Genomic DNA, 42,280 nt, shown 5'->3' with positions numbered 1-42,280 from the left:
TTCATTTTAGCCCTTTGTCAACAATCTGAGAGCCTGCCCCATACGCAGGCTCTTTTTTCATGAAACAGATGCTCTTTTCGCATAAATAATGTATCGCTCTGGTGCATTACCGACGAAATGAAATGGATAGCATGTGGTTAGTACGAGCTCTTCTTTTTTATTCTGCAGAGTGATAATGGATGTATCATGCTGATCCACAATTTTCGTATGCGTGATTTCATACACATACTCCCCGTATGGCACTGTGATTTTCAGTTGATCTCCAATGTCCAGCTCACCTGTCCGGCGAAAGACCGTGTCCCGGTGCCCAGACAGAACAATTTGTCCATGTTGATCAGGATAATAACTGCCTTTGTAATGCCCGACTCCTTTGGCAAGGTCGTCCGCATCCGTCCCTTCGACAATCGGCAGGTCCGCCTTTAATTTCGGAATGGTGAGAATGCCTGAGACTTTTCCCATTTCAGGAGCAAACGTCTTCTTTGACATCCCTTGATCGGCCGCTACCACCTTCTTCGCTTCCTCTAATGATTGTGCTGTTTGAAGATGAGTAGAGGTGATTTGCCATATTCCCCAGCCGAGCAGCGCAATTCCCGCTGTCATTACAGTAACTGCAAGCCATTTTTTCATGCTTTAACTCCTTCGTCTTAAACAATGATTCTTCTGAGGTGATGAGCCTTCAGCTTGCTGCTGCCTTTTCTTCTAGTTTTACTTTCTCAATTCGGCCCTCTTTTTGATACACAATGGCAGCGCCCTCGAAGCTCTTAACGAAAGCAACGGTCGCTTCTAAATCTTCTGGACCCGTTTCAGGGTTCTTCCCTAACCGCCCGATTGGCGCATATTTACTTCCAGTTGCAGTGGCCATGAAGTTATTCACTGTGAGTGTATACGTTTGATCGAAAACAACTGGTGAACCATCTGGCAGTTTCAAGTTGACTACTTTATATGTTAACGGATCATAGGAATATGAAAAGCCTGAAATGCTATAATCTGGTCCAAATTGAGGAGAGATTTGTGCTTCAATGATATCGACCAAATCCTTCCCCTGAATTTCCAGCTTGACTAAAACGTTGCCAAATGGCTGAATATTAAAGAGATCTCCCCATGTAATCGGCCCTTTTTCGAGATGCTGCCTGATACCGCCGCCATTCATCATGGCAAAGTCACTTTTCATCGAATATCTCATCCCATCCGCAATGAGGTTACCGAGCGGTGTGTCTCCATCATTTGAATAGCCGCCTTCCATTTTGACGCCTGCTTCTCCTACAACCTCACTAATAATCGGTTCAACTTCTTTGCCGTAGCGATCTAAAATGTCCGCTGCTTCCTTGTCCTTTTCAATACCAGTCTGGTCTACATACTGAATGTTTGCACTCTTTTTGACAATATCCTTTGTTTTCCGGTCCAGTGTGACATTGACTTCTCCAATGGCCTTTCCATATTCAAAGGCTTGAACGATTAATTTCCCATTGACCTCCCCATTGACTACTTCGTGATTGTGTCCAGCAAAAATGACATCAATTTCATCATCACCTTCTTTGGCAAGTTTCGCACTTTCTCCAGTAATGGTATCGCCATTTTGAGAGGCTGTCATATGAGCCAGTACCGCAATGGCTTTGACCCCTTTTTGCTTTAATTCCTTCGTTGCTTCATTGACTGCTTTCACTTCATCTGTAAACTGAATATCTTTAATTCCCTCTGGCATCACCATGCCCGCAGCTGATCTTGTGACAACACCGATGAATGCCACCGGGATTCCTTCAACATCTATGATTTGATAGGCAGGTAAAAGCGGTTTGCCAGTATCCTTGTATTCACAATTCGCACAAACAAGCGGGAAGTTCTGGCCGTCGTATCCTTTTGTGCCTTTAGGGTGTTCCCCGCCGTTTAGGATACGCAATAGTTCGTCAACGCCTTCATCAAACTCATGGTTGCCGACTGTACCGACATCAAAACCGATGTTCTCCATTAGTTCAACTGTTGGTTCATCTTGCAAAAGAGATGATACCGGTGAGCTCCCGCCAATCATATCTCCTGCATGGACCGTGATTGTATTTTTTTGTGACGCTTGTTTTTGTTTCATATAAGCCGCCACATAATCCATCCGTCCATACATTCCTTTACTGCCATCACCTTTTAGATCCAGCTCATATTGCTGGTCAATTTTCCCATGTAAATCATTCATGCTTAAAATGGTTAATGGTACTTCACGAGATGACGTGGATGCCTGATATCCAGCCTGCTCTGCTTCTTCTTTTGAGGCAAAAAAGACACGTTTCTCTACATCAACCTCTTTCCAGTTGTCAGGTGATACGTAGGTTTTTGCAGAAGAATCACCGACATAACGTGTGAGCCCTTTTTTCTGCTCACGCGCTCTAAATTCAAATGGCTGTTCTATCAAAGGATCCGCTTCATTCCAAATACCCAGCCCTTTTTCCTTCGCTTCTTTCACAGCTTGCTGAAACGCATCGTACTCTTTTTCATCTCCAACAGGCCAGATGAAATAAGTAGGGGCATATCCTTTTTTCACAAGCTCTAAGTTCGTATTGATGCCTTTTTTGGTTTTCACTTGAGCTAGAAGACGTCCATAGCCATCCTTCGCTTCAGGGCCAATCTTTAATGTCACCTGATCACCGCTTGAAAGAAGTGTTTTTAAATAATCAGTCGCTTTTTGTCCAAAGCGCAGTTGGTTCTGATCTAATTCATTTTTGGGCTTATGATAGGTTTCCGGCGTATCCATATGAACAAAGCGCACCTTTGTCGTACCTAGCACTGGCTTCTTTAAATGAATGGTGTCTCCATCTACAACACGGTCAACGGTTGCCTGATATTCTTTCTTGATGTTTGGCGGATTTGGCTGACGTTTCAGCAGTTTGATATCAGCCTTGTGTCTTGGCAGCACCTGCAGCGTATCGTATCTGCTTAGAATCCCTGTAAACTCATACCATTTCCCTGTCTTCACTTGATCAATGGCACCCGTATTCTCCATCACTCTAAGGACGGTGCTATGATATTTCCGATCGATCATGGTTACATTGTAACCGCCGCCAGCAGACTGGTCTGGTTTTAATTCCACGTAGCCTTTGACTTTTACAAGTCTTCCTTCATATTTACCTGCATAATCCGTTTCCAGTTGTTTAATGGAGACTCGCTTCGGCGCTGGCAATGGTTGATTCACAGCATCTATCTGCAAACGGTCTTGATCTGGCACAATTTCAACCAGCCCTTTATATAGCGTTACCTTGCCAGTCACCGTCACCTTCATACCAGCTTTCAGTTCCGGAAAATTGTTCGGCTGCGCAGAATAAATATTCATTCCAGCGGTCTTGTCTTGAATATATGTTGAGAGCTTCCCATTTCCTATAGCGGATTGATCTGCTGTCACAATTCCACTCACCGTCACCGTCTCTCCGATGAGCTTACGGGCTTTTTTGATGGTCACTTGCTTCATTTGTTTCGAGACATTTTCCTTCTTGTCAGATGCACTGACCGGCTCCGCTGTCATGATACCAGGCAGTAAGGATTGCAGACTAAATATCACCAAAACCAAACAACAGATCATTCGAATGGATTGCATACGTTTCATTAGATCTCTCCCCTTTGAGCTTCATCTCTCATAGTGTACAAAGTAAATATTGATGCTGGATGGATTTCATGTAAAACTTATCCCTAAGAATTCGTTGGAAACGTAATAATCACGCGCGTCCCTTCAAAGCTTTTGCTTTCAAAACGAATGGTACCGCCATGGCTTTCAATAATTTTAATCGTCATCATCAATCCCAGTCCCGTCCCTTTTTCTTTCGTTGTATAAAACGGTTCACCCAGTTTCGCAATCTCATCTTCTGGTATGCCCTTTCCTTGGTCTTCAAATATCAGCATCATTTGATTATTTTTCAGCATGGAGGTCACTTGGATCACACCTCTCACACCATCCATCGCTTCAATTCCGTTTTTAAGAATGTTCAGAAAGACTTGTTTCAGTTCATTCGGTATGCCTTGAATGTTAGGGAGTGATGGAGAAAGTTTTTTTTGAATGGACACTCCTTTTAAGACCGCCTGCGATTCAACAACCATAATGACTTCTTCAAGCAGAAGATTGACATGTACTGGCTCAAAATTAACAGACTTGCTTCTAGAGAGCACAAGGAATTCATTAATAATCGCTTCAAGCCGGTTAAACTCTGACATCATGACATCCGCATAATCCTTCTGATACTTTTTACTTTGAATCATCAGCTGCAAAAAGCCTTTCAACGACGTAAGCGGGTTTCGTATCTCATGGGCAATGCCAGCTGCAAGCTGACCAACTGCCGACAGCATTTCTGACTTCATCAGCATTTTCTCCGACTGCTTTTGACTCGTAATATCCTCTGAAATGCGCATGACGGATGTCTGCATTTTGCCAGGATCATCAATTCGATGTAATGAGACTCTCTCCCACCGCTCACGTCCGGATAAATCCTGAAAATACAACTCCCCAGACCAGCTGCCCTCTCTTAAACAAACGTCCCATTGCTTAGCTAAATCATCACATTGACACAACGCTTGATAGACAGAAAAAACATCTTTCCCGATCAGGTTGTATTCATGCTTCTGTACAAACTGACAAAAGCGCTGATTCACGCATTGAATGACCCCTTCCTCCGTTGCGACCACAATATGAATATGGCTGTTATCTAGTGCTGTCACCGAAAGATGAAGTGCCTGCTTCAATTTCGTCATTTCCGTCATTTTGAACCAAGTCATCACCGCTCCCTCATGATCCTGTTCATAGTGAGGTGTGATATGCACGATGAATTGTTCTCCATCGTTTGTTTCAATTTCACGTTCGATGATGCGCCTGTCCGACATGACAGATTGAATGTCATGATAGAGTATTTCCTGCGTGAGCTTCTTCGCCATTGATTGAAAAGTTTGCTGGTTCCGGGCTTGAGCTGAAGTAAATAAAGAGGCAGCTGTAGGTGTGTTATAGTGAATATTCATTTCCCGGTCGACAAACAACGTGGCAATCTCTGGCTTCACAGATGGCCGGTACAGTTCTTCTCTTGTCACCTTCAAATTGTTTATAATATTAATAAAATGCTCATGGGTTTTCTCAAGCTTCTCTACCTGCATGTTTTTTTCTTTTAATTCGGCTCTTGCTTCCTGCTCCTTTTGTTTCACCTCATTGAGCTCGTTTTCTAAATCGACAATTCGCTGTTGATAGACTGAATTCTGCTCTTGCATCTCTTTGTCCCTGCCGTTCTTTTGATTTTTTCCTCTCTCACTCATTCGAATGAGAATGACGTATACTCCCTTGAAACGGCGATCAAAACTTTTCACTGTAAAATCAGCATACTGCTGTCTGCCATTTTCAGAGATGGGGACATGCTGAAATACCACTTCGGTTTCTTCTGTCCACACCTTTTGAAAGGATTGACTCAACATCTCTTTCATGTAATCTGGTGTTACATATTTACAAGATTGATCTGACACTTCTGTATGTTCTAAAAAAGAAGAGGCACCCTCTGACATTGCGAGGATTTTGTCGCAATCATTTATGACGATGCATGCATCATCCTGGGCGATTTCTTTCATATATTGGGCAGCTCGTTCTTTTAACTCCATATCACACGAGTCTTGCGCCCAAGGCACATTGTGTTTAGAAACGTTTGAGTGGGTATAAATGTTCCACTTTTCATTGAACAAATGAAATAAACGAGGTATATTGGGGACCGTTTCATTCGGCCCTAGTATCAGCATCCCTTGATCCTTTAATGCATATTGGAATCGGGATAATACTCGTTTTTGGACTTCTGGCTGGAAGTACATCAGAACATTTCGGCAACTGATAAAATCGAGGTGGATAAAAGGTGAATCAATCAATAAATTGTGAGGAGCAAAGACGATATGTTTTCTAAGCGACTGCTTCACAATATAAGCGTCACCTTTCTTTTCGAAATATCGCGTCTTCCATTTTTCTGGCATCCTCGCCATAGACTCAGCGGAAAACACCCCTTTACTTGCCCTTTGTATGGCTTTTCGGTTGATGTCTGTTGCAAACACTTGAAGTTCAACGGACACTTGTCTTCGCTTCAGTTCTTCTAAAAATAAAATCGTAAAAGAATAGGCTTCTTCACCTGTAGAACAGCCTGCAATCCAAATGCGGCATCGAGATTTCCCGTTTTTCATTGTATTTTCAATGATCGACGGAATGACCTTATGTTCACATACACGAAAAGCTTCCATATCCCTAAAAAAAGAAGTCGTCCCACTGAGAAGCTGTACATGTAGGCGATCAAGCTCATCTGATTCTCTGTCTAATAAACGATCATAATCTGCCAATGATGAAATCGGTTGTTTGGCACTCCGCATTCTTTTTTGAAGAACAGAGAGCAGCCTATTCTTGTCATAGGTTGAAAATGCAATTCCTTTATGCATTTCAAGACGTTCAATGATTCTGACCAAAACAGGGTTGGAAATATCGATATGCGAAGCCGTGATGATGTTTCCAATATAAGCCGCAAGTGCAGAAGGGTCTTGAAATGTTTGCATACTATCCAGCTCATTATTTGTCTCACTGCATGATAAGGCTGTACCGCCTTGCTCAACTAATTGAAGCAAACCACTTCCTACACAATAGCCTTTTTGGAAAAAGATCGCATAGGCCTCTTCCTTTTGCACGCTGGCAAGTGACTGAAACAACGAATTGACAGCGCATGTCTTGTTCGTTGGAAGCTGCTCCGATATGTGCAGCCGTTTATCTTCTGTCAATGTCACAACTGCATGCTGCGGACAAGCATAAATCGTTTTTTGCATGACTTTCTCACCATGTTTAATCGTTTTTGCCCGGTAGCCAATCGGTAAAACAAGTGCTTCCAAATCAATTACACAATCGCCTGTCACATGATTTTGCACAACAATAAAAGAGGCATTTAATTCATGTGGAAATGATTGAAAAAAAGCCTCGAGATGATGCTGCTCAAACGGCGAAACACCGATGCCAATCACTGGTGCCTGCACATGTTCGTCTTCTATCAAACGATTAATGATTTTGTCCTGCATCTGCTACCCCCATGTTCATTCGTCTGATACTTTTTTTCGACAAAAAGGAAGAAAACCCTCTAATTGTAAATAATGTTTTTTGTATGAAAGAAGGAAAATTTCCTCACATTAAAACAGAATGTATAAACAATAGGAGGAATTTCTATGAAAAACGATCAACAGTCATTCGGACAAGGACATGCTCAGCAGCCTGAATTCAACCATGGCGGGCACGAGTTATTCGATTTACATGAAATTTTAGCAGGCACCATTAATATTTTGGATCAATACATGATCTTTCGGCAGTTCATCCAAGATCCTGCATTATCCGACATCTTAGATCGACAATATCAATTCATTTTGTCGCAGTACAATGTCACGGTAGATTGTTTTTCTACTGGACAAAAGCCTAGTGAAGACACTGCTACTTATATGATGAAAGAACAAACACAGGTCACATACGGGATTAAACCGTCACAGCCGAAGAAGCCGAATCAGTCATTGCAGGACGTAAAAGACGCAGGGATTACAGGGCATATGCTCGGTCTCGTGAAATCACATGCAGGATTACTGTCAATGACCGCTTTAGAGGTAACAAATCCTGTCGTTAGACGGGTACTTGCAGCGCAAATTCCGAACTTTATTGAAATGGCGTATGAAATTTTCTTATATCAAAACAAACATGGCTACTATCAAGTTCCGCAGCTTACAACTCAAGACATGCAAGCGATGACATCTACTTTTGCCCCTATGCAGGGACAAGTTCAAATGCCGCCAAGCAAAGCCAATCAGCAAAAGCCGCTTCATTAGACAAAAAACGGCCGACCTATTTTCCTGGTCAGCCGTTTTTTCTTTGATAGATCAGTGTAAAGTGTTCTTCAAAATTTGTGAGACGTTGTCCTGTCGCTTGTTCAAAACCTCTATCAAAACGGCCGGTTTTCGCCGTTTCCTCCATGATCTCATGTATGATATCTCGTCCATAAAGTTGTACCAACTCATAGATCATATAGTAGCTTTGTAAATAGACGTCTGTCTCATACGTCGTTCGAGAATTCTGCCAGTCTTGATCAGAATGAAGAGATTGAAAAGGAATGACATCGAACCGTTCAGACGTGGCATTCAGCACATCATAGGCCGTCCATTCTGCTGTTCCTTCATGGAACCAAAGTGGAAAGATGACTGGAGACACCTTGTATGCATGCACGCTTTCATAGAAAACGAAATGAGCATACTCATGAATGAATAACGTGTTGAAAAAGTATAAGGGCAGTGTCTCTTTTTTCAACAATTCTTCCCGTTTATCTGGGTATAATCCAATCATGCGATCATAATCAGAGTAAAAACCCGTAATATGCTTGATGCCTGCAAATTGCTCGATCGTCTCTTTATCATCAAAGTAAATGATATCTAACGCTTTGTCAGGTTCAAACTGAAACACTGACATCGTTCTCTTCTTGGCCTTTTCCAGCGCCTCTATGGTCAAATCGACAAAGGCGTCCTCTTCCTCTGCATAGTAAATTCTAATATGTTCATAGACCTGTTTATTGAGTCCCTCCGTTAATACTGTTTTCGGAGAGGACTGCTGTTCTAAATATTGTCCTGTCAGCTGAAACGCAACATAAATCAAATATGCGGTGAACGCATAAAAAATCAAACCTGCTGCAATCATTCCGCTTACAAGTTTTTTATGAATCAATACCGGTTTTGCTTTCATTTACTCCCCACCTGAATTCATCCTGCAACCTCTTTTTCTCTCTATGAAAAAACAAAGATCAACAAGAGGTGATCTATTTTTTACTTTATGCATTCAGGTGCGCAAGGTGCGGTTCCAAACAAAAAAGCCGCATTTGACATACGGCTTTTGTCGTAGCTATTTTGATTCAGGGAAAACACGTCGAACGGTTTCAGTAAATTCGTCAAAGAATCCTGAAATTGGTTCTCCGCTTCTAATACGTTTTCCGTACCCTGTCATACGATCGACAAAGTCTGGATTAGCGGATACATACACGTTATCAATTTGTTGATCAGTAGATTTTACTTTATCAGAAATTTTCTTTTTCAAATCATCTGTGACATCACCGCTTTTATTGCCTTCAAGCACAACGGCAACAAATGCATTTTTCCCTGTGACAAGTACGTTCGCTGTTTTCACTTCAGACATGTTAGCAACAAGCTCTGACGCTTTGTCTGCCACTTTGACCTTCTGAGGTGTTTGAACATTTGGCTGATCCTGTCTCATGTTTTCGTTCTTATATGTGACATTTTCATACTGTTGATTCATTGTTCCTCTTCGCTCATCGCCTTGATTATTCATTCCACACCCAGTAGTCATCAATGTCGGAACGAGTAGTAAAGAAAGCATCCATTTCTTATTCATCAATTATCCCTCCTTTTGTTCATAGGTTTTTCATCCAGCAGGCTTTTTATGCACACATCCTCTATTTCAGGAAAATGAATTCATAATTCAGCCTTCTTTGGTCATCCTAAACATGATGAAGAAGTATCATCACGATCAACTGGAGGGATTCGTTTGTTTAAAAGAAGAAAAGGCATGAGCACTGGCGCAATGATCGCCGCTTCGACAGCGGTGATTGCACTGTTCTCCCCTGTATTACGGAAAAGAATCAGCCGCATGACACAAATGAACTTGTCCTCAATGATGAAAGGCCACGATCATAACCGTCATGAGCCATCTCGCCATGAGTCACATTCGAAATCGCATGCACAGAAAGAATCTAAAGGAACGGCTGAAGTCGGTCAAATGATTAAACAGGCTTTCACCGCTGTCCAGCCAAACCAATCACAGCAGCAGCCATCATCATCAACTACGCATCAAACCCACAAGCCAAGAGAATCTTACGCACAGTCACTTCACATTGATGAAAATGTCATGAATGTCATGGATGATGAATCTATTCAGCAAGTGCTCAATGACATCGAGCACAAATAATCAAAACAGGGGCCTTCACGAAAAAGGCTCCTGTTTACTCTCCTGAAAAGTGCTCTTTCACCATCATGCAGAAGGAAGGCAAAAAGGTGATTTCGACCGTGATAACAAACCGATCCACATCATCTAGTATGATCAAAAGCTCTTTCTCATGCTGCCGGTCCTTTTTTATTTCGACATGTCTCACGGTTTTAAAATCATACACGCCTAAAACGGATGCATCTTTTTTTCGAACAGCCTTTAAAGAAAACTCTTGAACCCCAAGTAACATCGTCACCACAAATCGCTCTTCTTGATTCTCAAACCGAAATGTTAGATCTTGATATTCAATAGGCATATCTCGTTCAAACCCTTCAACAGGCCTCGTCTCAAAAAAAGAAAGCCAGTCCGATTGATCTGGAAATTGTTTTCTCCCCATTTTTTAACCCCCTCATAAGTGAAATTTTTTATTAATTATCTTGCTCCCCTTTTCTTTTGCAACAAATTTTAGTAATTTTAAAAAGGTGATTTTATTTTGCTAAGAGACCTCTTTATTAATTTAACAATTCTTGTTACTTTCCATTATTTATTGATGCTTGTGTTTAAAGAGAATTTTCTAAAGAAGGAAGATACCCTGCTCAGACAAGTATGCAAAGGCATGATTTCTGGGTTACTCGGTGTCCTCTTAATGTTTTTCTCTATTAAAGCAGGACCAGCCATCATTGATTTAAGACATATTCCCCTTATTTTAACGGCATTTTACGGAGGCATCGCGCAAACGTTCATCGCAGCATGTGTTGTCATCATCGGGCGATTATTAATTGAAGTCAACGTCGCTTCTTTCATCAATATTTTTTCTATGACGTTTATCGCAACAGCCTCTTTTTTGATTGCTGAACGTCATATCAATCATGTCGTAAAAATGCTGTTATCTATTACAATCAGCAACGTCATAGCGACCATTTTATTTATCACCGTCGTCCATGAAACAACATTTGAACTGCATGTCGCTTACTGGATTTTCTCGTATATTGCCGGTTTATTTAACTTTTATGTCATTGAGCATCAAACAAAAGCCTATCAGCTGTTAAATTTGTATAAATCCCAAGCTCATTATGACTTTTTAACTGGTTTGTTAAATAAACGGAAGTTTGATGAGGTATTAAGTGACGCTTTTGCTCTCAAATTAAAGCAGCCTCTCCATCAAATGTCCCTTATTTACCTAGACATTGATTATTTTAAATCCATCAATGATCGATATGGGCATCATGAGGGAGATATTGTTTTAAAAGAAATCGGAACAAGGCTGATCAAAAACACAAGAAGCTCTGATTATATCGGGCGAATTGGCGGTGAAGAATTTGCTGTGCTTTTACCGAATTGTTCAGTTGAAAAAACATGGCAAATTGCAGAGCGATTGCGGAGAAAAATAGCGGACCAGCCGATTTATTTACAAAACGGAACGTCTATTCACATCACGGCGTCACTTGGATGTGCTTATGATACAGGAGCAAGTGAAAACATCAAACAATTACCGATTATAGCGGACCAGGAGCTCTATAAAGCGAAGCAGTCAGGCCGAAACCAAGTGAGCTTTTCAAAGCGAAAAAGAGATCATTTCAGATAAGCTTTTTCCTCAATTTGTTAGCGCTAATTATTTTTAAAAAAGTTTTCGTATAACAGTTGTTTTTTCCCGCAAACACTGGTAAAGTAAAGGTAATTATTTTTGTTCGTATCATCTTTAAGAAGAAAGTTTTGAAATAGTTTTCGTCTTTGAAGTTTGTGTAAGAGCAAGAATAGTGAATTTAAGCGTTAAGATCGCTTTAGGAGGAAATTTCATGTTAGAAGGTAAAGTAAAATGGTTCAACTCTGAAAAAGGTTTCGGATTCATCGAAGTAGAAGGTCAAGACGATGTATTCGTTCACTTCTCTGCTATCCAAGGCGAAGGCTTCAAAACTTTAGAAGAAGGTCAAGCAGTTTCTTTCGAAATCGTTGAAGGTAACCGTGGACCACAAGCTGCTAACGTTAACAAAGCGTAATTTAAGAGCATTGCTCTTTTAGCACTTTATAGAGTGAAGGAAAACCGCTCGGCTTCTGCCGTCGGTTTTTTTGTGCAATAAAAAGAGAACCTGCTGAGAGGTTCTCTTTTTTATTTGTCCTTCTGCTTAAGCTTTTGCAGAGCAGAACGATACATATCATCATTCATTTTCGTCTCTGGTTCTTCTTCTTTGACAGGTGGTTCTGGCTGTTTAAACTTTTGAAGCGCCTGTCTATAGAAATCGTCGCCAGACGCCGTATCGTCCGTTCGAGAAGGCTCTGACGCTTTTTCTTCCTCAACAGGCTCTACAGGTCTCGCCGCAACTTTTGGCTCGCTGCGCGGCGCGTGAGACTGATTAGACACATCTTCTTTGACCTCTTCCTTCTCGACCGAAGCGTGTCTGACATTGAACGCTACTAATCCAATAATGACTAGAATAGCAGCTGCTAACGCTACAATAATCGTCGCCAAAAGAACCCTCTCCTTATCGCTTAAATGACGCAGTGACTGATGCTACACGTCTTCCTAATGCTTTCCCCAGCTCAATGCCTTCTGCAGAAATCACTTCATCAGAATCAATTGGGCAAGTCACACCCGCTCCATAATAAGAACCGTATAACGCATTCTCTGGAACATTTCCAGGAAGACCAACCACAAGCATCCCTTGATGGAACATAGGTGTAATCAAATTGTGCATTGTCATTTCTAATCCGCCGTGTGTTGTAGCCGTTGTACAGAAAACAGCACCGACTTTATCAATCAGTTTTCCTTCTGCCCATAAGTAGCCAAGGCGGTCAATCCATGTTTTTAATCCTGAACTAATGGTACCAAAGTGACCAGGGCAACCCCAAATGATCGCATCCATTTGATCAAGCTTGCGAATATCCGCATCTTTCACATGATCAATGAACACCTCAGCTTGCTCTGTTTCACCTGCGCCCGCTGCAATCGCTTCTGCAAGTGCTTTTGTATGGTCACCTTCACTATCGTATACGACATAAATTTTCATGTACGGTCCCTCCACACTTATCTTGCATCTTGGTTTGCTTCCTTAGGTGCTGGAAGCAATGTCATTTCTTGTTTCTTATCCTGCTTTTCTTTTCGCTTTTTATCCTTACGTACATCGCGCAGGAATAAGCTGAGAATCACGCCAGCCGCACAGAATAATGTCACCCACATGTAAGCATCATTAATACCCATCACGTTTGAATCGACCTGTGCTTTTGTAAAGAGCTGGGTGTATACATATTTTTGAGCAGCTTCTGCTGTCATACCCATATGATGCATCACATTTGACACAGCCGTCTGGAATGAATTCATAAAGAACGGGTCAGCTGTATTCGTTTGATCCGCCATATTGGAATAATGGAATGTCGTCCGATTTGTATAAATCGTCGTGATCAAACTCGTACCGATCGAACCACTAATTTGTCTTAATGTATTAGACATCGCTGTACCATGACTGTTTAAATGCTGTGGCAACTGGTTCATCCCAGCAGTCATGACAGGCATCATCAAGAGTGACATACCGAAGGCACGTACTGCATACATGAGCACAATGTGACTATAAGAAGTATCAATCGTCAGCCTTGTAAACTCGTATGTGGTCACAACGGTAATCAGCATCCCCAAAATGGCAAGCGGACGAGGTCCAAATTTATCAAACAAGATCCCTGAGATTGGGGACATAATCAGCATTGCAAGTGCCCCTGGAAGCATTAATAATCCCGATTGCAATGCAGTAAACCCAACAAGGTTCTGCAAATAGATCGGAAGTAAGAACATCCCAGTGTATAAGGCAACGGTAATGATAATGTTAATGACACTTGATAATGAGAAAATGCTGTATTTAAACACGCGGAAATCGAGCATCGGATTTTCCGCTTTTAGCTGTTGGAAAATAAAAAGAATGATCGCAATCGCACCAATAATAATCGTAGATAGAACGATTGGATCTGTCCAACCATCACTTCCCGCTTCACTCACTCCGTATAGAAGCGAAGCAAAACCAACGATCGACAGAATCGCTCCAAGGCTGTCCAGCTTGATTTTTTTAGGCTCTACAATATTTTTAAACATAAAGAAAGCCGCGATAATGACAATCGCACCGATTGGTACAAGTCCATAAAACATAATACGCCATGAATAATGTTCAATAATATAACCCGATAATGTTGGTCCAACCGCTGGTGCAAACATCATCGCAAGACCAAAAATCCCCATTCCTTTCCCTCTGTTTTCCGGAGGGAAAATAAAAAGGATTGTTGTCATGACGAGCGGCTGTAAGATACCGCCACCGACTGCCTGAATCAAACGGCCAATGAGCATCGTAGAAAAGTTCGGCGCAATACCGCAAATAAAGGTCCCTAGTGTAAATGAAATCATCGCCACGAGGAATAAGCTGCGCTGACCAAAACGTGTGATCAAAAACGCAGATAACGGAATGAGCACACCGTTGACAAGCATGTAACCTGTTGTAAGCCACTGAATGGTCGTCGCACTCACGTTAAATTCAGTCATCAAATGGGGCATGGCTACGTTCAAAAGCGTTTGGTTTAAAATCGCTACGAACAAACCGGCCATTAAAATGATCAGTAAAGACAAGGAGCCTGTTCCCTGTTTTGTCGCTGCAGGTTGATTTGCCATCTCAGACAACCTCCTTTCATTTTTTGATATCAGTCATCATTAAGATGAAATTTTGACAGAAGCATTCATACCTGGAAGTACTTTGTCAGATGGATTTTTAATAGAAATTTTCACTGCTACTTTTTGTGTGACTTTCGTATAGTTACCACTTGAATTTGTTGCTGGAAGCATATTGAATGTTGAGTTCGTCGCATAACCAATTTGTTCAACAGTTCCTTCAAATGTTGTATCAGGATCGCCGTCTACAACGATGTCGACTTTGTCACCTTTTTCAACGTTCTTAATGTCTGTTTCTTTAATATTTGCTGTAATGTAAAGCTTGCTTAGGTCAATGGTTTCACCAAGAACTGTACCTGCCTGCACTTGTTGGTTGTTTTGTACTTCTTTTTTGACTAATGTGCCATCAGCTACTGCTTTAATGTTTGTTTTTGCTTCTCCTTCAACCTTTGCAACGGTGCTGTCTTTTTTCACTTCGTCACCTTCATCAATGTTCCAGCCTTTGATTTGTCCAGCTGCTGGTGCTGTAATTTGATACATGTCGCCTGTCACTTTTGCTTCGTCCGTTTTGACAAAGTTTGTGCTTTCGTAGTAGTAATAAGCACCTCCAGCAATAATGGCAAGAATCACAATAAGGCCAATAATATTCGTTAACAATAAACGTCCTCTGTTCATGTTTTGTTTCTCCTTTCATGTATAAAAATATAGTGTCATCTGCTTTAGCAAGATTAGAATGCCCATCATCTGACAGAATATGAAACAAGCTCATACACTGCATGTTTCCCCTCTCTCTACTCCGCTGAAAGTGGTGTGCAGCCCATTTATACGTATTGTTCACTCATGAGCAAAAAGCAGAAAAAGAAGAAAAGACGATCGGCATCTTTTTTGAAAAATATATTTAACAAGATTAAATATTAATAAATGAAAATTGAAATGTCAAAGAGAAAGTTTTACTTTTTTTCTGGCGATCCCTTCCTTCTCAACACAAAAAACCTTTCAGCCCTTATGCTGAAAGGTTTTTTCAAATGTTCTCTTTAAGAAAGAACTTCTTCCTGCTGGAAAAATTTTTTTAATGCGAGAAAAACGTCCGGTTTTTGCTTCAAAATATAATGCTTAAATTTCTCATCCTGAATATGCTTATATGCTGACATTAACGTCGAATGCCGGTTATATTGATTCACTTCGCCATAACAGAATAGGTTGGCTTTTTTCATAATCTCAGAAACGAGCTTCACGCACCTGGCATTGTCAGAGGTCAAATTGTCACCATCTGAAAAATGAAAAGGATAAATATTATATCGTGACGGTGGATATCGTTCGTCTATAAGCTCCAGTGCCTTTCGATAGACAGACGAGCAAATGGTTCCCCCGCTCTCACCACGAGAAAAGAAATGCTCCTCATCTACGACCTTTGCCTCCGTATGGTGGGCAATGAATTCAATATCGACCGTCTCATACTTTGTCCGTAAGAAACGTGTCATCCAAAAGAAAAAGCTCCTCGCCATATACTTTTCCCAAAGTCCCATACTACCGCTCGTATCCATCATCGCTAGGACAACCGCCTTCGACTCTGGTTTAGTGACTTCATTCCACGTCTTATATTTGATATCCTCTGGATAGATGGGATAAAAGGAAGGGCTTCCTATCATCGCATTTCGTTTAAATGCCGACAGCATCGTTCGTTTTTTATGGATATTGCCTGTTAGCCCCGTTTTGCGAATATCATTAAACTCAATTTGCTCAACAATGATGTCGTCAAGCTCCTTTTGTTTAAGATTTGGCAGTTCTAATTCACGAAACAGCGCTTCCTCTAGATCCATTAATGAGACTTCTGCTTCGTAATAATCCTCACCTGCTTGATCTCCAGCCCCTTGCCCCTTCCCCTGTCCTTGCTTACTATCTGATCCATCCCGAGCGACCACATCGCCAACCTCGCTGTCTCCATCCCCTTGACCCACGTGCTTATTCTTATCATAGTTGTACCGAATTTTATATTCATCTAAAGAACGGATCGGAATTTTGACAACATCCTTGCCATTAGACATAATAATGCTTTCCTCTGTGACAAGATCCGGCAAATTGTTTTTAATCGCCTCTTTGACTTTTTTCTGATGACGCTGCTGGTCGTCAAAGCCTTTTCGATGGAGGGACCAGTCTTCCTGTGAAACAATAAACTGACTTTTTTCTTGCCGGGACATCCATCCCCCTCCTCACCTTTTTGCACACTTCTTGTAATCAATGATTCCTTTATCGTATGCTTCCTGTCATCGAAATGACGATTATTTCTAAAAAAGACATTATCGGTGCGGGTTTGCGCCAATAATGCCTCCTTCATTTATTAACGATTCAGAAGACTGCCTACATATTTTAAGAGTTCATTTGCACTTGTGGAATTATAGCCATGCTCATCAATCAACCGAGCCACTACTTCATTGACCTTTTTCAACTGCTGTTCATCTGGCGTTTTCGTCGATGTCGTAATTTTCACTACATCTTTCAGATCCGCAAAGAGCTTCTTCTGAATGGCTTCTCGTAATCTCTCATGCGAATTATAATCAAAGCGTTTGCCCTTTCTCGCATAAGCGGAAATACGAATCAGAATTTCTTCTCGAAATGCCTTTTTGGCGTTTTCAGAAATACCGATCTGTTCCTCAATGGAACGCATGAGTTTTTCATCAGGATTCATTTCTTCACCTGTTAACGGATCACGCAGTTTGTTTTTATTGCAGTAAGCCTCGACATTATCCAAATAATTATCCATGAGCGTTTTCGCAGATTCTTCATAGGAATACACAAATGCCTTTTGAACTTCCTTCTTCGCTATATCGTCATACTCTTTACGCGCAACTGAAATAAAATTCAAATAACGCTCCCTGTCTTCGCTTGAAATGGACGGATGCTGATCAAGCCCTTCTTTTAAGGAACGAAGAACATCCAGCGCATTGATCGATTCCATATTCTTTCGAATAATGGTGGATGAAATGCGGTTAATGACATACCTCGGGTCAATTCCGCTCATTCCTTCGTCATGAAATTCCTTTTTCATCTCATCAATGTCAGCCGATTGAAAGCCTTCGACACTTTCCCCATCATACAGACGCATTTTTTTCACCAAATCTATATCAGACCGCTTCGGCTCTTTGAGTCTCGTCAAAATAGAAAACATTGCGGCCACCTTTAGCGTATGCGGTGCAATATGAACATCTGAGACATCACTTTCTGAAATCATTTTATGATAAATGCGTTCCTCCTCTGTCACCTTTAAATTATAAGGAATAGGCATCACAATAATTCTTGAATGCAGTGCCTCGTTCTTTTTATTAGAAATAAATGACCGGTACTCCGTTTCATTCGTATGCGCCACAATTAATTCATCCGCACTAATTAACGCAAAACGGCCCGCCTTAAAATTTCCCTCCTGCGTTAAGGACAGAAGGTGCCATAGAAATTTCTCATCACACTTTAACATCTCTTGAAATTCCATCATCCCGCGGTTTGCTTTATTAAGTTCCCCATCAAACCGGTACGCACGAGGATCTGATTCTGATCCAAATTCAGCAATGGTTGAAAAATCAATGCTTCCTGTTAAATCAGCAATGTCCTGCGATTTCGGATCAGACGGACTGAAGGTACCAATACCGGTTCGTTTGTCCTCTGAGAAGAAAATACGTTCCACCCTTACATCCTCAATTCGGCCGCCATATTCCTCTTCCAGCCTCATCATATTCAGTGGAGATAGATTCCCCTGCACACGTATGCCATATTCTCTATAGAAATCTTCCCGCAGATTTTGCGGAATCAGATGAAGCGGATCTTCATGCATTGGGCAGCCTTTGATCGCATAAACTGCGCCATTATCTGTCAGTGAATATTCTTCAAGCCCTCGTTTCAGCCTTGTCACTAACGTGGATTTCCCGCCACTGACTGGACCCATTAACAATAAAATACGCTTTCTGACATCTAATCGCTTAGCAGCAGGGTGAAAATATTCTTCTACTAGCCTTTCCAGTGATTCCTCTAATCCAAAAAGCTCCTGATCAAAAAATTTGTAGGTTCTGACCCCATTCTCCTCTTCAATCCCGCTGTCTTTAATCATATGATAAACGCGAGAATGAGCAGATTGAGCGACCAGTGGATTTTCCTTAATAATGTCTAAATAATCGCTGAATGTGCCTTCCCATTTAAGACGCTGCTCTTCTTCTCTGTGCTGTTCAATTTTCTTTAAAATATCCATATGAACCTCCTCTTTCAAGATTGAAGCTAGAAATCAGATACTGTTTTACAATCTATGCGGAGGCGTCCTATTACATGCTTTCGTTCTTCAAAATGACGAATTGGCAAACTGAATTGACAACCATCTGCAAGACCCTTCATAATAAAGGAAAAACAGGAGAAAAATGATCTTCTTCTCCTGCTTTTCAAGGCGAACTTCACAACATATGAAACCGGCAGCGAAGGAACAAAGGGATAAGGGGGAGCTTATATGAGAACGGTCATTATGATGGGCGTCATCATTACGTTTTTAGTATCCATTTTCACAGCTGGCTACGAAGGCAAGCCTGGTAAATGAAAAAAAGGATGTTCCATCAGCGGAACATCCTTTTTTATTTAGTTCGTTGTTTTCTACGCTTTCATATCAAGCTCGATTGACTGACACCTGAAGCGAAGTCGGCGTGACCGCTAAAAAAAGCCAAGATAGGAATCCCGGCTTACATTATGACCTTATATCAGATCCCGATATTGCTGCTGGCGAAGCGCCTCATAAACTAGGATCGCTGCCGTATTGGACAGGTTAAGTGAACGAACATGCTCTGTCATCGGTAAACGAAGACAGCGGTCCATATTGCGTTCAATTAAATCTTTCGGCAATCCACTTGTTTCTCTGCCAAAAACGAAGAAATAGTCTTCATCTAACTGAGAGTAATCAAACGTTGTATGCGGCTTTTGACCAAATTTCGTAATATAGAAAAATTGTCCCTTCGGATGCGCCTCAAACAATTCATCCAATGAATCATGATAGACGACATTGGCATATTTCCAATAATCGAGTCCTGCACGCTTCAGCATTTTGTCATCTGTTGAAAAACCAAGCGGACGAATCAGATGAAGTGTTGTATTTGTTGCTGCACATGTACGCGCAATATTTCCAGTATTAGCTGGAATTTCTGGTTGATATAAAACGACATGAAGTCCCAAAAAAGTTCACCTCTAATTTTCTTTTCCGCTCAACATTATACCATTAACTATCTTTCGCGGCATCGTCCAAAATGTGAAAAAACGTATAACGGATAGCTGGTGTATAAGCGGTTGAATCCTCATATGACCAGTACCGCATGCGGCTGTCATACGTCTGCGCATTCACAAGAGGCATTCCGCCTTTATCATGATCAACGACAATCGTTGTATGATTATACCTTCCATCCCCCTCAAAATCGTAGCAAATGACATCACCAATTTGAAGCTCCTGCGGCTCCTTCAGCTTCTTCGCTCTTAATCCCGCTTTAGAATTCGCTAAATAATTTTTCATCGAATGTGCCACCGTCCAGCTGTAGCTCCACGTATGTGAACGCACCCACCAGCCTGATCCGCGATTCGGATATCCTCTCATTGGTGCATTCCCTGCTTTTAGGCATTGCGAAATAAAATTTGTACAGTTATCTTCAAAATTTTTATAGGCTGGATTCCGTTTATTCCAGTACGTCTCCGCATATTGCACGGCTGCCCGCCGGTCATAGTGAAAGGCTCTCCCGAATTGTTCTTCGTGCTGGAAGCGCTCATCAACCTGCTCTTCGTTTTGCCGTTCCTCTTGTACCATACGATCCTTCACAAGCATGTCATGATAAAGAAACGCTTCTCTTTTCTCAACCTGTTCCTCTAAATAAAAAGAATCGTCTATATCCTTACAGACATAAGTGAGATGCGCAAGATATTCCACTTGCTGAACGCCATCATCTTGAATCATTGAACCTAGAAGTTTTGCTTTTGCTTTCGCCTTCACAATCTCAACCTGTCTTCTAGCAAAAAGCTCTTTTTTCCGTTCCACTGCGTCCACATCCGACACAAGCTGCGGCTGTTTGATCGTACTGCCATTTAATAAATAGGCCAGCCTGTCTTCTAACGTTTGCTCTAATAATTGTTTCACACAGACACCACCAAACTTTTTTTAAAAATCTCTGTTTGGTTCATTCTATGTTCAAAGGGATGTTATTTAGTATTTAAAGGTGTCTGTAACAGCTCGATCCCTTTGATGATCTCTTGTTTTGCTTCTTCATCACTTTCCCGCTCAAGGGCTTTTTCCAGCTCTGACAGCTGCTGCTCATCGCCAATTTTGCCAATTGCCCAAGCGGCTGTGCCTCGAATGACCGGCCTTGGATCTTTATGCATAAGTTCAACCAAATCTGGCAAGGCAGATGTATCTTTAAAGTGAGCAAGTGCCAAAATGGCATTCCGCTGAATAGGCTTTTTCCCACGCCATGATCCCGAAACATGACCGTACTTCTCCTTAAACTCACGATTGCTGATCGTCAGCAGCGGCTTTAAGAGCGGCTTTGCAATTTCAGGGTCCGGCTCCATTTCAGGATGCAGATGAAAGTCCTTCCCTTTATTGATTGGGCAAACTATTTGGCACGTATCACATCCATACAATCGATTCCCTATTTTCGAACGAAATTCGTCAGGTAAAAACCCTTTTGTCTGAGTTAAAAACGAAATACACCTTTGAGAATTCAATTGTCCTGGATTCACAAGAGCACCGGTTGGACATGAGTCCACACATTTATTGCATGTCCCGCACTGTTCTTCAATTTTCTCATCCGGTTCAAACGGGACATTTGTGATCATTTCAGCCAAGTACACATAAGATCCGAACTCAGGTGTGATAATCATACAGTTCTTTGCACTAAAGCCAATGCCAGCACGTTCTGCTACAGCACGATCAGACAGTTCACCTGTATCCACCATTGATTTCGTACGTATATCTTCATGCTTGCTTCGCAAAAATTCCTCGAGCATATCAAGCTTTTTTTTCAGTACAACATGATAATCCGTTCCCCATGAAGCCCTGCAAAAGATTCCTCTTCTCGCATCCTTTGTACTGCGGGGAGCATCTTTCATTTTGGAAGGATAAGCGAGCGCAATGGCAACAATTGATTTTGCTTTTGGAAGCAGCAAAGCAGGATTTGTTCGTTTTTCGATATCAGGTTCTTCAAAGCCGGACAAATACCCCAACGATTCATGTAAGATGAGGCGGTCCTTTAATGAATCAAATGTATCAGCACTTGCAAATCGAATTTTATCGACACCAATTTCGTTCGCATATTGAATCAATTCTTCTTTTAATTGTCCAACATGAATCACCTTGCAAACCTCCTTTCTTTGTTTCTTCAGTTGTTTTCAGTATAATACGAGTGTATCATGACCGATTGGAGTGAGTCACTGTGAAGATACATATGGAAATTTCTCAACCTCAAAGCCCGTCTATCCATGTTGGACAGATTGAATATTCACATATTGAGGTAGGAAAGTCACCTCAAATGCTAAAAGGCCGATTACGCCTGTTTCAAGAATCTTTATTTTTCGAGTATGAAGATCAACTCTTGGAAGAAGTGCCAGAGATCAAAGAATGGACTGGTCTTTTAGAAGGCGTCCCTTTTCTTCCCCTTCTTTCTGATATTCAAAAGGAACAATTTATTGACTCGACCAATTCCGTACAGGATTTGTCGATATTTTTTTCGTTAAAATATTTCTTGCCTATCCTTACATTAGATGCCGATCGTCTTAAAGACCCATTGTCATTGACAAAGACTGATACGGGTCATATTGAATGGCAGGACGGTGCAGGTCTTAAAGGGTTATTTTCTCAGGCAAGTCAAGCACACATTTCCCAGGACACAGAGAACATTCTTCAAATTATCCTCTTCCCGCCATCTATTTCCCGGGAAAAGAGTGAAGCGCTTATACAATCCTTGACGAAGATGTTTATACAAATACATGGTGGAGAAAGTAAATATGAACTCATGGAAAAAGCACTGTAGGCTGACAGTGCTTTTTCCATTATACTGACATAATAAAAAACGCAACACTTCGTTTATCTATGAAACGAAATACTGCGTTATACACAAAATTATGTATTGGAGCGGGTGATGAGAATCGAACTCACGACATCAGCTTGGAAGGATGAGGTTTTACCACTAAACTACACCCGCATCAATCTTTTAAAGACAACATCATTGCTATGTATTTGAGCGTGTGATTATAATCTAGCTCACTGCATCAGCTTGGAAGGCTGAGGTTTTACCACTAAACTACACCCGCATCAATCTTTTAAAGACAACATCATTGCGTTGACTTTTATTATGTTACAACTTTCTTCATCATTCGTCAAGAGAATATGAAAATTTTTCGTCAAAAAATCTTCATATTCTCCATATATATTACGATAGTTATTTGTCTAGCTGCAAATACACCAAATAAGCCTGCTTCACATCTTTTAATTCCTTTTTCAGATTCTTTTCAGAACCTGTTAAACCAGAAAACTCATGGTTCATTCCAGTTGTGATGGTAGTAGAAATTATTTTTTTCTCTCCAGGAGACATGTGAAAAAGATCTGAAGCTGATATCGTTGTGTTTCCTCCCACGTCCTGTTTGAAATCCATGCTAGTCGAGAGTTTCGTTAGTTCGCTTTGCTCTTTATCTTTCCATAAGCTATACGTTACTTTTAACAGATCATCTTTTTCATCTTCTAGCTGGTAGATAAAATTCACACTGTTATCGATGCCATTTTGATGAAGGTCAATGGTGATTTTTTTTGTATCGTCTTTTATTAATTGTCCATCTTTGTAATGCATACCGATCAAGGATACACTTTTATTACTGCCTTTTAGTCCTTTCACTGTCATCGCTTCAAACGGCTTATCTGATAATGCTTCCAAAAGACTTTTTTCATTTTTTGTTAGTTTCATAGGTTCGACAGTTACTTTATCATGAGTTGCTGTTTTCTGATTTTTCTCTGAAGCAGGTTTTTCTGATACCGTCTTCTCTGTCGTCGGTGTTTCTGCCGCCTTCTCGCTGCATCCTGCTAATAGAAAAACAGATAATAAAAGAATACTCCATTTTTTAATCATTAATAATCCCCTTTTATATGTTTATTCTTCATTATACCAAAATTTGGTTGAATAGACAAAAAAAGATTAGGATAGTTCTCCTAATCTTTCAGGCTGTCGAGAAAATCTCGACAGCTTTTTTAAAGGTTTAAACACACCGTATATTGAGTGAACTCCAAGGCAAAAACACTACATACTGCTTCTTGACCCAGTTCAAAAGACAAAAATGAGGGTTTTGTAGACACTTGTCTTAAAAACCCTCACTTTCTCTTCACGCTGAAAGATTAGGATAGTTCTCCTAATCTTTCATTTTTTTCTGCTTCATCGACGAGAGCAGTGCCACAATGAGAAAACTCACAGCAAAAATCACAACCATATAAATAAAAAAATTTGGCTTGATTTGGAATGTAAAAGCTGATGAACCTTCCATCTCAAAAGCAAGACTGTTAAATAATAATTCATCATTTGTTTTTGATTGAAATAAATGATAGAACAATACACCAATTGTCAGCATTGGATAGCCTAAAAATCCTAGAAAACTACCAACAATTGCCCCTTGTTTTATTGCTTGAACGTTCATGATCGTTGTCCTCCCATCCCACCAAGCAATAGCTGCTTTATAATAGACTTCCCATCTCCCATAAACGGAAGAAGATAGAGCAATTGAATAAAATACGTGATTGAAAAAATGAAAAAGCCTGTCGAAATCGGATTTTCATCCAAAAATAAAACAGTCACCATGATTCCAGCTGCCCCGATTACACCAGGCAAGAGCGGACCAAGCAGTGTAATCCATACTTGTTTTTTCTGAAATGGCTCTAGTACAGGTCTCACAAATTTCACGGACATCATATCGCTCGCAAAAAAACCTTGTGGACCATCCCGGCCGGCGAACTTCCGGTGTGCATACCCATGTGCCGCCTCATGCAAGGCGGTTCCAGTTATTAATCCGAAATAAATAATCGTAAAATAAATGGCGATGGCCGCAATTGATGGATCTGGAATAAATAAAAAGGCGATTCCAGCCATGATCATAAAGAGCATCCAGAAAAAGATAATTTTGCGCGTTACCATGAGCAAAGCAGTCCCCAATAGGTGAAGGAATGAATGCCCTGTGCAATCAAACCGCTCCTTCATCTTTACTTGATACTGCTTAAAAAATTGACAGCAGGCTGTCACAGCCCGATATGGCGATTGATAATGAATCGATAACAAATGATGCTGATTCAGCCCCATCATCAGTTGATAGAAATCACGAGCAATCACAGACTCATCGACCTGAAACAAATCAGCCAGCTCTGCTGTAATACTTGCCTCTGTCCTCTGACCATCAACTTTCGTTAACATATGATATGCACTTTCATTGATCGGAAGTGAACTTCCATACTGCGTATCAGTCAGATGCCTTTTTTGTAAGGTCACATACGGCGCAAGTGCCGGTATCCGCTCAATCTTTAGCTTACTGTTAAGAAGTTGAATCATGTGAATACCTCCATGAAAAACCTTTATATATGGCAAAGATGAGCAGACATTCAAATCCTGCCACAAGCAGCCACTGAAGCGTTTGACTCGATTCCCCTATCACATAATTTCCAATAAAGACAATCGGAATCATGATTAAAATAAGCGCTCCAAACGAAAAAATGCCTGTGTATGGATTATTTCGATCAAGAGGCAGTAAGATACCCACCACATAAAACAGAGCAGTCGCATTACACAAGACAGCGACGCCAAGCAAAACGATCCAGATCTGATCAGGGAGTGTCAATGTTGTGATCATAAATAAAGCCATTTGCATCACACCAACGAGCAAAAGTCCTAGAAACTTATAAAGAGCCACTTCCCACGACCTTAGACCAAATGTTTTATACATGCCAAGCATTCGTTTATCATTGCCAAATGAATTAAAGGCTGTTAATCCAGCTAAAGCACATAGGACAAAAAAAGCTTCTCCATCAAAACGGAAGGCAAACTGATAACGAACAAATAAGATCACAATGAGGAGAATGAGAAAGTTTAAAATATTTTCTTCATTTCGCACCTGTGACTTCATTTCCTTTACAATGAGTGACCACTTTTTTGAAGATGAAAATGGCAGTTTGTGCAGAAAGGTTAACGCTTTTTTCTCAGCCATAATCGGCATCAAAGCGAGAGAAATAAATGCGCCGCCCGCAGATAATAGGATGAAGAGGGTCAACATTGCAGGATTCACCCCATCAGGAGACATCCCTTGTGCCGCTAAGAAAAACGGTGTTGTCAAATACATCAAATGATAATCAAACTGTACATATGATTGCTGTATTTGGTTGATGTCGAAATGCGTCATGCCATACGCTACAACTAACACCAATAAAACAAATATCGCTGCAAATTTTTGCAACGGTAATTTTAACTTTAGTACGAGTAAATAAGTCATGTTATAAATGAGCTGAAGCAGCGTTAAGACGAACAGCGATTGCAGCAGCACCATCAAAAAGAACGTAAAGATAAAGAAAATACCCATTCCTTGAGCAATAAAATTAGGCAAAAGCAAGATACCGATAAAAAACAAAACAAGCCCTGTCACCACTATCACCATCGGAATGAAGTAACCTAGACTTTTCTGAAAAGTAGACAGCGGAAACCAGCTGAGCTGCATAGAAAACCGGTCTTGTTCAGGTGTTCTGACTTTGATCAGCACAAATAACAAGCTTGTAAAAATGGATGCATTGATGGCCATCGACACAACCAACAACCCAAGTGAACGTTCATCTCCATTTAAGAAAGCCTTCATAAAGACACCGGTAAAGCTGTATCCAATGATAGCCCCCATTATGACGGCAAACAAAAAGAATAAGACCACAATGATTCGCTTCGTTTGAGTATCAAAGAGCTTATACATCTCCTGCTGCCACATTTTAAGCATCATTTTAGAAATGATTAATGATTTCATCAAAATGTGCACCCCTATCACTTAACATTGAAGCTTTCAGAAACACCTGTTCCAGTGTGCTTGATTGATACTTCTCTTTTAAAGCTGAAACTGTTCCTTCATCCATTTTATTTCCTTTAGAAATAATGGCGATTTTGTGGCACAGCTCTTCAGCTGAAAGCATATCATGCGTTGAAAGCAAAATTGCACCATGGTGCTCGGCATAACGTTTCATCAGTTTCTTTGTGTTTATAACCGCTTCAATATCAAGTCCTCTAAAGGGCTCATCCATGATCACCAGTTGACTATCAAGCATAAAGGCAGCAATCAGCTGTGTCTTTTTTTTCATCCCATGTGAATAGGTTTCAATCGGTCTAGATAAAGCCGATTCCATATCGAACAATTCAATTAGTTGATTTCTTCTTTGAATTGTTTTACATTCATACATAGAAGAAACAAACTCTAAATATTCAGCACCAGTCAATGCTTCAGGGAGCAGCAGGTCATCTGGAACATAGGCTACTTGTTTTTTAAAGGATGGATCATCATTTGTGACATCCTTTATATGAATCGTTCCTTCTGTATGCTTAATAATCCCGAGTATACAGTTAATCATCGTTGTTTTACCGGATCCATTCGGTCCAGCAACAGCAACGATTTGATGAGGGGCGATCTTTAAATGAAAATCATTGACAGCAGTCACATTATTTTTATACGTCTTGGTTAAATTCTCGATCGTAAACATATAACCTCCAAGTGTCTGCATATTCTTTAAAAACAGATCAGGCTAAACCGCCCGCCACAGACGGTTTAGCCCTGGTGTCTTATCCTAGAAGTAAAAAGATGAATCCTAAGTATAGCTACTTACATTCAATTTGGACTTTTAAGCCACTTTCCCACTGAACGGCTCCTGTAAAGCTGCCCTTGCCGTTTGCTAAACACCAAACTGCTGCTCCTAGAACAACTGTTGCTCCCAATCCGAGAAGGACTGCAATAAATACTAAGAACCAAGCTTGGTCCATAATAGCAGGTTCCATAGTGGAATAGTCAACTTGCGGCGCTGCATAAGTCATACTTTTCACCTCCCAGCTTATGATGATCGTATCATAGGCGTCACACTTCAAACATCAACAGAAGATCCCATTTTTGAGGGAACGTACTTTCGCTGAAAATGTGACTTTTTATTCAATTACTCCCTTTCGACTGGATAGACACTCTCTATTTTACTATTTTCTACCACAACAGAATGCCCATAAAAACCATATAATGTCAATAAAACCATCTTTTTTCTGTTTCTTTTCAAATAGTTCATTTTTATCATCTGTTCTATATATTCTTTCATTTTTGTGAGCTAGAAAGAATTCCCCCGATATATCAGATATAAAAGTCCTGTTTATATGTCGTTAACAGACCAATTATGAAATATTTACTGATAATTCGGACAAAAGAGTGAGTATATTTTCCTTCTTCTCTTGCCACTCGAAATATGTATATACAAGAAAGCGCATTGGGAAAAAAGCCCTTACCTTCTTCAACCGCACACACCTTTTTACGTTCTTGTTTTTCTATATAAAAAAGCAAAGCAGCCACACTCGCTGGGCTGCTTTGCTTTTCATTTATGACGAACTTGCAGCAGAGGCTGTATCAGGGAAGTAATGGTTCCCTATAATTTCTCCAGCTGGCACATGAAGTCTTGCATCACCATTTCTTTTAAATGGAAGAAGCGGGAAAACAAGTTCTGCTAAATGATAAGCCTCTTCTAAGTGCGGATAACCAGAAAAGATAAATGTATCAATACCGAGAGATTGATATTCTACGATACGTTCTGCCACTGTTTGCGGGTCACCGACGAGCGCTGTTCCGGCACCGCCACGAACTAAACCAATGCCTGCCCAAAGATTCGGGCTAATTTCAAGCTTTTCTTTATTCCCTTGATGTAATTCAACCATTCGTTTTTGCCCTACTGAGTCCATCCCTTGTAAAGCCTTTTGCGCCTCATCAATCGTCTTTTGATCTAAATGACGAATCAGATGTTCCGCTGCCTGCCAAGCCTCATCTTCCGTTTCTCTCACAATCACATGAAGACGAATACCAAACTTCACCGTTCTTCCTTCCTTTTCAGCCTGCTTCTTCACTTGTGCGATTTTTTCCTTTACTTGTGCAGGCGGCTCGCCCCAAGTTAAATAAACATCTGTATGCTTTGCAGCTGTTTGAATTCCTGCTTCTGATGATCCACCAAAAAAGACGGGTGGATGTGGCGTTTGAGCTGGTGGAAATAGCAACTGTCCATTTTGTGATTGCAAATGCTTTCCTTGAAACTGTACCTTCTCCCCTTTCAATAGCCGCTTCCAAATGGTTAAAAATTCCTCTGTTGCCTCGTAGCGTTCATCATGAGAAATCAATAGCCCATCACCTGCAAGTTCTTCTTTACTTCCGCCCGCCACAACATTGATCAGCAGCCTCCCGCCTGAAAGTCGATCGAGTGTGGAGGTCATTCTAGCAGCAACAGACGGCTGCATCAAACCCGGCCGCAAAGCCACAAGAAACTTTAAATGAGTTGTTTCTGCCGCTAAAGCAGCAGCCGTCAGCCATGGATCTTCACAAGATCTTCCTGTAGGCAGCAAGACCCCCGTATAACCAAGCTGATCAGCAGCTTGAGCAATTTGTTTAAAATATGGATAGTCTGCCTGTCTTGCACCTTTTGATGATCCTAAATAACGACCATCCCCGTGAGTTGGAATAAACCATAGAATATTCATCACATCGCCTCCAATTATTTTTCACCTTGATAACTTGTGCGCCACCTAAGCAGACGCTTTTCTAACAGACGTACAAATGAATCTGTCACTTTACCAACTACCGCAAAGATGATAATCCCTACAAACACTTTATCCGTTTGCGAGAATTGCCTTGCATCCATAATCATATAGCCGACACCACTGCTCGACCCCATTAATTCAGCCACGACTAAACCAAGCCAGGCAATGCCCAATGAAAGCCTCACGCCCAGAAGAATATGTGGAAGGGCAGCAGGTAAAATCAGCTTTGTGATATTTTGATACAGATTAAACTCTAAAGCGCGAGCCACATCAAACAGCTTATTGTCTACACTGCGAATCCCTAAAAAGGTATTAATATAGATCGGAAAAAAAGCCCCAAGTGCAATCAATAAAATTTTCGCTGATTCATCAAAACCAAACCAAAGAATAAATAAAGGTGTCACCGCTAAATGAGGAACTGTTCTCAGCATCTGCAAGGTCGGATCTACATACTGCTCTGTTTTCCTAGAAAAACCGACACACACGCCCATCACAAGTCCTAAACCTCCCCCAAGTAAAAACCCGCAAATCGCTCTGTAAAGACTGATATAAAGATGGCCAAACAGCTCACCGGAACGGATCAACTCTCGAAAAGATTCCGCAATGACAGTGGGGGCAGGAAGTACAGTCGAAGAAACGATTTGGAAAACAGCAGTTACCTGCCAAATCACAATGAGTAAAACAGGTAATACAAGTCCTTTTAACATGATCAAGGATGAAGCTTTTCTCCTCTTTTTCTTCGGTCTCTCGGTTTTCGTCACAAGAGCTGGATTAGATACAGCTTTCATCAATTCTTCTCCTCTTTCAGCATTTTTTCAATAAACGAATTATCTACCACCTGACTGACATCAATCTTCCGCTGAATCGCCTTTGTTTGATATTGAAAATCAGCTGTATGCTGCTGGGCATTTATGATCTTCTTAGAAATGGGCTCATTGAGCGGCTCTGTATTGTTTAATACTTGTGTCACTACCTTCTGATCTAACTGCTTCAAACGAGCATATAGTGTAATGGCTTCCTGTTGATTTGCTTTCTGCCATTTCACCGCTTTGTCATAAACTTTTAAAAATTGCACCACCAGTTCAGGATGCTGATCGGCAAACTTGGTTCTGACAAGTGTGAATCCTGGAGAATATAAATCGGTCGCTTCTCCATTGACCAGCAGTTTTGCCCCTTTTTGTATCGTTTCAAGTGATAAGAACGGCTCCCAAATCGCCCAAGCATCAACAGACCCATTCTCAAACGCAGATATTGCTTCATCCGGCTGCAACTGAATGATCTGAACATCCTTTGCAGACAATCCTACCTGATCTAACACTTTGTATAAAAAGTCAAAACCACTGCTCCCTTTCGCAACAGCAATTTTTTTCCCTTTTAAATCTTCTACTTTTTGAATCTCACTGTTCTTGTTCACTAAAATCCCATTCGCCTTCAATCCATCCTGAGATAAACCAATTTCCTTAAAATCAATTCCTGCTGCCTGGCCAGCTATAACAGGTGAGTTACCAACCTGAGAAAAATCTAATTGATTAGCGGCCAGTCCTTCGAATTGGGGAGGACCACTTTGAAACTCCACCCACTTGACTTTCACACCTTCTTTTTCAAATGATTGTTCAAACCATCCTTTTTCCTTTGCTAAAAGTAGTGGACTTAGACTTTGCTGAATGCCAATCCGAATCTCTTTCGGCTTGTTTTCTGATCCATTGACGCTTTGATCACACCCTGCTAATACAAGGAGGAGAACCAGAAAGAGAGCGATTCTATTTTGCCTTTTCATCCGATTTGACCTCCTTAAATTCCTGAGCCATCCGTCAATAACAGCTCATCTGTTTTCTCAAATTCTGAAAGCACCTTTTGTCTTAAGCTCTGAAAGGCTGTTGAAGTTCTATTCCGCGGAAACGGTAAATTCACGGGAAGGATTTTATGAATTCGGCCGGGTCTTGCCTGTAACAGCACAATTTCATTGCCTAAATAAATGGATTCATCAATATCATGAGTGACAAGCACCATCGTGGTTCTTTTCTCCTGCCAAATATCCAGCAGCACATCTTGTAGGTGTTTCCGTGTAAATGCATCCAGCGCACCAAATGGTTCATCAAGCAGTAAAATCTCCGGATCACGCAGGAGTGCTCTTGCGATGGCTACACGTTGTGACATTCCGCCCGAAAGCTCATGTGGATAAGCATGTTCAAAACCTTTTAACCGAACAATCTCAATCAATTCATCCACTTTTCGGCGTATAGCTGCTTGTTTTAAATTGAAATTGGCAGCGATATTTTCTTCGACCGTCAGCCACGGAAACAAGCGATGCTCTTGAAAGATAAAGCCCTGTTTCATTCCTGGTTCTGTCACACGCCTTTCTCCTATCACGATCTCTCCTTCATAATCTGTATCAAGCCCTCCAATGATCTTCAGCAATGTACTTTTCCCGCATCCGCTCGGACCAATCACCGTCACGAATTCACCAGGAACGATGGTGAGCCTCACGTCCTCAAGCACTTGAATGGTTTGTTTGTCTTTCCAAAAAGACTTCCCCACAATATCAATGGAAATTGTCACTGCACCCTTCACTCCTCTTGTCTTCTTGCATATACACAGAAAGGCCCTTATCCCAAAAGAGAGATAAGAGCCTTCGTGTTGTCCGATCAGCTGTTCATATTGATTTGTTAGCACCATCCTAAATCATATTATCCCTATAAATCAACTATATTTTATAAAATAGTTATTTCGACCTTGTATGCTTTTCATCAATTCGATCGTAAATCGCTTCTATTCGTTCTTGATTACTGTAAATCTCATATTTGTTCCGCTCAATCAAAATGTCTAGTGTAAGATCCAGATGTCTTCTGTATTTTCTTCGTTTTTTCTTTTTTTCCATGTTCATCTTCCCTTCTAATTAAAATAAAAAAAAAGGCCCTTCACTCATGATAAGTGATAGAGCCTTCGGTTGACCGATCAGCTATTCTTGTTGATGTTTTCAGTATGGTCATGTTAATACACACTATTCCGACCTGTCAACTATAATTATTGTTTTTTCAGATTTATCTAAAAAATCATTGACCGGACAGGAAACAAGATTTATAGTCTTATTAAATATTTCTTATCAAAATAGTTGGTTTTATCTAACAAAAGGAGGATACACACATGTCAGAAGATCTTCAATTTCATCTAGAAACAAAAGCCATTCACGCAGGTCAGGAACTTGATTCAGCCACCTATTCAAGAGCTGTACCTATTTATCAAACAAGCTCTTTCGGTTTTAGAGATAGTGAGCATGCAGCGAATTTATTTGGACTTCAGGAACCTGGCAATATTTATTCACGTATTATGAATCCTACAAATGACGTGTTTGAAAAACGGATCGCAGCGCTTGAAGGTGGAATTGGTGCGCTTGCCGTCTCTTCTGGACAAGCAGCTACTACTTATTCCATTTTAAACATTGCAGGTGCTGGCGATGAAATCGTATCCTCCAGCAGTCTTTATGGCGGCACATACAATCTATTTGCCCATACATTAAAAAAGCTTGGCATTACCGTGAAATTTGTAGATTCATCTAACCTTGAAGAACTCGAAGCGGCCATTACAGACAAAACAAAAGCTGTCTATGCAGAGAGTATCGGGAACCCCAAAGGCGACATTTTACATATTAAAGCCGTCTCAGCCATTGCACACAAGCACCATATTCCACTTATTGTGGACAACACGCTTGCCAGTCCTTATTTGTTAAGACCTATTGAGTTTGGTGCAGACATTGTCGTCCATTCAGCGACGAAATTTATTGGCGGCCACGGCACATCTATTGGCGGAGTCATCGTCGATAGTGGTCAATTCCCGTGGGCTGACAGTGATAAGTTCAAAGGACTGACGGAACCAGACCCAAGCTATCATGGACTGACGTATACCGAAGCGATTGGAGAAGCGGCTTATATCACAAAAGCACGTGTACAGCTCTTACGTGATTTAGGGGCGGCTTTATCACCATTCAACTCATTTTTACTTTTGCAAGGCTTAGAAACATTGCATCTACGTCTTGAGCGTCATAGTGAAAATGCATTGAAGACCGCACAATTTTTACAGGAGCATCCTCTTGTAGAATGGGTAAGCTATCCAGGTCTTGAAGGCCATGAATCCTTTGAGCTGGCTCAAACCTATTTACCAAAAGGACAAGGAGCCATCCTCACATTCGGTATTAAAGGTGGGCGAGAAGCAGGGAAAAAGCTCATTGATTCCGTCCAGCTTTTCTCACACCTTGCCAACGTGGGCGATTCTAAGTCACTGATTATTCATCCTGCCAGCACAACGCATCAACAATTAAGTGAAGCAGAGCAAAAAGCGACAGGCGTTACACCAGAACTCATCCGTTTATCTGTTGGAACAGAAGCGATTGAAGACATTTTGGCAGATCTAGAACAGGCGATTTCAAAAAGTCAGTCTTAAACAAACAAAAAAAGCACACGGGTGTGCTTTTTTTGATCTATTTGATTAATGATTGAGTAAACGAATATCTTGGATGGGATAAAACACAAATGATGTTGTCCCTTGAATATCACTCTTTGTAAAAAGACCTAAACCGTTGCGGCTGTCCATTGAATTTTGGCGATTGTCACCCATCACAAAGTACTTCCCTTTAGGAACGGTAAGAGGACCAAAATCAGGCGTCAGCAAAGTGCCGTCTGCTTCTGCTTTCTTTTTGTTTGACTCTAAATAAGGCTCAGATACTTTTTTACCATTCACATACAGCTGGTCATTTTTCATTTCGATTTTATCACCAGGTAAACCAATCAATCGTTTCACATAGTGAGTGCTGCGGTCTTCCCCATCAAGAACGATGATCTGTCCCCGTTTATAATCGCCGAAGTAATCAACGGTTTTATTCACAAAAACCCGCTCTGTATCATGCAGGGTCGGTTTCATAGAAGTCCCTTTCACAATATACGGTGCGAATAAAAAGTTACGAATGATAAAAACAGCAATAAATGCGATTAAGATGGCTTTGATCCAGCCCCATAACTCTGATTTCTTTTTTTGTGTTTTTGTATTTGTCGTCATAAGCTCCTCCTGAAATCCCCTAGGACGAAATGAGTTTTTCGCCAGCTGGCCGCTGACGTCACACTTGTTTCCTCCCTAAATATAAACATATTTTGCCAACAAATCATGCTGAGAGAGAAAAAGGCAAGCACCTTTCTGTGCTTGCCCAAAACTCAGTTAGTTAGCAGAAGAATCCGCCTCGTTCTCTTTGTTTGTTTTACCATAGAAATAATCAGATGGATTCACTGGTTTAAAATCAGATAGTTTATGGAATCGAAGAAGATCCCTGTAGAGCACTTTATCTGAAAGGCTTAACTGATTATCAACACGGGCTTTAATTGCTTCTGTCTTTTTATTTTGTTTCACAACTTTACCCGTTTTTGTATCGTAGACTGTATTATCTACAAGGGTATATTTCGGTGTCACATAGTTTCCATTACGGAATGCAACGGTTTGATCATGCTGTTTAGAAAATAGATCTGTCCCAAAATTCACGAACTCATTTGAATCAATACCTTGTAAGTGAAGAAGTGTTGGCATCACGTCGACTTCACCGCCATACGTATGGTTCACGCCGCCCTGTTTTCCAGGGATACGAATCATGAGCGGAACACGCTGATTTTGTGCATTTTGATAAGGGGTAATTTCTTTCCCTTGGATTTCGCTCATTGCACGGTTATGGTTCTCAGAAATACCGTTATGGTCACCATATAATAGAATCACCGAATCTTTATAAAGACCTGATTTTTTCAAGTCCTTAAAGAATTGCTCTAATGACTCATCCAAATATCTTGCTGTTTGGAAGTAATTATCTACGGTTTTATCGCCAGTTGTTGCCTTAGCGATCGTCGCATCTTTTTCATCTAAATTAAATGGATAGTGATTTGTGAGAGTCATTAAATGGGCATAAAATGGCTTTTTCAACGATTCTAACATTGGGATTGATTCTTTAAAGAACGGCTTATCCTTCAGACCCATATTCACAAGGTTTTCTTCATCCATGTTGTAATATGAAGCATCGAAGAATTGATCAATTCCCATATGCTTATAAATCGTGTCACGGTTCCAAAAAGATTTATAGTCACCGTGGAGCACTGCACTTGTATAGCCTGCTTTTTGATCTAGGATCGCAGGAAGTGATTGGAAGGTATTTTCACCTTTTGTCACAAACGCTGCACCCTCTGGCAAGCCAAACATACTATTATCCATCATCAGCTCAGCATCAGATGTCTTCCCTTGACCAGTCTGATGGAAGAAGTTATCGAAATACGTAAAATCATCTTTACCATGAGCCAGCTTGTTTAAAAATGGCGTGACTTCTTCTCCATTTAATTTGTAGTCAATTAAGAACGACTGGAAGCTTTCTAAATGAATTTTAATGATGTTTTTCCCTTTTGCTTGACCAAAATACTCAGCATTTGGCTTCGCATAATGAGAGGTCGTGTAGTTCACAACATCCGTTAAATCGTCACTGCTTGCATTTGCTACCTGCGTTGCATTTTGCGCCGTTTGCACACCGTCATAAATCGCATAGTTATAAACACCTAAATATTTGACAATATATTTATGATCAAATGTTCTCGTTAATAATTCAGGACGATCCTTTTCAGCTAAATGTAGATTGACAAAGAACAGTCCAACACCCGCAGCCACAATCAGCAGTGCAAACGTCTTTTTCATTTGGAACTTCTTCACTTCTGGTCTCCAAATGACAATAGCAATTAAAATAATGATATCAATGAAGTACAAAAGGTCATGCGGCTTAATGCTGGCTAACACACCGCCAGTCATGCCTCCCCCAAGATTGCCCGCTTGCTTCATAGTTGGGAAAGTCAAAAAGTCATCAAAGAAACGGTAATACGCTACATTCGCATATAAAAGTGCGGTCATAATAAAATCAATGACAATTAAAACAATGGCAGATTTACGCCCCTTCAAAAAGAGAGCAAGTCCTAAAAACACAATGGCTGAACTGAATGGATTTAATAAAAGAAGCCCCTCTTGAAAAGAACCTTTGACTCCTAAATTAAAGTCCATTTTGTAAGCTGTATACGATTTTGCCCAAAATAAAAGAACAGCCAAAACAAAAAAGCTATATTTGTTCGCAAATATTTTTTTCATAAAACCTCTTCTTTCTTCATTTCGATCTGATATAAATGAAATCATAAAAAATTTACATTCATTTTGCAAATGTAAATCTTCTGCACCAGTTATTCCGATGCTCTGTCTCCGCTGGCTACATGTGCTCCTTTAATATAACGAATGAGAAGCATCATAAGTTTCAAAAAAAATACGAGTAAATAAAAGGAAAATTATCCATTTACACTAAATTTACTAAAACTTCACATTTCAGTGAATCATGAAGGTTTTGTAAATCACTCAGTACTACTTTACTTTTTTCATCTAATCGTGTCAAAGTAATTATAAAGAAAAGGAAGAATCACCTAGGCTTTTCGACTTATTTACCCAAAATTATACAAAATTCGATCTCAGCCCATTTGCTCTTTTATTGTGACTCAACCTCCAACAATCCATGTATCCGCTCTGCTTCTATAAACCTAAAAACAGTTTTAAAAAAAAAAGCTTGATTTCCTCTGCCAATGTACGGTGTGATAAAGGTATAGCTCCATCAATCAATCAATCAATCAAGCTGGGGGACATCCTATGAAAACGAACAAACAAATCAACACATTTGAACAAAGATTTTCAGAAGAAGTGATAGACATCATAGCTGTCACAGGACCTTCTGGGGTCGGTGCAGGAAAAGCAGGAAAAGAAACGCTTTGGACCGCTTCCATTCCACTCATTGCTTGGAAGGAAAATGACCGAATCACAACCGAAAAAATGAGACTGTGCTGGTTAACAGATGACAAGGGATTACGAGAAAAACAAGCACAAATACATCAAGAATCAATCGTTAGACTTCAGGTTCGAAAAGGTGAAGGTGAATTCATGCTCGTATCACTTAGCGATACAGATACCGAGGATAGAGATCTTGAAGAGATATTAGAAGAGGCTCAAAAACCTGTCTTTTATCACGATGACAAATTGGGCACCTTTGAATTAGTAAAAGGACTGGACTTATTTGAAACAACCATCCAATGGGGCAACCAGGAAAGCCTTCTCTACTTCAATCTTGAAGAAGACGAAGACATAGCCGCCTCTCTCCAAACCGCTAGACAACTCGTACAAGAACAGGCTAAATGGGATTCCTCTATTAAATCATTTGCGGCAAATAAACTGATTGAATTAGCCAAAGATTGGCAGGAACAAGACGACTCGGCTGAACATCAAGAAGAGATCTCGCAAGATCAATTGATTAACCGCATGTCACTGGAAAGCCTCCATGCTTATCCAAATGGAGAATTTGAAGCCTACTATCATGACGGTGATGTATTTTGGGGACATGTCATCATTGTCACTGGAAATATCAATGGCACGTTTCAGGATGCACATATTGCAGGCTAATGGATGGAGAGATGTTAAATGGAGATCAAGGCTTATCATGAATTAAATCAAATAGGGAAAACACCAGTCACGGCCAAGATTGGCGGATTTCGTCCTGATCCATCTAGATACAGCTGGTTTGCCGGTCATTTTTTCATGCAACCTGATAAAGGATGGCCGACAGATCAAGACGAAGCTATGATTCCCATTTTGCAAATATATTTACCAGAAGTACCAGGGGGAATAAACGGCTTTGATGAATGTAAGATGATACAAATTTTTCTCAACCAGAAAGCACTTCCGATTGATATCACCAAAAACGGTGAAGGCTGGAAGCTCATTGAATATTCAACAATGGAAGGATTAGAAATCGTTGAGACCCCTGAAGAAGTGAAAGGAATCAAACCCTTTCAAATCCAGTGGAGCGAAAGTGAACAAGAAGACTACCCGTGCTGGGAGGAAGCTTGGTCGTACGTTGATTTATCAGAAGTGAATGAAAGTGAAGAAGCAACAGACTACTTCTTTCAACACTACTCAAATTACTCGTTCACAAAAATCGGCGGATATGGGGCTTATATTCAATCTCCGCCCCATCAAAAGCAAGGTGAATTCATGCTGCAAATCGCCTCAGAAGAAAAACCTCGTTTCATGATTGGTGATCATGGCACCATGTATTTTTATTACAACAAAGAAACGAAAGAATGGTTGATGCACTGGGATTGTTTTTAGAGATCAATTGAATGAAACCTTTCCTCTTTTCTAAGCGTAATGAACCATATGAAAGGAGGAGATGATATGGGTTTTATTTTAGACATCTTTACCCTTGCTCTGTATATCCCTTTTCTACAGGTAGATGAAGAGGATATCTCCAGGAACGCAGTACATCTGAAACAATATAGCTGGTTTCAAGCGTTATTAAATGAGCAAACAAGTAGAGAGCTGATCATTTATCACCAAGATGTTCGCCATGCCATTGGCAGGTTTAAAACGGAGAAACTCCATAAAAAGCGATACAACTTAAGGTGCGAACGTAAATTACTGCAAGCATTACGTCATGCTATGTAAATATTCATAAAGAGCCGCACTTGCCTGTGGCTTCTTTCGTATAAATTGAATAGACCCATTTGAAGAAAACAATTGACGCTCGGACAACTCTCCCCGTATATTATGTATAAATCCATCTTTTTCTTAGAAAAGGGGGCCCTACATGTGCTTGTTTAAGAACTGGAGAAAAAAGCAGCCCAAACAACCGATCACTTCAGAAACGCAAGAAGACTGTATCCCAATTAACTTTTCCACCCTTCCCTTTGGTACAGACACCTTAGATGATTTTTTATTCAATTTAGACCTGACCTCCAAGCTCACAGATCCCTATAAAGAAACAGATACAAACAAATGAACCTAGACTTTCGTGAATGCTCATCCAAAACTGGATGATTTTTTTATCCTCTATTTACTCAATGAAAGGTGTAATCCCATGAAAACCTATTATATCGTCAGACACTGCCAAGCAGATGGACAATCCAAAAACGCGGCTTTAACACCGCAGGGCATCGCACAATCACACACACTCGCCGAGTTCTTTTCGAGCATACAACTCAATCAGATCATCTCAAGTCCTTATAAACGGGCGATCCAAACCAGCCAGCCTCTTGCCCATACAAAACAGCTTAAGATAAAAACGGATGAGCGTCTCTCTGAACGTGTGTTAAGCAGCAAGCCAATGGACGATTGGTATGAAAAGCTAAAGCTCACTTTTATGGATTTAACCATCGCGTATGAAGGCGGAGAATCCAGTCAGGAAGCCATGAACCGGATCGTAGAAGCTCTTGACGAACAAATAAAAAGAGGAGAAGATCATACCCTCTTTGTCACACATGGCAATATCATGAGCCTGCTCCTCAAATATGCTGATCCGGACATAGGATTCAATGAATGGAAAACACTCAGCAACCCAGATGTCTATGTCCTAAAATACTTTCGACCAGATCATTTAGAAATAAAGCGCATATGGCTCGACATATAAAAACGACAGAAACATTCTGTCGTTTATCCATCATATCTATTGGCGATAATAAAAAGTCTCCACCCATTCATACGACTTCTCTCGCTCAGCACACCATTTCATAAAATCGTTTGTCTCCGTTTGCTGAAATTTAATCCAGTCCGATAAAAGCTGCGTATAGTAATCTGCTTGTTTTTGATAATAGGTACGTGTCCTTTCATCTTGTATCAGCATCACGACATCTTGAATGCCCTGAATTCGCTCTTGATCCATCTCAAAGGTACTTAAATAAAGATCTTCATGTATATGGTGAAACGAATACCACAACGCCGATACATAGGTTTCACAAATCTGAACAATCACACGCTGCTCCTCACCGCCTCCAAGCTCTACCGCCTTCAATAAATAAGGCAGTGCTTCTCCTTGGTGCACAAACAGACCTTGCCAGCGATACGGTCTCACATCCAATGGATCAATATTCATCCATTTTTGAAGAACAGGCTGGATAATTCCATTCACCAACGGATACACAAGCAACTGGTGACCATCCTCAAACTGTTCAATCCACTCAAACACCCACTCCACAAAGACACGCTGTGTTTCAAAATCGTTCTTCTTCATTTCTTCAATAAAGGAATCAAGGACTTTTAGCGCCTCTTTACGCAGCCCTTGCTCTTTTTGTACACAGTACTGTCTAAAATGCGGATCATGTGTTGACCTCTCGTCTTGAATGATGACCCGTAATATAGTAGTAGATTGCAATAGAATAACGCCGCCTTTTTTACATTCAATTTAATCCTAAGACAAACCCTCCATGAAACGATGGTTGCTCTTAAATCCATTCTTTTCCGTGCGCCTGAATGAATTCCAAGTCCTTTTGATAGTGTTCAAGATGCCCTTCAGCGATCATTTTCTGAAAAGCTATGTCCCCTTCATGTGCTTTTCTTTTCATGTATTTACATAACCCCTCTAAGCGCAGCAACACCATATCCAAAAAACTTTCTCCCATTTTCTCACCATAGGATTCGAAAAACAATTGAATCCTATATTTTATAGGATCTGCATGTTCTAATGAATGATATTGAACCAGCTTACCAGTCTCGGTGCGAATGAATCTACTAAGAGGGACACAAGTGTAAAGTGTATAGGCGATATCCCAAAGTCTTGGACCAGGAGCCGCAACATCAAAATCAATGATTCCTACAGGTTTTCCATGATTAAAAATAATGTTGTACAGGGCAAAATCATTATGGCACACCACCTCTGTTTGGTTAGGTGTATTGTCCATTCGTTCCCAATCATCTGATATTGGAAAGTCACTTACAGCATCGTGGTAAAGTCTTAGCATTTTCGCTATTTCTTTTAAAACATCATGAGAACACATATAGCCTTTTACAGGATCATTGCCGGCCTCCCCTTCGATAAAAGAGAGTATCTCTCTCCCTTCATCATCAATACCTAAATACTTTGGGGCATAATTGAAATTCTTTTTCTCCAAATGCTTTAATAATTTGTGTATGTTGCTATTGCCTGGCTTTAATTCCCGTCTAACCGTATCTCCCGAACGATAGACGTTTGAGACATTCCCGCCTGTCAGTAATTCTTCATTGTTATATTGATTTTTCATTAAAAATCCCCCTAAAGACGGGATACCAGCCAGAGGTGGAGTTTTCCCTATACATAAAAGCAGCTATCTAAAGGTCCCTGCTTAGCAAAGGGAATATAATTGTCCACAGCATGCATCCCTGTATCCCTTGAATGATTTACACAGAAAAGTAATCGAATACTTAAAACGAAGGACTGTATAACTTTTCATTTTGTAAACCATGTCAAGGGTATTAAGTTGCCCTTTCTTTAGATCGCTAATTTTATATTATCAAATGGGATGGATCAACTAAAGGAGTTTTCAACACTTTGCTTTCTAGAAAGGGATACGGATCTTCTGTTTATCTGAAATATTCAAGAATGAAATGCAATTCACTATGACGTTAGATGATTCAAACTCATGATCTGTTCTTAGGAATGATGTTACATGCTGCCTGTGCAAACACCAAAGCAAATTTAAAACACAAAAAAATGCCTCTCCATAATAGAGAAGCATTAGATTGACAGTACATTCATTCAATTACCGATTATAGATACCGGTGGCCGGGGTCGAACCGGCACTCCGTGAGGAACACGATTTTGAGTCGTGCGCGTCTGCCAATTCCGCCACACCGGCATGATCATTAAATAGCGCAACTTATATAAAAAAACAATGGTGCCGAGGGCCGGACTTGAACCGGCACGGTAGTCACCTACCGCAGGATTTTAAGTCCTGTGTGTCTGCAAATTCAACAACC

41 protein-coding genes and 3 tRNA genes are annotated in these 42,280 nt (G+C 40.6%); 11 read left to right on the top strand and 33 right to left on the bottom strand.

Annotation, left to right across the window (positions count from 1 at the left end; genetic code table 11):
* Positions 1-57 precede the first annotated feature (57 nt).
* From BA1_RS10780 to BA1_RS10770, 3 genes are all read right to left on the bottom strand, one after another.
* Positions 58-627, bottom strand: coding sequence for a class D sortase (locus tag BA1_RS10780; RefSeq protein WP_008358724.1), 570 nt, complete (start codon positions 625-627; stop codon positions 58-60).
* 49 nt (positions 628-676) lie between these two features.
* Positions 677-3,583, bottom strand: coding sequence for a 5'-nucleotidase C-terminal domain-containing protein (locus BA1_RS10775; protein WP_008358722.1), 2,907 nt, complete (start codon positions 3,581-3,583; stop codon positions 677-679).
* Positions 3,584-3,666: 83 nt separating this feature from the next.
* The gene (locus BA1_RS10770; RefSeq protein ID WP_008358720.1) at positions 3,667-7,041 is read right to left on the bottom strand and encodes a CheR family methyltransferase; all 3,375 of its coding nucleotides are present in this window, start codon (positions 7,039-7,041) and stop codon (positions 3,667-3,669) included.
* Between the two features lie 144 nt (positions 7,042-7,185).
* Between BA1_RS10770 and BA1_RS10765 the strand changes: the two genes are divergently transcribed.
* Positions 7,186-7,830 (top strand): spore coat protein, encoded by a 645-nt coding sequence (locus tag BA1_RS10765; protein WP_008358716.1) that lies wholly within the window; start codon positions 7,186-7,188, stop codon positions 7,828-7,830.
* 28 nt (positions 7,831-7,858) lie between these two features.
* Here the strand turns inward: BA1_RS10765 and BA1_RS10760 are convergent, their stop codons facing one another.
* The gene (locus tag BA1_RS10760; RefSeq protein WP_008358714.1) at positions 7,859-8,734 is read right to left on the bottom strand and encodes a hypothetical protein; all 876 of its coding nucleotides are present in this window, start codon (positions 8,732-8,734) and stop codon (positions 7,859-7,861) included.
* A gap of 156 nt (positions 8,735-8,890) precedes the next feature.
* Complete coding sequence (locus BA1_RS10755) at positions 8,891-9,397, bottom strand: YhcN/YlaJ family sporulation lipoprotein (RefSeq protein ID WP_008358712.1); 507 nt, start codon at positions 9,395-9,397, stop codon at positions 8,891-8,893.
* Positions 9,398-9,550: 153 nt separating this feature from the next.
* On the opposite strand from BA1_RS10755, the gene BA1_RS10750 reads away from it, so the two are divergent.
* A complete protein-coding gene (locus BA1_RS10750) occupies positions 9,551-9,970 on the top strand; it encodes a hypothetical protein (RefSeq protein WP_008358710.1) in 420 nt (139 codons plus the stop codon).
* Between the two features lie 34 nt (positions 9,971-10,004).
* Here the strand turns inward: BA1_RS10750 and BA1_RS10745 are convergent, their stop codons facing one another.
* Entirely contained in the window at positions 10,005-10,385 is a 381-nt protein-coding gene (locus BA1_RS10745; protein WP_008358708.1) for a hypothetical protein, read from the bottom strand.
* 96 nt (positions 10,386-10,481) lie between these two features.
* Here BA1_RS10745 and BA1_RS10740 point away from each other — a divergent pair, with 96 nt between their 5' ends.
* Together BA1_RS10740 and cspB are read left to right on the top strand one after the other, a co-directional pair.
* The gene (locus BA1_RS10740; RefSeq protein WP_008358707.1) at positions 10,482-11,573 is read left to right on the top strand and encodes a diguanylate cyclase; all 1,092 of its coding nucleotides are present in this window, start codon (positions 10,482-10,484) and stop codon (positions 11,571-11,573) included.
* Positions 11,574-11,784: 211 nt separating this feature from the next.
* Positions 11,785-11,985, top strand: coding sequence for a cold shock-like protein CspB (cspB, locus tag BA1_RS10735; RefSeq protein ID WP_003212277.1), 201 nt, complete (start codon positions 11,785-11,787; stop codon positions 11,983-11,985).
* Positions 11,986-12,095: 110 nt separating this feature from the next.
* Here cspB and BA1_RS10730 read toward each other — a convergent pair whose 3' ends face one another.
* The 9 genes from BA1_RS10730 to queG all read right to left on the bottom strand — a co-directional run bounded on the left by BA1_RS10730 (position 12,096) and on the right by queG (position 21,980).
* Complete coding sequence (locus BA1_RS10730; RefSeq protein WP_008358703.1) at positions 12,096-12,455, bottom strand: hypothetical protein; 360 nt, start codon at positions 12,453-12,455, stop codon at positions 12,096-12,098.
* A 13-nt stretch (positions 12,456-12,468) separates the two neighbouring features.
* A complete protein-coding gene (locus tag BA1_RS10725) occupies positions 12,469-12,993 on the bottom strand; it encodes an NAD(P)H-dependent oxidoreductase (RefSeq protein WP_008358701.1) in 525 nt (174 codons plus the stop codon).
* Between the two features lie 17 nt (positions 12,994-13,010).
* Positions 13,011-14,630 (bottom strand): DHA2 family efflux MFS transporter permease subunit, encoded by a 1,620-nt coding sequence (locus tag BA1_RS10720; protein ID WP_008358699.1) that lies wholly within the window; start codon positions 14,628-14,630, stop codon positions 13,011-13,013.
* Between the two features lie 39 nt (positions 14,631-14,669).
* A complete protein-coding gene (locus BA1_RS10715; RefSeq protein WP_008358698.1) occupies positions 14,670-15,302 on the bottom strand; it encodes a biotin/lipoyl-containing protein in 633 nt (210 codons plus the stop codon).
* 359 nt (positions 15,303-15,661) lie between these two features.
* Positions 15,662-16,825 carry a sporulation protein YhbH gene (yhbH, locus tag BA1_RS10710; protein ID WP_008358696.1) on the bottom strand — a complete coding sequence of 388 codons (1,164 nt, stop codon included), beginning with the start codon at positions 16,823-16,825 and terminating at the stop codon, positions 15,662-15,664.
* Positions 16,826-16,965: 140 nt separating this feature from the next.
* Positions 16,966-18,861 (bottom strand): PrkA family serine protein kinase, encoded by a 1,896-nt coding sequence (locus tag BA1_RS10705; RefSeq protein WP_008358694.1) that lies wholly within the window; start codon positions 18,859-18,861, stop codon positions 16,966-16,968.
* 488 nt (positions 18,862-19,349) lie between these two features.
* On the bottom strand, positions 19,350-19,823 hold the full coding sequence (gene trmL / locus BA1_RS10700) for a tRNA (uridine(34)/cytosine(34)/5-carboxymethylaminomethyluridine(34)-2'-O)-methyltransferase TrmL (RefSeq protein WP_003211950.1): 474 nt from the start codon (positions 19,821-19,823) through the stop codon (positions 19,350-19,352).
* Positions 19,824-19,866: 43 nt separating this feature from the next.
* The gene (locus tag BA1_RS10695) at positions 19,867-20,769 is read right to left on the bottom strand and encodes an amidase domain-containing protein (RefSeq protein WP_008358689.1); all 903 of its coding nucleotides are present in this window, start codon (positions 20,767-20,769) and stop codon (positions 19,867-19,869) included.
* A 62-nt stretch (positions 20,770-20,831) separates the two neighbouring features.
* Positions 20,832-21,980, bottom strand: coding sequence for a tRNA epoxyqueuosine(34) reductase QueG (queG, locus tag BA1_RS10690; RefSeq protein WP_034739126.1), 1,149 nt, complete (start codon positions 21,978-21,980; stop codon positions 20,832-20,834).
* A gap of 83 nt (positions 21,981-22,063) precedes the next feature.
* Here queG and BA1_RS10685 point away from each other — a divergent pair, with 83 nt between their 5' ends.
* Entirely contained in the window at positions 22,064-22,660 is a 597-nt protein-coding gene (locus BA1_RS10685; protein ID WP_174549222.1) for a hypothetical protein, read from the top strand.
* A 97-nt stretch (positions 22,661-22,757) separates the two neighbouring features.
* Here the strand turns inward: BA1_RS10685 and BA1_RS10680 are convergent.
* The 12 genes from BA1_RS10680 to BA1_RS10625 form a co-directional block, all read right to left on the bottom strand.
* Positions 22,758-22,831: transfer RNA gene (locus BA1_RS10680), tRNA-Gly, on the bottom strand.
* Between the two features lie 237 nt (positions 22,832-23,068).
* On the bottom strand, positions 23,069-23,749 hold the full coding sequence (locus BA1_RS10675) for a hypothetical protein (RefSeq protein ID WP_008358684.1): 681 nt from the start codon (positions 23,747-23,749) through the stop codon (positions 23,069-23,071).
* A 277-nt stretch (positions 23,750-24,026) separates the two neighbouring features.
* The gene (locus BA1_RS10670) at positions 24,027-24,308 is read right to left on the bottom strand and encodes a hypothetical protein (protein WP_008358682.1); all 282 of its coding nucleotides are present in this window, start codon (positions 24,306-24,308) and stop codon (positions 24,027-24,029) included.
* Positions 24,305-25,210, bottom strand: a complete 906-nt coding sequence (locus BA1_RS10665) for a PqqD family protein (protein WP_008358680.1) — start codon at positions 25,208-25,210, stop codon at positions 24,305-24,307. The genes BA1_RS10670 and BA1_RS10665 overlap by 4 nt, the downstream gene beginning before the upstream one ends.
* The gene (locus BA1_RS10660; protein WP_008358677.1) at positions 25,194-26,660 is read right to left on the bottom strand and encodes a membrane protein; all 1,467 of its coding nucleotides are present in this window, start codon (positions 26,658-26,660) and stop codon (positions 25,194-25,196) included. Before BA1_RS10660 ends, BA1_RS10665 begins: the two co-directional genes overlap by 17 nt.
* Positions 26,638-27,384, bottom strand: coding sequence for an ABC transporter ATP-binding protein (locus BA1_RS10655; protein ID WP_008358675.1), 747 nt, complete (start codon positions 27,382-27,384; stop codon positions 26,638-26,640). Before BA1_RS10655 ends, BA1_RS10660 begins: the two co-directional genes overlap by 23 nt.
* 115 nt (positions 27,385-27,499) lie before the next feature.
* A complete protein-coding gene (locus tag BA1_RS10650; RefSeq protein WP_008358673.1) occupies positions 27,500-27,712 on the bottom strand; it encodes a hypothetical protein in 213 nt (70 codons plus the stop codon).
* Positions 27,713-28,255: 543 nt separating this feature from the next.
* Positions 28,256-29,398, bottom strand: a complete 1,143-nt coding sequence (ssuD, locus tag BA1_RS10645) for an FMNH2-dependent alkanesulfonate monooxygenase (RefSeq protein WP_008358669.1) — start codon at positions 29,396-29,398, stop codon at positions 28,256-28,258.
* 14 nt (positions 29,399-29,412) lie between these two features.
* Positions 29,413-30,165, bottom strand: coding sequence for an ABC transporter permease (locus BA1_RS10640; RefSeq protein WP_420196202.1), 753 nt, complete (start codon positions 30,163-30,165; stop codon positions 29,413-29,415).
* A gap of 80 nt (positions 30,166-30,245) precedes the next feature.
* The gene (locus tag BA1_RS10635) at positions 30,246-31,235 is read right to left on the bottom strand and encodes an aliphatic sulfonate ABC transporter substrate-binding protein (RefSeq protein ID WP_008358665.1); all 990 of its coding nucleotides are present in this window, start codon (positions 31,233-31,235) and stop codon (positions 30,246-30,248) included.
* Between the two features lie 14 nt (positions 31,236-31,249).
* Entirely contained in the window at positions 31,250-32,017 is a 768-nt protein-coding gene (locus tag BA1_RS10630) for an ABC transporter ATP-binding protein (RefSeq protein ID WP_008358663.1), read from the bottom strand.
* A 163-nt stretch (positions 32,018-32,180) separates the two neighbouring features.
* Complete coding sequence (locus BA1_RS10625) at positions 32,181-32,336, bottom strand: FbpB family small basic protein (RefSeq protein WP_034739115.1); 156 nt, start codon at positions 32,334-32,336, stop codon at positions 32,181-32,183.
* Positions 32,337-32,602: 266 nt separating this feature from the next.
* Between BA1_RS10625 and BA1_RS10620 the strand changes: the two genes are divergently transcribed.
* Complete coding sequence (locus BA1_RS10620) at positions 32,603-33,895, top strand: homocysteine synthase (protein WP_008358661.1); 1,293 nt, start codon at positions 32,603-32,605, stop codon at positions 33,893-33,895.
* A gap of 45 nt (positions 33,896-33,940) precedes the next feature.
* Here BA1_RS10620 and lepB read toward each other — a convergent pair whose 3' ends face one another.
* Both lepB and ltaS read right to left on the bottom strand, forming a co-directional pair.
* Entirely contained in the window at positions 33,941-34,507 is a 567-nt protein-coding gene (gene lepB / locus BA1_RS10615; RefSeq protein ID WP_008358658.1) for a signal peptidase I, read from the bottom strand.
* A gap of 156 nt (positions 34,508-34,663) precedes the next feature.
* Positions 34,664-36,607, bottom strand: coding sequence for a lipoteichoic acid synthase (gene ltaS, locus BA1_RS10610; RefSeq protein WP_034739123.1), 1,944 nt, complete (start codon positions 36,605-36,607; stop codon positions 34,664-34,666).
* A gap of 543 nt (positions 36,608-37,150) precedes the next feature.
* Here ltaS and BA1_RS10605 point away from each other — a divergent pair.
* The 5 genes from BA1_RS10605 to BA1_RS10585 all read left to right on the top strand — a co-directional run bounded on the left by BA1_RS10605 (position 37,151) and on the right by BA1_RS10585 (position 39,959).
* The gene (locus BA1_RS10605) at positions 37,151-37,954 is read left to right on the top strand and encodes a DUF2262 domain-containing protein (protein ID WP_008358655.1); all 804 of its coding nucleotides are present in this window, start codon (positions 37,151-37,153) and stop codon (positions 37,952-37,954) included.
* An 18-nt stretch (positions 37,955-37,972) separates the two neighbouring features.
* Positions 37,973-38,662: a DUF1963 domain-containing protein gene (locus tag BA1_RS10600; protein ID WP_008358653.1), complete on the top strand. Its 690-nt coding sequence runs from the start codon at positions 37,973-37,975 to the stop codon at positions 38,660-38,662.
* A 66-nt stretch (positions 38,663-38,728) separates the two neighbouring features.
* The gene (locus BA1_RS10595) at positions 38,729-38,998 is read left to right on the top strand and encodes a hypothetical protein (RefSeq protein ID WP_008358651.1); all 270 of its coding nucleotides are present in this window, start codon (positions 38,729-38,731) and stop codon (positions 38,996-38,998) included.
* A 142-nt stretch (positions 38,999-39,140) separates the two neighbouring features.
* Positions 39,141-39,332, top strand: coding sequence for a hypothetical protein (locus tag BA1_RS10590; protein ID WP_008358649.1), 192 nt, complete (start codon positions 39,141-39,143; stop codon positions 39,330-39,332).
* A 78-nt stretch (positions 39,333-39,410) separates the two neighbouring features.
* Entirely contained in the window at positions 39,411-39,959 is a 549-nt protein-coding gene (locus tag BA1_RS10585) for a histidine phosphatase family protein (protein WP_008358647.1), read from the top strand.
* A 36-nt stretch (positions 39,960-39,995) separates the two neighbouring features.
* Here the strand turns inward: BA1_RS10585 and BA1_RS10580 are convergent, their stop codons facing one another.
* From BA1_RS10580 to BA1_RS10565, 4 genes are all read right to left on the bottom strand, one after another.
* Complete coding sequence (locus BA1_RS10580) at positions 39,996-40,700, bottom strand: hypothetical protein (protein ID WP_008358645.1); 705 nt, start codon at positions 40,698-40,700, stop codon at positions 39,996-39,998.
* A gap of 70 nt (positions 40,701-40,770) precedes the next feature.
* Positions 40,771-41,565, bottom strand: coding sequence for a phosphotransferase (locus BA1_RS10575; RefSeq protein WP_008358641.1), 795 nt, complete (start codon positions 41,563-41,565; stop codon positions 40,771-40,773).
* A gap of 512 nt (positions 41,566-42,077) precedes the next feature.
* Positions 42,078-42,159: transfer RNA gene (locus BA1_RS10570), tRNA-Leu, on the bottom strand.
* A gap of 37 nt (positions 42,160-42,196) precedes the next feature.
* Positions 42,197-42,279 (bottom strand) — tRNA-Leu (locus tag BA1_RS10565).
* Position 42,280 lies beyond the last annotated feature (1 nt).

The sequence above is a fragment of the Bacillus xiamenensis genome, assembly GCF_000300535.1.
GTDB lineage: Bacteria > Bacillota > Bacilli > Bacillales > Bacillaceae > Bacillus > Bacillus xiamenensis.
Note: the sequence above shows the minus strand (reverse complement) of the source record. Positions and strands in the feature narration are given on the sequence as shown.

Excerpts from the sequence above, each read along its gene's own strand:
- BA1_RS10780 (WP_008358724.1), bottom strand. The coding sequence starts at position 627 with ATGAAAAAATGGCTTGCAGTTACTGTAATGACAGCGGGAATTGCGCTG.
- BA1_RS10775 (WP_008358722.1), bottom strand. The coding sequence starts at position 3,583 with ATGAAACGTATGCAATCCATTCGAATGATCTGTTGTTTGGTTTTGGTG.
- BA1_RS10770 (WP_008358720.1), bottom strand. The coding sequence starts at position 7,041 with ATGCAGGACAAAATCATTAATCGTTTGATAGAAGACGAACATGTGCAG.
- BA1_RS10765 (WP_008358716.1), top strand. The coding sequence starts at position 7,186 with ATGAAAAACGATCAACAGTCATTCGGACAAGGACATGCTCAGCAGCCT.
- BA1_RS10760 (WP_008358714.1), bottom strand. The coding sequence starts at position 8,734 with ATGAAAGCAAAACCGGTATTGATTCATAAAAAACTTGTAAGCGGAATG.
- BA1_RS10755 (WP_008358712.1), bottom strand. The coding sequence starts at position 9,397 with ATGAATAAGAAATGGATGCTTTCTTTACTACTCGTTCCGACATTGATG.
- BA1_RS10745 (WP_008358708.1), bottom strand. The coding sequence starts at position 10,385 with ATGGGGAGAAAACAATTTCCAGATCAATCGGACTGGCTTTCTTTTTTT.
- cspB (WP_003212277.1), top strand. The coding sequence starts at position 11,785 with ATGTTAGAAGGTAAAGTAAAATGGTTCAACTCTGAAAAAGGTTTCGGA.
- BA1_RS10725 (WP_008358701.1), bottom strand. The coding sequence starts at position 12,993 with ATGAAAATTTATGTCGTATACGATAGTGAAGGTGACCATACAAAAGCA.
- BA1_RS10720 (WP_008358699.1), bottom strand. The coding sequence starts at position 14,630 with ATGGCAAATCAACCTGCAGCGACAAAACAGGGAACAGGCTCCTTGTCT.
- BA1_RS10715 (WP_008358698.1), bottom strand. The coding sequence starts at position 15,302 with ATGAACAGAGGACGTTTATTGTTAACGAATATTATTGGCCTTATTGTG.
- yhbH (WP_008358696.1), bottom strand. The coding sequence starts at position 16,825 with ATGTCCCGGCAAGAAAAAAGTCAGTTTATTGTTTCACAGGAAGACTGG.
- BA1_RS10705 (WP_008358694.1), bottom strand. The coding sequence starts at position 18,861 with ATGGATATTTTAAAGAAAATTGAACAGCACAGAGAAGAAGAGCAGCGT.
- BA1_RS10675 (WP_008358684.1), bottom strand. The coding sequence starts at position 23,749 with ATGATTAAAAAATGGAGTATTCTTTTATTATCTGTTTTTCTATTAGCA.
- BA1_RS10670 (WP_008358682.1), bottom strand. The coding sequence starts at position 24,308 with ATGAACGTTCAAGCAATAAAACAAGGGGCAATTGTTGGTAGTTTTCTA.
- BA1_RS10665 (WP_008358680.1), bottom strand. The coding sequence starts at position 25,210 with ATGATTCAACTTCTTAACAGTAAGCTAAAGATTGAGCGGATACCGGCA.
- BA1_RS10660 (WP_008358677.1), bottom strand. The coding sequence starts at position 26,660 with ATGAAATCATTAATCATTTCTAAAATGATGCTTAAAATGTGGCAGCAG.
- BA1_RS10655 (WP_008358675.1), bottom strand. The coding sequence starts at position 27,384 with ATGTTTACGATCGAGAATTTAACCAAGACGTATAAAAATAATGTGACT.
- BA1_RS10650 (WP_008358673.1), bottom strand. The coding sequence starts at position 27,712 with ATGACTTATGCAGCGCCGCAAGTTGACTATTCCACTATGGAACCTGCT.
- ssuD (WP_008358669.1), bottom strand. The coding sequence starts at position 29,398 with ATGAATATTCTATGGTTTATTCCAACTCACGGGGATGGTCGTTATTTA.
- BA1_RS10640 (WP_420196202.1), bottom strand. The coding sequence starts at position 30,165 with ATGTTAAAAGGACTTGTATTACCTGTTTTACTCATTGTGATTTGGCAG.
- BA1_RS10635 (WP_008358665.1), bottom strand. The coding sequence starts at position 31,235 with ATGAAAAGGCAAAATAGAATCGCTCTCTTTCTGGTTCTCCTCCTTGTA.
- BA1_RS10625 (WP_034739115.1), bottom strand. The coding sequence starts at position 32,336 with ATGGAAAAAAAGAAAAAACGAAGAAAATACAGAAGACATCTGGATCTT.
- BA1_RS10620 (WP_008358661.1), top strand. The coding sequence starts at position 32,603 with ATGTCAGAAGATCTTCAATTTCATCTAGAAACAAAAGCCATTCACGCA.
- lepB (WP_008358658.1), bottom strand. The coding sequence starts at position 34,507 with ATGACGACAAATACAAAAACACAAAAAAAGAAATCAGAGTTATGGGGC.
- ltaS (WP_034739123.1), bottom strand. The coding sequence starts at position 36,607 with ATGAAAAAAATATTTGCGAACAAATATAGCTTTTTTGTTTTGGCTGTT.
- BA1_RS10605 (WP_008358655.1), top strand. The coding sequence starts at position 37,151 with ATGAAAACGAACAAACAAATCAACACATTTGAACAAAGATTTTCAGAA.
- BA1_RS10600 (WP_008358653.1), top strand. The coding sequence starts at position 37,973 with ATGGAGATCAAGGCTTATCATGAATTAAATCAAATAGGGAAAACACCA.
- BA1_RS10595 (WP_008358651.1), top strand. The coding sequence starts at position 38,729 with ATGGGTTTTATTTTAGACATCTTTACCCTTGCTCTGTATATCCCTTTT.
- BA1_RS10590 (WP_008358649.1), top strand. The coding sequence starts at position 39,141 with ATGTGCTTGTTTAAGAACTGGAGAAAAAAGCAGCCCAAACAACCGATC.
- BA1_RS10585 (WP_008358647.1), top strand. The coding sequence starts at position 39,411 with ATGAAAACCTATTATATCGTCAGACACTGCCAAGCAGATGGACAATCC.
- BA1_RS10575 (WP_008358641.1), bottom strand. The coding sequence starts at position 41,565 with ATGAAAAATCAATATAACAATGAAGAATTACTGACAGGCGGGAATGTC.